The sequence below is a fragment of the Microbacterium helvum genome (assembly GCF_014779795.1).
Lineage (GTDB): Bacteria > Actinomycetota > Actinomycetes > Actinomycetales > Microbacteriaceae > Microbacterium > Microbacterium helvum.
Genome location: NZ_JACXZS010000006.1, coordinates 1 through 43,679, shown reverse-complemented (window position 1 = coordinate 43,679; position 43,679 = coordinate 1). Strand labels below are relative to the sequence as shown.

26 protein-coding genes are annotated in these 43,679 nt (G+C 69.7%); 9 read left to right on the top strand and 17 right to left on the bottom strand.

Features of this window, described 5'->3' with window-relative positions:
* Positions 1-112: 112 nt before the first annotated feature.
* Positions 113-1,492 carry an ABC transporter substrate-binding protein gene (locus tag IF188_RS10300; RefSeq protein WP_191171718.1) on the bottom strand — a complete coding sequence of 460 codons (1,380 nt, stop codon included), beginning with the start codon at positions 1,490-1,492 and terminating at the stop codon, positions 113-115.
* Positions 1,493-1,683: 191 nt separating this feature from the next.
* Here IF188_RS10300 and IF188_RS10295 point away from each other — a divergent pair, with 191 nt between their 5' ends.
* The 4 genes from IF188_RS10295 (at position 1,684) to IF188_RS10280 (ending at position 11,391) form a co-directional block, all read left to right on the top strand.
* Positions 1,684-2,748, top strand: coding sequence for a LacI family DNA-binding transcriptional regulator (locus IF188_RS10295; RefSeq protein ID WP_191171717.1), 1,065 nt, complete (start codon positions 1,684-1,686; stop codon positions 2,746-2,748).
* A gap of 196 nt (positions 2,749-2,944) precedes the next feature.
* On the top strand, positions 2,945-6,694 hold the full coding sequence (locus tag IF188_RS10290) for an Ig-like domain-containing protein (protein WP_191171716.1): 3,750 nt from the start codon (positions 2,945-2,947) through the stop codon (positions 6,692-6,694).
* 102 nt (positions 6,695-6,796) lie between these two features.
* Positions 6,797-9,499 (top strand): hypothetical protein, encoded by a 2,703-nt coding sequence (locus IF188_RS10285; RefSeq protein ID WP_191171715.1) that lies wholly within the window; start codon positions 6,797-6,799, stop codon positions 9,497-9,499.
* Positions 9,487-11,391, top strand: a complete 1,905-nt coding sequence (locus IF188_RS10280; RefSeq protein ID WP_191171714.1) for a hypothetical protein — start codon at positions 9,487-9,489, stop codon at positions 11,389-11,391. The genes IF188_RS10285 and IF188_RS10280 overlap by 13 nt, the downstream gene beginning before the upstream one ends.
* A gap of 19 nt (positions 11,392-11,410) precedes the next feature.
* Here IF188_RS10280 and IF188_RS10275 read toward each other — a convergent pair whose 3' ends face one another.
* The 6 genes from IF188_RS10275 to IF188_RS10250 form a co-directional block, all read right to left on the bottom strand.
* On the bottom strand, positions 11,411-14,689 hold the full coding sequence (locus tag IF188_RS10275; protein WP_191171713.1) for a DOMON domain-containing protein: 3,279 nt from the start codon (positions 14,687-14,689) through the stop codon (positions 11,411-11,413).
* Positions 14,690-14,799: 110 nt separating this feature from the next.
* Positions 14,800-18,711, bottom strand: coding sequence for a sugar-binding protein (locus IF188_RS20540; protein WP_191171712.1), 3,912 nt, complete (start codon positions 18,709-18,711; stop codon positions 14,800-14,802).
* A 431-nt stretch (positions 18,712-19,142) separates the two neighbouring features.
* Positions 19,143-20,084 (bottom strand): carbohydrate ABC transporter permease, encoded by a 942-nt coding sequence (locus IF188_RS10265; protein WP_224751721.1) that lies wholly within the window; start codon positions 20,082-20,084, stop codon positions 19,143-19,145.
* The gene (locus IF188_RS10260; RefSeq protein ID WP_318152858.1) at positions 20,081-21,046 is read right to left on the bottom strand and encodes a carbohydrate ABC transporter permease; all 966 of its coding nucleotides are present in this window, start codon (positions 21,044-21,046) and stop codon (positions 20,081-20,083) included. The genes IF188_RS10265 and IF188_RS10260 overlap by 4 nt, the downstream gene beginning before the upstream one ends.
* Before the next feature lie 67 nt (positions 21,047-21,113).
* Positions 21,114-22,508, bottom strand: coding sequence for an ABC transporter substrate-binding protein (locus tag IF188_RS10255; protein ID WP_191171709.1), 1,395 nt, complete (start codon positions 22,506-22,508; stop codon positions 21,114-21,116).
* Positions 22,509-22,650: 142 nt separating this feature from the next.
* On the bottom strand, positions 22,651-23,787 hold the full coding sequence (locus IF188_RS10250; RefSeq protein WP_191171708.1) for a substrate-binding domain-containing protein: 1,137 nt from the start codon (positions 23,785-23,787) through the stop codon (positions 22,651-22,653).
* Between the two features lie 188 nt (positions 23,788-23,975).
* On the opposite strand from IF188_RS10250, the gene IF188_RS10245 reads away from it, so the two are divergent.
* From IF188_RS10245 to IF188_RS10235, 3 genes are read left to right on the top strand one after another with little or no spacing between them, the layout of a single operon-like run.
* Positions 23,976-24,992 carry a hydroxyacid dehydrogenase gene (locus IF188_RS10245; protein WP_191171707.1) on the top strand — a complete coding sequence of 339 codons (1,017 nt, stop codon included), beginning with the start codon at positions 23,976-23,978 and terminating at the stop codon, positions 24,990-24,992.
* A gap of 38 nt (positions 24,993-25,030) precedes the next feature.
* A complete protein-coding gene (locus IF188_RS10240) occupies positions 25,031-27,292 on the top strand; it encodes a family 78 glycoside hydrolase catalytic domain (protein ID WP_224751720.1) in 2,262 nt (753 codons plus the stop codon).
* A 35-nt stretch (positions 27,293-27,327) separates the two neighbouring features.
* On the top strand, positions 27,328-29,148 hold the full coding sequence (locus IF188_RS10235) for a heparinase II/III domain-containing protein (protein ID WP_191171705.1): 1,821 nt from the start codon (positions 27,328-27,330) through the stop codon (positions 29,146-29,148).
* Positions 29,149-29,200: 52 nt separating this feature from the next.
* Here the strand turns inward: IF188_RS10235 and IF188_RS10230 are convergent, their stop codons facing one another.
* The 5 genes from IF188_RS10230 to IF188_RS10210 form a co-directional block, all read right to left on the bottom strand.
* Positions 29,201-30,505 (bottom strand): FAD-dependent oxidoreductase, encoded by a 1,305-nt coding sequence (locus IF188_RS10230; RefSeq protein ID WP_191171704.1) that lies wholly within the window; start codon positions 30,503-30,505, stop codon positions 29,201-29,203.
* Between the two features lie 55 nt (positions 30,506-30,560).
* A complete protein-coding gene (locus tag IF188_RS20535) occupies positions 30,561-32,606 on the bottom strand; it encodes a glycoside hydrolase family 36 protein (RefSeq protein ID WP_191171703.1) in 2,046 nt (681 codons plus the stop codon).
* Positions 32,603-33,607: an acetylxylan esterase gene (locus tag IF188_RS10220; RefSeq protein WP_191171702.1), complete on the bottom strand. Its 1,005-nt coding sequence runs from the start codon at positions 33,605-33,607 to the stop codon at positions 32,603-32,605. Before IF188_RS10220 ends, IF188_RS20535 begins: the two co-directional genes overlap by 4 nt.
* A gap of 47 nt (positions 33,608-33,654) precedes the next feature.
* Entirely contained in the window at positions 33,655-35,550 is a 1,896-nt protein-coding gene (locus IF188_RS10215; RefSeq protein WP_191171701.1) for a hypothetical protein, read from the bottom strand.
* Positions 35,551-35,675: 125 nt separating this feature from the next.
* The gene (locus IF188_RS10210) at positions 35,676-37,355 is read right to left on the bottom strand and encodes a choice-of-anchor I family protein (protein WP_191171700.1); all 1,680 of its coding nucleotides are present in this window, start codon (positions 37,353-37,355) and stop codon (positions 35,676-35,678) included.
* A 244-nt stretch (positions 37,356-37,599) separates the two neighbouring features.
* Here IF188_RS10210 and IF188_RS10205 point away from each other — a divergent pair, with 244 nt between their 5' ends.
* Entirely contained in the window at positions 37,600-38,781 is a 1,182-nt protein-coding gene (locus IF188_RS10205; RefSeq protein WP_191171699.1) for an acyl-CoA dehydrogenase family protein, read from the top strand.
* Positions 38,782-38,828: 47 nt separating this feature from the next.
* The gene (gene mmsB, locus IF188_RS10200) at positions 38,829-39,728 is read left to right on the top strand and encodes a 3-hydroxyisobutyrate dehydrogenase (RefSeq protein ID WP_191171698.1); all 900 of its coding nucleotides are present in this window, start codon (positions 38,829-38,831) and stop codon (positions 39,726-39,728) included.
* Positions 39,729-39,781: 53 nt separating this feature from the next.
* Here the strand turns inward: mmsB and IF188_RS10195 are convergent, their stop codons facing one another.
* Genes IF188_RS10195 through IF188_RS10175 form a run of 5 tightly spaced genes read right to left on the bottom strand, consistent with a single transcriptional unit; the run spans position 39,782 to position 43,546 of the window.
* The gene (locus IF188_RS10195; protein ID WP_191171697.1) at positions 39,782-40,675 is read right to left on the bottom strand and encodes a hypothetical protein; all 894 of its coding nucleotides are present in this window, start codon (positions 40,673-40,675) and stop codon (positions 39,782-39,784) included.
* Complete coding sequence (locus tag IF188_RS10190) at positions 40,672-41,214, bottom strand: hypothetical protein (protein WP_191171696.1); 543 nt, start codon at positions 41,212-41,214, stop codon at positions 40,672-40,674. Before IF188_RS10190 ends, IF188_RS10195 begins: the two co-directional genes overlap by 4 nt.
* Positions 41,211-41,807 carry a hypothetical protein gene (locus IF188_RS10185; protein ID WP_191171695.1) on the bottom strand — a complete coding sequence of 199 codons (597 nt, stop codon included), beginning with the start codon at positions 41,805-41,807 and terminating at the stop codon, positions 41,211-41,213. The genes IF188_RS10190 and IF188_RS10185 overlap by 4 nt, the downstream gene beginning before the upstream one ends.
* A 10-nt stretch (positions 41,808-41,817) precedes the next feature.
* On the bottom strand, positions 41,818-43,191 hold the full coding sequence (locus IF188_RS10180) for a hypothetical protein (RefSeq protein ID WP_191171694.1): 1,374 nt from the start codon (positions 43,189-43,191) through the stop codon (positions 41,818-41,820).
* 28 nt (positions 43,192-43,219) lie between these two features.
* Positions 43,220-43,546 carry a hypothetical protein gene (locus tag IF188_RS10175; protein ID WP_191171693.1) on the bottom strand — a complete coding sequence of 109 codons (327 nt, stop codon included), beginning with the start codon at positions 43,544-43,546 and terminating at the stop codon, positions 43,220-43,222.
* Positions 43,547-43,679 lie beyond the last annotated feature (133 nt).

The following is a 43,679-nucleotide window of genomic DNA, read 5'->3' as shown; positions in this document are numbered from 1 at the left end:
GGTTGTGCGGCACCAGCGGGGCATCCTGCCCGGACTTCTTCTCCCCGCCCCGGCACGGGGGGGGGGGGGGGCGGGCCCCCCCCCCGCCGCTTCGTGGATCGTGCCGATGCGCCTACTGCGCCTGGTCGATGAGCGCCTGCGACTGGGTGTTCGCCTCGTCGAGGGTGGCCGCGATGTCGGTCCCCTGCTCGGTGAGCACCTTCTGCACGGCCGCGTCGAGCAGGGCGTACGTCTCCTGCGCCGCCGTCAGCGGTTCGGGCACGATCGCGAGTTCCTTCAGGCTGTCGAAGTACTGCGTGAACTGTTCCTGATCGACGTCGACGTAGTCCGCGATCCAGCCGAGGTAGGTCTGGTACTGGTCCTCGTCGACGACAGGCACGAGCGGGGCGCCCACCGGCTGGTTCTCGGCCGCACGCGCCTTCGCGGTCTCGATCGCGAAGTCCTTGTCGGTGAAGGCGCGCAGGAACATGAACTTGATCCACTCGACGGCGGCCGCAGCCTCGGCCGCCGTCGCCTTGGGCGAGACCACCTGGATCGTGCCGCCGCCCAGGGTGCCGAGGCCCTTGGACGCCTGCGGCAGCCCGGCGATGCCGAGGTCGGCGCCGTTCATGCCGCGGTTGCCGACGAGATCGTTGTACACGTCGGCCCCGAGCACGGTCTGGCCGATCTGCCCGGCCGCCACGGCGGTGCGCATGTCGTCCTGCGTCATCAGGAAGTTCGACCCGGCGGCGTTCTTGTCCCAGCGCACCTCGTCGAGGAACTCCAGGGCGCTCGTCGGGCCCTTGCTGTCGACCTCGGCCTTGTCGCCGTCCTCGTTCTGGATCAGGCTGCCGAAGCCGTAGCTCATGCCGGTCAGCAGCCAGCCGCCGGAGTTCTGCGTGGTCGCGATCGAGAACCCGGTCTGCCCGGTCGCCTCTGTGATCTTCTGAGCGTTCTCGGCGACTTCATCCCACGTGGTGGGCGCGGCATCGGGGTCGAGCCCCGCCTGCTCGTACAGGGCACGGTTGTAGATGAGGCCGAGTGTGTACGCGGCCGACACGATGCCGTAGGTCTTGTCGTCGAAGACTGCTTGCGATTGCACGTCGGGATTGAGCGACTCGAGGACGTCGTCACCCTTGATGAGGTCGGTGATGTCGTACACCTGGCCGTTGCTCACCAGCTGCCGGATGTTGGTGAACGGCACGCCGATCACCGTCGGCAGCGTGCCGCCCGCGACGAGCGCCGAGAACGTGGTCGGGTCCCACTTCGTCTCGGTCGGCTCCACCGTGATGTTCGGGTTCGCCTCCTCGAACAGTGCGATGCGGTCGTCCCAGATCTTGCGGCTGTCAGGCTTGTCACTGCCGGGGTAGCCCGAGACACTGATGGTGACCTTCTCGTCTGCGGCGGGCGTCGAGCCTGCATCGGACGATGCCGGCGAGCAGGCGGTCAGGGCGACCGCCGCCAGGCCGACGGCGGCGACGCCGGCGAAGAGGCGCTTGGTCTGCTGCAACATGGATACTCCTTCGTATGGGTCGCTGGTGCGATCAGGCGATGTCTCTCCGGGAGTGGGAAACCGCTTGACCACCTCATGATGCACAGCGAGATCCGGCTTGTCAACTATGGATCCGACATTCCGCGTCGTTCTTCGGGAGTGATCTGGGAAACCGTTAGACTGCCGACGTACGAGGTTTTCGGGAGGCCGTGATGGTTCGTAAGGCGACGACGCTCGCGGACGTGGCGGCTGCGGCCGGCGTGTCGCTGTCGACCGCATCGAAGGTGCTCAACGGCACCGGGCGCGCCTCCGACGAGACCCGGGCGCGCATCCGCGAGACCGCCGAGCGGCTGGACTTCCGCCCCAATGCGCTCGCCCGCTCGTTCGCCAACGGCCAGAGCGAACTGGTCGGCATCCTCATCGAGGATGGCTCCGAGGTGTTCTCGAGCATGGTTCTGCGGGGCGCCGAGCGTCGACTGGCGGCCGCGGGTCTTGCCACCCTGGTGCTCGATTCCCAGGAGGACCGCCGGCTGCGCAGCCAGCAGGTGCGGGCTCTCGACGCGCGACGCGTCGACGCGGTGCTCGTGATCGGCTCGGGCCCGGACTACCCGTACCCCTCGATCACCCACGAGATCTCGTGCCCCGTCGCGTACGCGTTCTGCACGTCGGACGCCGCGACCGATCGCTCGTTCCTGCCCGACGACTACGCCGCCGGGCGCGTCGCGGCCGAGCACCTGCTGTCGATCGGCCGCACCCGGATCGCACACATCACCGAGGGCACCGAGTACGGCTCGGCGCAGCGCTCGCGCGGGTTCACCGACGCGATCGCCGCGGCGGGGCTGCAGCTGGTGACCGGTGCACCGCTGATGGGGGACTGGTCGAAGGAGTGGGGCTACCGTGCGGCCACCGAGCTGATCGACGGGCGCGAACCGTTCGACGCCGTGTTCTGCGCGAACGACCCGATCGCGTACGGTGCGTTCGCCGGCCTCCGCTCGCGCGGACTGCGGGTCCCGGAGGACGTCGCGCTCATCGGTCACGACCACTTCCTGCAGGAGCCCAAGTGGCGCAGGACCGAGTTTCTGACGACGATCGACCCCGACCTCGGCGCGCTCGGCAGTGCTGCGGCGGAGTTCTTGATCGACCCCTCCTCGACCAGTGCCGGCACCTCCGCGATCACCCCCACGCTCTACGTGGGCCGCACCACGGTGGCTCCCGATGACGACGCCACGCGGTCGAAGACCGACGACCTGCTCGCCGTCATCGATCACCTGCTCTGACGTGTCCTGACGCGGAATCCAGCGGAATCGCCACCGATTGAGCAAGCGGTTTCGCATTTCATACGAAAGAGGCTTGCTCCCTCCATATCAGCGGTGCTAGCGTCGGTGACCGTCTGTTGGGAAAGCGTTGGATCAACGTCATGACTCAACAGCTGCACTCACCACGTCACCCCACTTTTTGTACGAGGGAGTACACATGGAGCACACCGCTGCCCGCGCGAGAACGCGCACGGTCTGGGCCGCCCTGATCGGGATCGCCGCGCTCGCGGCATCCCTCTTGAATCCGCTGCCGGCGCACGCCGGCCTTGCCGAATCGCACACGTTCGCCTCGTGGAAGGCGTACATCAACGGCGGCGCCGACGTCACCAGCACCGCCGACACGACGACCAGGCACGGCGGATCCGCCGCCCTCAGACTCGTCGACACCACGCCCAAGGCCGCGAACGTCTATGGCGGCGTCGTGCAGACCGTGACCGTCACGCCATCGACGACGTACGAGTTCACGGCCTGGACGAAGGCGCAGGACGTCCCGTCATCGGGACCGCTGCAGTTCGTGATGAGCCCGGACTGGACCGTGCGCCAGACCTTCCCCGGCGGCACGTACGACTGGACGAAGTCGACCTGGACCTACACGACGACAGACACGCAGACCGCCCTGAACTACCGACTCATCCAGCAGAACACCGGCACCTACTGGGTCGACGACCTGACGATGGCGAAGTCGGGCACGACCGAGAATCTCATCGCAAACCCCGGCTTCGAGGACTACACGACGACCCCGACGCCCACCGACCCGACGCTGAGCGTGCGCACGCCGGTCATGCTGTTCGACGCGTCCGGCGCGCAGGTGTCGGTCGCGAGCAACCGCGCGTCGGTGCAGTGGACCCTGACGGATGCCGCCGGCACCACCCTCGACGAGGGGGATGCCGCCACCACCGCAGGCACGGCGACGCTGAGCTTCAGCGGGCTCGAGCTCGGCTACTACGGCCTGAGCATCTCGGTCGACGCCGGGACCGTGGTCCGGAACACGTCGTTCGCCGTCCTGGGCGACCGCGATGGCAGCAACGACACCGCGTTCGGGGTCTCGGATCACCTTCAGTCCAAGCCGGCGCAGGCTGACGTCTTCGGCGACCTCGGCGCCTCGGGGGCGCGTTTCGATCTCAGCTGGTCGAGCGTCGAGCAGACGAAGGGCGTCTACACGTTCGATGCCGCGCGCGATGCCAAGATCGACGCGATCATCGCCCAGGGGACCCGGCCGCTGCTGATCCTCGACTACCGCAACAAGTTCTACGACGACAACCTCACGCCCAGCACGCCCGAGGGCATCGCCGGGTTCGCCGCGTACGCGGCGGCGGTCGCCGCGCATTACGGCACCGATGTCGACTACGAGGTCTACAACGAGTACAACATCGGGTTCAACGACGGCCGCTGCGGCCGGACGGCCGACTGCTACCTGCAGGTGCTCGCCCCGACCTACACGGCCATCAAGGCGGCCGTGCCCGGCGCGACGGTGGTCGGTCCGGCGATCGCGGGGATCGATCTGCCGTGGTTCACGCGGCTCTTCGAGCTCGGCGGCCTCGACTACCTCGATGTCGTCTCGGTCCACAACTACGACTATCCGAACGCTCCCGAGGGCCGCGGCGAGGCCAAGGCGAAGCAGCTCGCCCAGCTGATCCGCGACTACAACGACGGCGCCGACAAGCCGCTGTGGATGACGGAGTACGGCTGGTCGACGGCATCCGCCATCAATACCGACGCCGAGCAGGCGAAGTACCTGGCACGCGGCTCGGTGCTGCTGCAGGCGGCCGGCGTGGACAAGATGTTCGTCTACGACCTGCTCGAGGACGGCACCGACGCGGCCAACCGCGAGCACCGGTTCGGCCTGCTGCGCAACGGCGGCGACGGGCTCACATCGCTCGCCCCCAAGCAGGGTTATGTCGCCTACGCAGTGCTGACGCGGATGCTGGACGGCCTCGCCTACGTCGGTCCCGGCGACGTCGAGACCGGTGCGTATGCCTACGAGTACGCGGATGCCGCGGCCACGGCCACCTGGGTGCTGTGGTCGTCGACGCCCAAGACCGTGCACGTCGCCTCGACGAGCGACGTCATCGTGACCGACCTGTTCGGCGCGAGCACCACGTACACCCCCGAGGACGGCGCGGTCGAGCTGACCCTCGGCGCGCAGCCGGTCTACGTGTCGGGTGGCGGGGTCACTGACGTGGCCTCGCCGCTCGCGGCGACGTATGCGGCCACCGCTCCGGCGGTGGTCGCGCTCGCCGAGGGCTTCGGCGTCACGGTGACGGTCGACAACACGGCGCGCCCGAACGCGTCGACCGACCTCGTCACGTTCCGCACCGCGAGCACACAGGTGCGGGTGCCGTCGAAGCCTGGACAGGTGACCGCCGCGACACTGGCGGCACCGGCGATCGACGCCGCGGGCCAGACGCAGGTGGGCGTCGACGTCGTGCGCGGTGGTGTCGCCGTGGCGCACCTCGACGTGCCGGTGAACGTGGTCGACAACCAGGCGACGGTCACCGCCAAGCCGCTGTTCTCGGCTGACGACGGCTCGGCGCAGCTCGCGGTGTCGATCGACAACCGCAGCGTCGAGACCCCGCTCGTGATCGACGGCCTCACATGGAACGTCGGCGACATCGCCGGAGAAGCCCCCGAGAGCGTGACCGTGGCGCCAGGCTCGACCCAGGTGCTCACCTTCGACGTGACCGGCTACGCGCTGTGGACGCCGTACGACTACGCGGCGACCGTGACCTTCTCGGACGGCTTCCAGCGCACCGTCTCGGGAAAGACGACGTTCGCGCCGGTCGTGCTCGAGGGGGATGCGCACTCGGCAGCCGATCTCGATGCCACAGGCACCTTCATCCAGCTCTCGAACGAGCCCGGGCCCACGGTCGGCGGCACCATGTGGGTCGGCCGCACCGACGCCGGCATCGTCGTGCACGCCGCCATCACCGATCCGGCGCACGACCCCGCCGGCGCCGCATCCCAGCTGTACAACGGCGACTCGATCCAGCTGTCGTTCGCCCCGGGGCTCCCCGCCGCGAACGGTCCGCGCGTCGAATACGGCGTCGCCCTGCTGGACTCGGGCGTGGGGACGTACAAGTTCTCGTCGCCGGCGGCCGCGGTCACCCTCCCGGGCACCGAGGTGGTGCGCGACGAAGCCGCCAAGACCACGACGTACACGGTGCCACTCACGTGGGCGCAGATCGGGGTGGATGCGGCATCCGAATCGTTCTCGTACTCGTTCCTCGTGAACGACGCGGCCAACGGCGTGCGGATGGGCTACATCGAATGGGCCTCGGGCATCGGCAAGACCAAGGACGTGACGCAGCACCTGCCGCTCACGTTCGCGACGGCCGCTCCCGAGGCTCCCGAGGCAGAGTCGGTGCGGGTGTTCGGCGGCGAGTCCGTCGTCGTCGGCGGCGACCTCGCGCTCACCGCCGCAGTCGCCCCCGAGGGTGCCGACCAGGGCGTCGCATGGTCGTCGTCCGATCCGGCCGTCGCCGCCGTCGCGGACGACGGCACCGTGCACGCGATCGCCGAGGGCACGGTCGCGGTGACAGCGACCGCCGCCGCGGCGCCCGGTGTGACGGCATCCCACATCATCCGTGTCCTGCCGGCGGCCTGGAGCGCCGACCGCACCTACGCGGCCGGCGACCGGGTGTCGTACGAAGGCGCCGTGTACGTCGCGCAGTGGTACGCGTCGGCGAGCGAAGTGCCGGGCGTCTACGCGACCGGCGCCTGGGCCGAGGAGGGCGCGCTCACCGCGTGCGCTGCCGGCGACGCCCGCGCGTGGACGACGTCGGGGGTGTACGACACCGGCGCGGCCGTCGTGCACCACGGCCACCGCTGGACCGCGAAGTGGTGGACGCGCGGCGATGAGCCGGGCGTCGGCAAGAAGAGTCCCTGGAAGGATGCCGGCGCCTGCTGACGCGGCCGGCACGTCGGTCGGGCGGGCACAACCCCACGGGGCCCCCGCCCGACCGCGTAGAGAGACGATGGACCCGTGACGAAGCCCGAACACCGTCCGTGCGTGTTCCTGAGCGAAACCGCGCGGCCTCGGCTGGCAATAGTGCTCGCGGAACAGTGGGGCGCGGCATCCCTTCGACGCATCGCGGCACGCATCGACCCGTTCGCCGACCGCCATCGGACCGACCCCGCATGGGTCCTGTCGCGCATGGCGATGTTCTGGCGCCCCGGCGAGCGCTACACGCACCTGCACCTCAGTCGCGAGAGATTCGCGTACGGCACCGGCGATGCGCCCGTGCCGACGGTGCGATACCCGGCGATGCGTATCTGGAATGCGCACCGCAATGCGCCGCTTGCAGAGCGTCTGCCTTACAGCGCCGACGGCGCCATGCGCGACGACCGCGGCACGATCGTGCCGTACTCGCAGACGGGCCACATGGTCCGCACGAACAACGAGGAGATCCTGGGGCTCGCCGAAGAGGCGGCATTCCTGTACCGATTGACCGGTGAGGAGCGGTATGCGCGGTTCGCTGCCGACATCTACTGGCAGTGGCTGCTCGGCACCTTCTACGTCGAGCCCCCGCGCGACCTGGATGAGTCGCTGGGCGGTCCCGGAGGTTACGAGGCAGGCGGCATCGGCGGGTACTACGACTTCGAGGTCATCCACGATCGAATGGGCGGACAGGCCGCGGTCGTGTACGACCTGCTGCACGACCACCTCCTGTCGCACCCTGACCCGCGGGTCGCGGTCACCGGGCTCAGCGTGACGGACTTGTCGATGACAGTGCTTCGGCGGTTCCTCGACATCGCGATGGTGCGCGGCAACCGCAACGGCAACTGGAACGTGTACACGTGGCAGAACGTGCTCCCGATCGTGCTGGTGCTCGACTCCGACGAGCACTGCGCCGGCGGCAAGGGCCGCGAGCACTACCTGCGTCTCTACCTGACGGCCTCGACGCCTCATCATGACGCGCTGCCCGAGATCCTTGCCCAATTCGACCCGGCGACGGGGCTGTGGCCGGAGTCGCCGCACTACGCCTTCGGTCCGGTCGCGGCCCTGCTCGACAACGCCGCACTCCTCGCCGATGCCGGGATAGACGAGATCGAGGGCAGCCCGACCTTGTATCGCGCGGGCATGGCTCAGTTGCCGTGGATCGATGCACGCGGCAACGTCGTCGTGTTCGGCGATGGCCGCGGCGGGCCGCCGCCGTACCGGATCTTCGAGCACCTCAACCGTCACGCACAGAGTGTCGGCGACACCTCCGGCGCGGTGGCCGCGTCCACTATTCTCCGCCACGCGGAAGCCGCGGGGCTCTATCTCCGGTCATCGCTCTCGTACCGCGAGCTGCTCGCGGCGGCACCGCTCGCCGCGCCCACAGACGGGAGTGAGGATGCCGGTCGCGCGCTGCGCACCGCATACTCGCGGTTTCATCGCCACATCGTGCAGCGCAGTGGCAACGACCCGGCGACAGCGCTGATGGCGACCGTGTACGGTGGCTATCCGCTGCAGCATCATCTGACACCCAGCGGACTCTCGGCCCAGCTGTACGGGCAGGGCTGGGCAGTCGGGCCGCAGGCGAAGTCCTACGAGTCGTACTGGAGCGACGACTACGTGTACTCGGCGGGCCGGGCGGGTGCCAACACCGTGGTGCCGGGGTACGCACACGGCGAGATCGCGGTGAATGTGCTCGAACCTGCGGTCTCTGCCGGAGAGTTCACGAACACGGCGGCCGTGTCGGCGAACCATTCGATCGTCGACGTCACCGCGGCCGGGCACCGGCGTCAGCTTGCGATCGTGCGTACTTCGCCGTCGTCGGGGTTCGTCGTCGATGTGTTCCGGGCCGACCAGGACGACGCGGACTACCTGTGGCATAACCTCGGGGACTCGGTGCTGGTCATTTCACGCGGCGCGTTGGTCGACCTCGCGCCGACTGCTGATCTGGGCGCGCGCGACAGCGGCTACCGGTTCTTCACGCGCTCTCGAAAGGCCCGCGTCGACGAATCGTGGCGTGCCACGTGGCGCGTCGATCGTGGCATCGCAGATGATGTCGCGCTGATCACGGACCTGTGGATGACCGGCGTCGAGGGGCGAGAGGTGTTCGCCGTCGACGCACCGCCTACCAGCCGTGATGGTGGCGTCACCCCCCGCGGTGTGAACTCGGGCGACCGGCCGACGCCGACGGTGATCGTCCGGCAGACCGGCCGCAACGCCGCGCGGTCGCCGTTCGTCGCAGTGTTCGAGTCGGCTCCCGAGCGCGAGTCGCGCATCGCCGGCGTGGACGATCTGGGCAGCGCGGACGGGTTCGTCGCGCTGCGCGTCAGCAGTGCCGGTGGTCGCGTCGACGAGGTCTTCAGCAGCATCGATGACGTATCGCACGAGCCGGTGACAGGTACGCGCTTCGCGGGGCGCTTCGGTGTGGCATCCCGAGACCGCGATGGGTTCGTGAGCCTGTACGTGGCCGCCGGGCGCACGATCGTCGCGGACGGGCACGGCATCGAACTGGATGCGACGGCCTCGGCGTGCCTCGAATGCACCGCCGACGGCTACTTCCGTTGCAGCGCCACCGCCGACGCCACCCTGACGATCCCGGTGGCTGCCGATGCAACCGAGTTGGAGGTGCGGCAGCACCGCGGCGATGAGTGGGGCGCGGTACAGGCCGCGCGCGATGGCGACGCCGTGACCTTTCGGATGGACGCCGGCTTCGCCGTGAAGCTATGGATCGGGCGCCCCGGTGCCCGAGGAGAAGAGAGACGATGGACACCGTGACGGATGCCGCAGAGCCGGCCGTGGACGAGCTCACCGCGGCGATGATCGCCGGGGCGCTCGAGGCGGGTGATGCCGCGTTCGATCCGGAATGGGACCTGCCGCTGGTGCCCGCGCCGTACAACCCGATCCACACCAGGATCGTGAGCGGCGAGGCCCACTTCGTGCGCGACGGCATGACCTACGCGCTGGCGCTGTTCGAGGCCGGAAGGAGGGAGCGCGGCGAGCGGGTGCTGCGCGCCGTGCTCGGGCTGCAGGACCGCGACCCGTCGAGCGCGACCTACGGCGTCTGGCCGTACTGGGCCGAGGAGCCGCTCAGCGAGATGTCGCCGCCGGACTGGAACTGGGCGGACTTCATCGGCGAGCTCATCGCGCTCGTGCTGTACCGCCACGATGCCGGGCTCTCGCCCGAGCTCGCCGCCGACGCCCGCGACGGACTCCGCCACGCCGCCCAGTCGATCATCCGCCGCAATGTCGACATCGACTACACGAACATCGTCGCGAAGGGATCGTTCGTGCTGCTCGCCGCGGGCGAGTTCACCGGCGACCCGGTCATCGCCGTGGCCGCCGCCGATCGCATCCGCCGCCTGCGCGACCGCCTCCTCGAGCAGCGCACGTTCGCCGAATACAACTCCCCGACATACTGGGTCGTCGTGCTGCAGGCGCTCACCGAGATCCGGCAGTACGTGTCCGACCCCACGGCGCGCACCTTCGCCGAAGAGCTCGAGCGCCTGGCGTGGGAGCACTTCCTCCGCCGGTGGCACCCGCAGACCGGGCGGCTCTCCGGCCCGATGGCCCGCTGCTACGACACCGACCTGCGCCGCGACAAGGGCGAGCTGCGGCCGCAGGGCGTGCGGCTCATCCTGCAGCGCGTGGACCCCGAGCACTGGACGATCACCGGCGCCGCCGGCATCCGTCCCGCCATCGGACTCGCGCACAGCGCGGTGGTCGACTACCGTCTGCCCGACGACCTGCGCCCGCTCTTGTCGGACCTCGGCGAGGGGTCCCGCACCGTCGTCGAGACCTTCTCGCAGGTCCACCACCTCGACGAGGAGTACGCCGGCGTGTCGGCCGCCGACGTGCGCGGTCGCGACGCGGTGGTGCTGCCCGCGGTCGGGACGACATGGCTGTCAGCTGCCGCCACCCTGGGCTCCATCGCGCACAGCGACACGTGGGCGCAGCGGCGCGTGCTGCTCGGCTTCTGGGCAGAGCCCGGCGACGACATCCACAACCTGACGTCGCCGATGCGATCGGTCTCGGCCACGGTCGTGCGCGACGGCCATGACTTCGCGGCGGGCTCGTTCAGCTCGGCCCAGCACGACGGCACGGTGCTGTGGGCGTTCGGCCTTGCCTGCCCCGGCGGCGATGAGCACATCCACCTCGACGGCATCGTGCCCGGCGAGGCGCGCCCGACCACAGGGCTGTCGGTGCGGTTCACACTGACGGGCATCGAGGCGGCTGCCACGGTCGACGTCGACGGGACGTCCCTCGCCGTGGGCGACCGCACCCACGGCACGACGCTGCGCGTCACGACCGACGCGGTGCGCATCGACTGGGCGCTCGCCGCGGCCGCGTGCGGCGACGACGACGACCGCACCGCACTCGTCGAACGCGGGGCCGACGGCACCGTGACGATCGAGATCGCGTGGGTGGCGGCATCCACTCCTCAGGACCTGGTGCTGAGCGACCTCGGGACGGCGTTCGCCGCCGGGTCGCTGCGCATCGCCGAGCGGGATGCCGCCACCGCCGTCCATCCGGTCTCGGTGCGCCTCGACCACGACGTCGCACACCTGGCGCTGCCGGTCGACGGCGACGGGCTGCGGCTGTCGGCACGGACGACGGTCGGGACGCGCCGAGATCACGCCCTCGCGTACCGGCAGGGCGCGAGGGCGTGATCGGCGCAGGGCCGGCAGCCTAGCCGACGAGGCGCACCGCGTTGTACTTGCTCGAGTCCTTCCCGCTCGAGATGCCGCCGCCCCAGCCCAGGAACCCGCGCGCGTCGCCGTCGTTGTCGTTCACGAGCACCGACACGCTCAGCAGTCGCTGCGCAGGGGTGATGGGGGCCAGCTCGCTCCACGGGATCTCGAGCCGATAGCTCGTGGAGCGCGCGGCGTCGTCGCGCGACGCGGCCGGCACCGCCGCCGTGGTGCCGTCCGTGCGCTGGTCCATCGTGCGCCACACCACCGACTGCGCTCCCGTCGCGGTCAGGCCGATACCGAACTCGGCGCCGGCCGACAGGCTCTCGCCGGGGAGCCCGGGAGCCACGGCGATCTGCAGGCCGTCACCCTGCCACATGTCCTGCCCGGTGAACGGCTGGTACTGCACGTCGTCCGTCACCACGGCGGTCACGATCAGAGCGTCTGCGCTCCAGCCGAGGGTGATGTCAGCCGCGAGGTCGGAGCCGTCGCCGATCGTGGCCGTCGGGTCAGTGCCGGCGAGCCGGTCGGCGGGCACGGCGTCGACGATCGCGTCGGTGATGGTCAGCGATCCGCCCGTGGGGTTGATCGCGGCATCCTTCAGCTGCAGCGCCGCGTGGAACGTGTGCGTTCCGCTCGCGAGCCCCGCCGCGGGCAGCGGCACTGACATCGTCGTGCCCGCCGGCACTTTGCGATTGACGTTCACCGTCTTGGTCTTCGCGCCGTCGAAGGCGATCGACGCGCGCTTGATCATCTGCTCGGCCGCGGTCGAGTTCGTGTAGGTCACGGTCACCTGATCGGCCCCCTTGTCGTCGCTGGTGTGGCTCGTCATGAGCGCAGTCGACGACGCGATGATCTTGGACACCGACGGAGAGGTCTTCACGCCGCCGAAGTCGGCCGTCACGGTGAGATCTGCCTGCGCATTCAGCACAGCCGTCGTGCCGGGATCGATCGTGACCTCGACATCGACCGAAGACCACGCCGGGATGCTGAGCCCCGCGTTCGCGATCGAGACGTTCCAGCCGTTCGTCGCCGATGCCTGTGCCGTCCCGGTCATCGCCTGGTTGTTCAGGTTGTCGAATCGGACCGTCATCGTGGTCGGGGCATCCGCGGCGAGCTGATAGCCCGTCGCCTTGGAGTTGGCCGTCTGCGCATCGGCGAAGTGCTGCGACGCGACGACGCGCTGTGCGGGCGACGGCGTGATCGACGACGACGCGCTGGTGACAGGCCGGTTCGTCGGCGCAGTGTCGACGACCCGGTCGCCCGTCATGCGAAGGTACACGACATCGGGGCCGGCGGTGAGGGAGTAGATCCCGGATGCCGCGTCCAGCACATCGGAGCGACCGACGATGTCGGTGCGCTGCACGCTGGGCGCGCCGAGGTCGAGTGCCACGGCCTTCGCCGTCTCGGACCACAGCGCGATGACCTGGTCGGCGCCGTCGTCGAACGCGAGGGCGGTGACGCCGGCGGGAACGCCGGGAACGGCGCCCGCGAACCGCGCTTCGCCCAGCGCCTGCGTCATCGCCGTCTCAGCCGTGAACGCGGCGTTCGGGCTGTAATCGCGTGCGAGCAGGCTGAAGTAGCGATCCGACTCGTTGTACGGCGGCAGGACGAACGAGAACTGCTTGTCCGTGCCCTGGCTGAGGGCGACGAGCGTGTTCTCGACGAGCCCGCGCGCCTGCACGCGCTGCTGGCGCTCGGTGAGCGTCGCGGGCGCGACCGACGAGACGGTCACGCCGGACTCGGTGAGCCAGCGCAGCGTCGCATCGGTGCCGTACTCGTCCACCAGCGACACGTGAGCGGGAACGCCTGGCCACGTCGGCGCGTTCTCGGTGCCGTCGTCGCTCGAATAGAGGTGGTAGCTGTGGATGTCGACATAGTCCAACACGCCGTTCTGCGCCATGAGGTCCGTGTAGGGACGTCGCTGCCCCGCGGTGCCGGCATCGGCCAGCAGCGGCTTCGAGGGGGAGTCGTGGAACCCGATCGCGGCGGCCTTGAGGAAAGCGGAGTACTGGTCGGCCGACTCGGCGGCGGTCGAGAAGCCGTTCGTACCCGGGGCGTCGGCTTCGTTCCACAGCTCCCACGCCGCGACGTCGGTGCCGTAGAACGACCCGGCGGAGAGGCCGTAGCGGTATGCGGCGGCGAGGTCGTCCGGCAGCTTGTCGGTGCCCGTGCGCGTCCAGCTCGGTGCCGAGTGAAACGCCGAGAGCACCGAGATGCCCTTGTCGCTCACCTTCGAGAAGAACGCGTTCGCGGTCGCCTCGGCCGAGAAGTCGAACGTGCCGGCTGACGGGTTAACGGCGTCGCTCCACCGCGAGCGATCTCGGATCCAGCTGACACCGGACAGCTGCAGCCCGGCGGCGACCTCGTCGTACCTTTCGGTCGGGATGAGCCACGCCCCCGCGACGTCGAAGGCGAACGGGGTGTCGGCGTGCTCGGCCCGGCCCTGCAGGTCGGCGACGACGGCGAACTCGTGCCTGATCGTGACGTCGTCGAGCGACGCGGCGATGCGATAGTGCCCGATCGGCAGCGTCCCGATCACCGCGGCCGCCGTCTTCTGGCCCGTCGCGATGGCCGCGGCGCCGGACTTCACCGTCGCACCCCAGTAGTCGGTCACCGTGTACGAGATGGACGCCGCGCCCGGCGCCTGCCCGTTGAGACCCAGGTCGAACGACACCGGCTGGTTCGCCTGGAACACGTCGAGCGGCGCATCGGACGACACCGACGACAGCTTCAGCGTGGTCGGCGCGAACCGCAGCTGATCGACGAACAGCGTGTAGTAGGTCGGCGAGCTCGAGCGTCGCGTGTCGACGGCGAACGTCACCGTGTTCGGCCCGGCCTGCAGCAGGACCGTGCCGTAGTGGTACTGCTTGATCTCGGCCGTGACGGTGCCGTACTGCACCGGGGTCAGGTCTGCGGTCTGCCCGTTGACCTCGACGCGGAACGGCGACGCCCATGAGATGCTCATCGGCGTCGTGTCGGCATCGAACGTGTACAGCCCGGCGGCCGGCGCGTCGACTGTGTAGCTCGCGCGGTAGCCGCCGGCGGGGGCTACGGTGCCGGTGTACAGCCGCCAGAACTTGCCGCCCGACGCGGCGGCCGCCGCCGTCAGCCCCGGTGTGAAGTCGCTCGTGGCCGGGCTCTCGCCTTCGACCGTGATCTGATCCGCTGCGACGGCGGCGGTCGGCGCCAGGCCGGCCAGCGTTCCCGCGACGACGGCGGCGGTGCCGAGCGCGGCCGCCAGCCGGCGGCGGACTCGTGTGCCCGCAGTGTGCATGATGGCTCCTCTTCATCGAGTTCGGGGCGGCGTGGGCCACCCGCGACGGCACGCTATCCAGGCGCGCCGGGTCGTGGCATCCGCCCGATCAGGCTCGGTCGATGGCGGCGTCAACGATGCACGGTCGTCTGCGCCACCGACGATGACGTGGTGCCACTGTCGTTCGCGAACTCAGCTCGATAGTTGTACACGCCGGGCGCCCGATCGACCACAGTCGTCTCAGCGTGCTGTGCTCGCGGAGACGCCGCGATGAGAGAGCCTTCGTCGATCAGCACGTCGTTCTCGTAGAGGCGATAGGTCGTCGCGTTCGTACCCCACCACAGATCGGCCGTCACCGTGTACGTCCCGTCGCCGCCGGAGTTGTCGATCCTCACCACGGGAGCGCCAGGGGCGGCATCGGTGACGTGCACGGTCAGCGGCGCGGATGTGGTCTCTCCGCTCTCGTTTACGAGCACCGCCGTGTAGACGTAGTCGCCGTTGTGCTTTCCGCTGACGTGGAACGGCACAGACTGCGCAGTCGGTGTGCGGGGTGTGAGCAGAACGGTGTCCTTCCGCTCCCCATTCTCGAAGAGCATGATCGCCGACGCATTCACGCCCCACCACAGGTCGACCGTGATGGTGTAATCGCCATCGTCGAGACCGGTGTCCCAGCCGTTGTCCGACGAGAGAGCTGCACTCGCAGGCGCGAACCCTGAACCTTCGTCGGCGTATACCAGCACCGAGAGTTCGACCGACGAGGTCAGCCCGTCGGCGTTTGCGGCCTGAACGCTGATGACGTGCGGCCCCGGACGACCCGTGAACGACAGGGGTTGCTCTGCAGCGACCTCAGCTCCATCGATTCGGACCGACAACGAGCTCACACCGCTTTCGGGATCCACCGCGGCGATGTCGAAGACCGTGGAGTCCGAGATCACCGCGCCGTCCTCGGGAAGCCCGGTGATTGTCGGCGGGGTGTCATCCCGCGCGCCCGTCGACGACACGATGCGCGCGGCGCGGAACTTCGACGAGTCCTTCGCGTCCGTGATTCCGCCGCCCCACAGCGTGAACGATCGTCCGTTCGCATCATCGGCGTCGTTGACGGCGACCGACAGACTGAGCAGGCCGTCGTCCCGGCTCACCGGCGCAAGCTCGGACCACGGGATGCTGAGCTGATAACTGGTCGTGGCCGTGCTGTCATCACGTCGCACCTGCGCGACCGCGGACGTCGGGGGATTCGACTTTCCGTCCATGCCACGCCACTGGAAGACCTGGACGCCACTCGTGCCCAGCGCGGCGCCGTACTCGGATCCCGCTGACGTAGATTCACCGGGGAGACCTGCTCCAATCGCCACTTGGATGCTGTCGGCCTGCCAGATGTTCGCGCCACTCGCCGGTTGATAGTGCACGTCGTCGGCGATCTCAGCCTTCACGACGAGCGCGTCAGCAGTCCAGCCGAACCAGAGGTCTCCTCCCAGCCCGGTGGTCGCGGGAAGAGAGGCCGTCGGCGCACCGGTCGACATCGTTTCGGCAGGCGACACGGTTGCGAATTGATCGGCGCTCAGGAGCTTGAGCACGCCTCCGACGGGGCGGTCGTCGGCTGCAGTGGTGTCGAGCCGGACCACGTAGTCGTAGTCGCCTGTCGCGTCGCGAAGCGGGTCTGGCAGCGGAACCGTGAGGTCGGCGCTCGCGCCGGGCGGAATGGTCGTGTCGAGGTCGACGGCCGAGGCGGAAACGGGGTCTGTGCGGACGGTGAGCGTGGCGCCGGTGATCCTCTCCGCTGTGTCGGAGTCGTTCGTGCGGGTGACTCTAATGGCGCCCCCGCTGTCAGTGCTGACGTGCCGGGCCACCGTGCTCGTCGTCCCGGGGACCGTCAGCGTGGCCACCGAAACGGAGGTCTGTTCGTCGGCGAAGTCCACAGACATCGTGATCGTCGAGCGGGAGCCCGCCGCCACCGTCGGCCCCGCCTCGAGCGCGACCGGCACCTCGATCGAGCTCCACGCCGGCAACGAGAGGCCAGGATTACTGACTGTGGCGATCCATCCGCCATCGACGGTGACCTGTGCGGTTCCCGTCATCGCGGTGCTGTTGAGGTTCGTGACCTCCATCACGATCTCGGTGCTCTCATCGATGGACGGTGAATAGCCGTTGTTCTTCGCGTTCGCGCTGATCTCATCGGGATAGCGCTGGTTTACGACGACCCGCTGTGCCGGGCTGAGCGTCACGTCAGTGACCGTCGCCGCGCTTGGACGGAGCGACGATCCGCCCGTGATGACCTGGTGGCCCTGCATTCGGAGGTAGACGACGTCGGGTCCTGCGGTGAGCGAGTAGATGCCATCCGCGGACTGCAGCGTCGTCGCCGCACCGACGATGTCCGTCGAGGTGACGAGAGGAGAACCGAGGTCGAGAGTCACCTGCGCGGCTGTCTCGGACCAGAGCGCGACGACCTGGTCGTCACCGTCGTCGAACGCGAGCGCGTTCACTCCCGCCGGCACCCCTGGGATCGCGCCGACGTAGGCGCCCTCGCCCAAGGCTGCCGTGAGCGCGGCTTCCGCGGTGAACACCGCGTTCGGCGTGAAGGCGGGAGTCAGCAGTCCGAAGTACTTCCCGCCGCTCTCGGAGTACGGCGGCGCGACAAACAGGAACTGTTTGTCGGTTCCCGCGGCGAGCGAGAGCAGAGTGTTGCTGATGTACCCGCGCGCCTGCTTGCGCTGCATCTCGGGCGTGAGGCGATCACCGGGATTCGCGACCACGGGGAACGTGCCGGACTCGGTCATCCAGTTGCGGGTGGTGGCGGTTCCATGGGCGTCTGACAGCGCGACGTGGCCGGGTACCGCCGACCATGGTTGGGGGATCGGCGTCCCATCGACCTGGCTGTAGGCGTGGTAGCCGTACACATCGACGTAGTCGTAGACGTCGTTCGCTGCCACAGCGGTGGCATACGCGGTCACCGGATTCGCGAACGCACCCGCCACAGTCAACGGCTTCCGACCTGAGTCGAGCATGCCGATGGCTGCCGCCTTCACGAACGCGGCGTATCGGTCGGGTGACTCGGAGATGGCGGTGAACGAGTTGTGGTCTGGTTCGTTCCACAGTTCCCAGCCGTCGACCTCGTCGGAGTAGAAGTCCGCAGCTTCTTTCGCAAAGGCGTACGAAGCCAGCAGATCGCTTGGCAGCAGGTCTCCGGTGCTCCTCGTCCATGACGGAGCGTTGTGGTATGTGCTGAGGATGCGCAGACCCTGCTCCGACGCGTCGGCGAAGAAGGCATTGGCACCGGACTCGGAGTCGAGGTTGAACTGATCTCGGCCGGGGTTGGTGGTGTTGCTCCAATGAGTCCGGTCGCGGAGCCAGGTGACGCCCGTGCGGGCGAGGCCGGCGGCGAGCTCCTCGTACTTCGCGGCGGGTGCGATCCACGCGGCGGCGACGTCGATGCCGAAGGGTGAGTCAGTCAGGCGCTCGCGCTCCGAATCTGCGGTGACGACCGAGAACTCCTCAGTGAACGGCTCATCGTCCGCGTACTGCGCCGAAATGCGGTAGTGGCCGATCGGGAGGGAGCCCAGCGAGGCATGCGCGATGCCGTCGAAGGCTCCCGCGGTCGCCGTCCCCTGTGCGACCACGGCGTCGAAGTAGTCCGTGACGGTGTAGGCGATGCTCGCATCCGCTCCGGTCGCGAAGTCCATCGTGACATCGAGCGTCACAGCGTCTCCCGACTCGAACACATTGAGGGGCGCGGCCGATCCGATCCTCGCGATAGCGGCCTGAGCCGGGATGAGTCGGAACGCGTCGAGGAACAGCGTGTAGTTCTGCGGGACGAGTTCGCGCGGGGTGTCCACGACGAACGAGATCCGGTTCAGCCCGCTGCTGAGGCTGAAGACGCCGGCGACCTCATGTCTGCGGATCTCCGGCGTCACCTGCGACACCTGGGTGAGCACCGCTGGCGTGGCCGGGGCGTCGTTCACCTGGATGTCGAACGGCGATGCCCACCCGACGTTCGCGGGGGTAGAGTCGAGCTCCATCTGGTACGCGCCGGCGGCCGGAACGTTCACCTCATACGTTGCGCGATAGCCGCCTGACGGCATTGCCGTCGAGGTGAAAAGCTTGAGATAGGCCCCGCTGGATGCCGTGGTCAAAGCAGTGGTACCGGGGAGGAAGTTGGTCGATACAGCCGCTTCCCCCTCGACCGCGATGAGTCCGTCATCAGCGGCCGCGGACACAGGAACGGTCAGGATTGCCGCCACGATGGCGGTAACCGCGAGAACGGTCACTCGGCGGCTGCGAACGGTTTTCATAGGTTCCTCGTCTTCGGGAAGTGCCTGTGATTGCCACGACGTCGTGGTCGATCATCTTGACGGTATTGCGCGCCGGGAACGTCTTCGCGCCGCAGATCAAAGTCGGTCACGGGGAAGAAGCCCAGACACGACGACACCACCTCGAGCCACCCGAAGGGGCGGACACGAGATGGTGCCGTGGGGTGGGACTATCCCTTGATCGCGCCGCCCAGCCCGGCGTTGTCGAGGAACTGCCGGCGGAAGCAGAGGAACATCACCAGCGGCAGGATCACCGAGATGAACATTCCTGCGAGCACCAGCGCGAGATCGTTCGTTCCGGCGACTTTCTGGATCCCGACCGACAGCGGCTGGAGCGACGGGTCGGGCAGCACCAGCAGAGGCCAGAGGAACTCCTTCCAGGCGCCGACCACCGTGAGCAGCGACACCACGCCCAGCGTCGGACGCGCCATCGGGATCAGGATCGACCAGAAGATCCGCAGATTGCTCGCGCCGTCGATGCGTGCGGCCTCGAAGATGTCCTGCGGAAGCCCGGCGAACACGCGGCTGAGCAGCATGATGTTGAACGCGTTCGCCGCGCTCGGCAGCCACACCGCCCAGAACGTGTTGATGAGGTTGAGGTGCACGAGCGGCAGGTCGAGCACCGTCACGTACAGGGCCACGAGCGACACCACGCCGGGGATGAACAGCGTGACCAGGACGGCGCCCGAGAGCAGCGGCGCCCACTTGGGCTTGAGAATCGCGATCGTGTAGGCGCCCGTGAGGGCGACGAGCAGGCCGAAGAACCAGCAGCCGAGCACGACCCAGATCGTGTTGAGGAAGTACCCGCCGATGCCGAGCCGGGTCCAGGCCTCGGAGAGGTTGTGCCACTGGATGCCGCTGGGCCACCAGCCGAAGGGATCGGTCAGGATGTCCTGCGTGGTCGACACCGAGGACTTGGCGAGCCACAGCAGCGGACCGAGCGATGCGATCGCCAGCACGGCGAGCGCCAGCACGGCGATGACGACCAGCCCGACCCGGGTGCGGGTGCGCTGCAGATCGAGCGTCGAGACGATTCCACGACCGGCGTCGTCCCGCTTGCGTTCCGCGCGACGCTCGGCGGCACGCGCGATGAGGGTCTGCGTGGCGCTCATACCTTGCTCCATTTCCGAGTCGCCCAGAGGTACACGGCCGAGAGCAGGCACAGTGCGACCGCCAGCAGCAGGCTGAGTGCGGTCGCCTTGCCGAAGTCGGCGTACACGAATGCGTAGCGGTAGATCAGCATCAGCAGTGTGAGGGTGCTGTTCGCCGGGCCACCGCCGGTCATCACGTAGGGCTCTGTGAACAGCTGGAACGTGCCGATGATCTGCAGCAGCAGCATGAGCAGCATGACTCCGCGCAGGTGTGGCAGCGTGACGTGCCAGATTCGTCGGCGCACGCCCGCACCATCGACCTCGGCCGCCTCGTACAGCTCGCGCGGCACGGACGCCATGGCGGCGATGTAGACGAGCGTGGTCCCGCCGAAGCCCGCCCACGTGGTCTGGAGCACGATGCTCGGCATCGCCAGGGCAGCGTCCTGCAGCCAGGCGAACGGGCCGGCGCCGAACCAGCCGGCGATGGTGTTGAAAACGCCGGTCGGCTCCGCACTGTAGAACTGCTTCCACAGCAGCGTGGCAACGACGGGCGGGATGATCACGGGGATGTAGGCGAGCACGCTGGCCGTCATACGCCAGCGTCCGAGCTCGGCGATCAGCACGCCGTAGATCACGGGCACGGCGAACCCGAACACCAGTGCGAGCAGCACATACCAGCTGGTATTGCGGATCGCGGTGCCCAGCAGCGGATCGGCGAGCACGGCTTCGAAGTTCTGGAAGCCGATCCAGATCGGCTCGGTGACGAGGTTCGTCTTCTGCAGGCTGATCAGCACGCTCTGCGCGATCGGCCACCATGCGAAGTAGGTGAAGGCGATGAGCGTCGGCACGGCGAAGAGGACCGCCGACAGGCCGCCGCCGCGGAACCAGTTGCGTGCGCGGACCGCGAACGTGCGTCGCCGGTGGGCCGGGGGCGGATCCGGTGGCAGCTCGAGCTGCTCGGGGGGCAGTGTCAGCAATGCCACGGCCATTCCTTTCTGTCACGCCGGTGTGCGGGCGAGGAGCGCAGCCCTCGCCCGCACACCGACCGGGTCATCCCTCCGAGGCGATCAGCGACTCGGCCTGCGACTGCGCATCCTTGAGGATCGCGTCGATGTCGGCGTTCTCGTCGGTGAGCACGCTCTGAATGGCGGCATCCAGCGTCGCGTAGATCTGCTGCGCGGCGACCTTCGGCTCGGGCAGAACGGGCTGCGCGTCCCGCTCGTCGAAGAACGACTGGAAGTGGTCGCGGTCGATGTTGATGTAGTCGCCGATCCAGCCGAGGTACTGGTCGTAGACCTCGTCCGACACGATCGGCGTCGATGGCGCCCCGATGACGTTGCCCGCGGCCGCTGCGGCCTTGGCGCCGGTGACTGCGACGTCCTCGTGGAAGTACTGATTGAACGTGGTGAAGCTGATCCACTTGAGAGCCGCGGCGATCTGGTTGGGTGTCGCCTTCGGGCTGATGATCTGGATCGCGCCGCCGCCGAGCGTGCCCAGGCCGTCCTTGGTCTGCGGGAGCACGCCCATGCCGATCGCGTCGGAGTCCATGCCGTTGACCCGCACGAACTGGTTGAACGTGTACGAACTGCCCATGCCGACGAACTGCGCGACCTTGCCGGCGGCGAACTCCGCCGCGACCTCTTCGTACTTCAGCAGGAAGTTCTTGGCGAAGGTGCCGTCCTTCCACTGCATGTCGCTGATGAGCTGCAGCGCCTCGGCGGTCGCGTCGTTGTCGACGGTCGCCGTGACCTTCTTGCCGTCGAGGTCTTCGAGCGTGGAGCCCATGCCGTAGCTCATCGCGGTGAGCATCCAGCCGCCGTGGTTGGCGGTCGTCGGGATCGAGAACCCGGCGACTCCGGTCGCCTTGGTGATCTTCTCGGCGTTCTCGCGCACCTCGTCCCATGTCGTGGGGGGCGTCTCGGGGTCGAGGCCGGCCTGCTCATAGAGGTCTCGGTTATAGAAGACGGTCATCGAGTACGCCTCTTTGGGGACGCCGTAGGTCCGGCCGTCGTCGTCCTGCGCGATGGTCAGGAGCGCCGGGTTCAGCTGATCCACCTCGAGCGACTGGTCGTCGAGATAGTCGGTGATGTCGGCCGCCTGCCCGTTGCGGATGATGTTGGCGATCTCGGTGTACGGCACGGCCACGGTCGTCGGCAGCGTGCCACCGGCGAGCTGCGCGGCGAACGTCGAGGTGTTCCAGCCGTTCTCGCTGCCTTCGATCGTGATGTTGGGGTACTCGGCCTCGAACTTGTCGACGCGGTCGTTGAAAGCCTTGAGCTGCTCGGGCTGATCGGCCGCCGGCATCCCGTCGACCGAGATCGTGACCTCGGCGTCGGGGTCGTAGGTCGCGGCGGGCTGCGGGGCTGCGGAGCTGGCGCAGCCGGCCAGCGCGACGGCGCCCACAGCCAGCAAGACGATGCCGGAGCGCAGGGATCGGGTGGACATCTTCTACTCCTTCGTAGGGGCGGGTGCGGTCGGATGCGACACGATCGCAGCCCGACTGACGCGAGTCTGCAACCCGCCCGATGCCCGGTCAAACGAATCCGGTCAATACCCCGTCAAACGATCAGGGTCGATCATCTGGCGGTCACGCGAGGGTGATCAGCGCACCCTCGTGGACGTCGCGGACGTTGAGCTTCGGCACCAGAGTGGAGTGCACCGTCGCGAGTGCGCGACCCTCGGCCAGTGCCTTGATGCGCTGCAGCGCGAGCCCCACGGCGTTCGCACCGAGGTCGAACTTCGCCGGCGCGACCGCCGACATCGGCACTTCGCACAGCTCCGCGATGACGTCGTCGTAGGCCACCAGTGCGACGTCGCCGGGGACCTCCCGGCCGCGGCTGACGAGCAGGCGGGCGAGCGACACGGCGTGCATGTCGGGGTTCACGAGCAGCCCGTCGACGCCCTGCTCCTCGGCGAGGTCGAGGTAGGCGCCGGCGAAGCGGTCGGGGTCGGCCGCCCACTCTCCGACCTGCTTCTCGCTCAGCTGCAGATCGACCTCGACGGGCTCGAGGCCGAGATCCGCGATCGCCGCGGCGTAGCCCTCCTGCAGGTGCGGCGCGGTCGCGTTCGGGAAGGCCATCAGCGCGATGCGGCGCTTGCCCATGCTGTGCAGGTGCCGCACGGCCAGCTCGGCCCCGAGGGCGTGGTCGGTGCGCACGCTGTCGAGGGCTGGCGCGTCGGCCGTGCGGGCGTTCCGCCGCTCCATCAGCACGATCGGTGCCGGTGGATCGGTCAGCAGCGCGTGCACCGCAGGCACCGTCAGGTCGTGGTTCGAGGGCGTGAAGATGATGGCCTCGGCGCCGAGCTCGGCGAGGTGGCGCACCATGCCGAGCTCCTTCTCGGTCGAGTAGTGCGTCACGCCGAGGATCAGCCGGATGCCGGCGATCTTGGCTGCGTGCGCGGCGCCCTTGATGATGTCGCCGAAGTAGTACTCCGACCCGGGAACGATGAGGCCGATGACCGCGAGCGGGGCATCCGGGCGTGAGCTGGCGGGGTTCAGGCCGATCGCGGCGGTCTCGAGCGGGCTCTCTTCACGAACGATCCGGCGTGGCACCGTGGCGCCGCCATGCACGCGTCGCAGCTGACCCTGCTGCTCCAGGTCGCGCAGATCACGGCGGATCGAGATCACCGAGACCCCGAGCTCGTCGGCGAGCTGGTCCGTCGTCACGGTCCCCCGCAGGCGGAGCTGACGCAGGATGACGGCGTGGCGGGCGTCCTTGAACACGGGCTGACCTCTCTGTCGGTTGCCGGTCTGTCGAATGCCGGAAGTCTGTCACAGGCGATCAAATTCGACCATCTGTCGACGGAACATTGGTCGCAAGCGATCACCGCGCTCACAATGACAGGACCGGGGACGCCGTGCGATCACGATCGGCTCCGGGACACAGATCGATGAGGATAGGCACGACCCCGATGAGCAATTCCGGCGCCCTGCGTCCCCGCGTCCTGGTGGCGATCCCGCCTCGGTTCCGGGAGCGGCTGTTCACCCAGAGCGCGTGGCAGCACCTGCTGGCCCTCGCCGATGTCACGGTGAGTCCCGCCGACGGGGTGCTCGACACTCCGCTCGCGCACGAGCGGCTGCGTGACGCCGACATCGTACTCACCGGCTGGGGCACGTACGCGCAGAGCGGGGCGTGGGTCGAGCACGCGCCTGAGCTGCGCGCGATCGTGCACGCGGCGGGCACCGTCCGCTTCCTCGTCGACGAGAGCGTGTTCGCCCGGGGCATCGCCGTGTCGTCGCAGGCCGAGCAGAACGGGCGCCCCGTGGCGGAGTACTCGCTGGCGATGATCCTGCTGTCGGCGAAGACGGTGTTCCGCGCCGAGCGCGAGTACCGTGCGGCGCGGACGGGCTTCCCGATCGACTCGCTCACGGGCGGTGCCTTCGGCGCGCGAGTCGGCATCGTGGGTGCGTCGAAGATCGGGCGCCGGCTGCTCGACCTGCTGCGGCCCTTCGACTTCGACGTGCGTGTCTACGACCCGTACCTCGACGCAGACGACGCCGCGCGGCTGGGAGCGACCAAGGTCGAGCTCGACGAGCTGTTCGCCACGTGCGACGTGGTCTCGCTCCATGCTCCGCATCTTCCTGAGACCGAGGGCATGATCGGCGCGGCGCAGCTGCGGCGGATGCGCGACGGTGCGGTGTTCATCAACACGGCCCGCGGCGTACTGGTCGATCAGGACGCGCTCGTCGCCGAGCTGCAGACCGGCCGCATCGACGCCGTGCTCGATGTCACCGAGCCCGATGTGCTGCCGGTGGAGTCGCCGCTCTGGGACCTGCCCAACGTCGTGCTCACCCCGCATCTGGCGGGTTCGGTCGGCAATGAGGTGCCGCGCCTGGGAACCGAGGCGATCGGCGAGGTGGCGCGACTGGCAGCGGGCGAGCCGCTGCGGTATCCGCTCACCGCACAGCAGTTCGCGATCACCGCCTGACCTGTTTGACTGTTGACGACGCCCCTCTGAGGACCATGATGACCACCGACGCTCTGACGATCCCTTCGACCTCTGCGGCAGGCATCCATCCGTTCGTGAGCAATGCCGCGTTCATCGGTCCGTCCGTCGGACACGGCCTCGACGACCCGGCGCCGGCGCTCACGCGCGAGGTCGATGTTCGCGACGGGCTCGTGCGCGCGACCCTGCATGTCAGCGCGCTCGGCGCCTACGACCTGACCGTCAACGGTGTGCGGTCCAGCGACCGGATCCTCGCTCCGGGGTGGACGGCGTACGATCATCGGCTGCGGTTCCACAGCGACGACGTCACCGCGATGCTGCGCACCGGGCGCAACACGATCCGCGGGGTGCTCGGCAACGGATGGTACCGCGGCAAGCTGACATGGGAGCAGCGCCGCGATCTGTACGGTGATCGGCTGGCGCTGCTCGCGCAGCTCGACCTCGAGTACGCGGACGGGGTAACGGAGCGCATCGTGACCGACGAGTCCTGGACGGCACGGGCCACCGGCATCCTGTCGGATGACCTCTACGACGGCGAACGCCGCGACCTGCGCCGTCCCGACGGCGACCCCGTGCCGGTGGCGCCCGTCCAGTACCCGCTCGACCGGCTCGTGACGCCCCGGAGCGCCCCGGTCCGGACAGTCATGGAGCGGCCCGCCGAGCGGGTGTTCCGCTCGCCGAGCGGAAGGCTCCTCGTCGACTTCGGCCAGAATCTCGTCGGCTGGGTGCGGCTCACCGTGCGGGCGCCCCGAGACGGGCAGGAGATCGTGATCCGTCACGCTGAGATTCTCGAGGACGGCGAGCTCGGCGTGCGTCCGCTGCGCTCGGCGAAGGCGACCGACTCGTACGTGCTGGCGGCGGCCGACGAGGTCGTGCTCGAGCCTCGCTTCACCTTCCACGGATTCCGCTACGCCGAGATGAGCGGGCTCGACGAGCTCGACGCCGCCGACGCCACGGCGGCCGTGGTGTCGAGCGACCTGGAGCGCATCGGGTGGTTCTCGTGCGACGATCCGATGATCGAGCGCCTCCATGAGAACGTGGTGTGGAGCATGCGCGGCAACTTCGTCGATGTCCCGACGGACTGCCCGCAGCGCGACGAGCGGCTCGGCTGGACGGGCGACATCCAGGTCTTCGGCCCCACCGCCGCGTTCCTCAGCGACGTGACCGGATTCCTGTCGTCGTGGCTGGCCGACCTCGCCGCCGAGCAGCTGCCCGACGGCACCGTCCCGCTCGTGGTGCCCGACGTACTGCGGTTCTGGCACGAACCACGCGCCGCCTGGGGCGATGCCGCCACCATCGTGCCGTGGACCTTGTACGAGACCTCCGGCGACCCGGCGATCCTCGAGCGCCAGTTCGCGTCGATGACGGCGTGGACCGACCTGGTGGCCGACCTCGCCGGGCCCTCTCGGCTGTGGGAGGGGAGTCCGCAGTTCGGCGACTGGCTCGATCCCGCCGCGCCGCCCGATGACCCCGAGGCTGCGAAAGCCGATCCCGGCGTGATCGCCACCGCTCATCTCGCGCGCTCGGCGTGGATCTGCGCGCGGTCCGCCCGGGTGCTCGGCCGTGACGCCGAGGCCGAGCGATACGGAGCGCTGCACGCCGAGACCGTGGCGGCATTTCAGCGGGAGTATGTGGATGCCGGCGGCCGCATCCGCAGCGATGCTCAGACCGTCTACGCCCTGGCCCTGCAATGGGACCTGCTGCCTGCCGATCATCGCGGCCGCGCCGGCGATCGCCTCGACGAGCTCGTCCGTGAAGCCGGCTTCCACGTCGCGACCGGGTTCGTCGGCACCCCTCTCATCCTCGACGCCCTGACCGATACCGGGCACGCCGACTCCGCCTACCGCATGCTGCAGCAGCGGGAGTGTCCGTCGTGGCTCTATCCGATCACCATGGGCGCCACGACCGTGTGGGAGCGCTGGGACTCGATGCTGCCGGACGGCACGATCAACCCGGGCGAGATGACGTCGTTCAACCACTATGCGCTCGGTGCGGTCGCGGACTGGCTGCACCGTCGGGTCGCGGGACTCGCCCCGGCGGCGCCGGGGTGGCGCGAGGTGCGTATTGCGCCGGTCCCCGGCGGCGGTCTCACCCGCGCCGCCGCGGCGCACGTGTCACCGTTCGGGCGCATCGAGGTGTCGTGGCGGATCGCCGACGGCGAGTTCGTGCTCGACACCCTCATCCCCGACGGGGTGACCGCAGTCGTGCAGCTGCCGTCCGGCACCGCCGCGCACCGTGTCGCGGCGGGACGCCATGTCTTCCGCGAGGCCCTCACCCCGTAGCGCAGATCACCCCCCCCCGTAGAGCAGGAGAACCGATGAACGCCCCCGCCGGCCCCGATGCCGCATCCGCCACCGCCGTCGCCCCCACCGGCCCCGCCGCCGTCTTCGCCGAGGGTCGCGACCCGGCGCTGTGGCGCCGGCCGATCCCGAACGCCCGGGTGGCGGCATCCGCCGACCGCATCCTGCGCCGCGCACTCGACGCGATCGACACGCCCATCCCGGCTCTCGGGTTCGCGCTGTACCGGCGGTTCGACGTCGACGACGACCGGATGGCGTTCCAGAACGCATACTTCGACCGCCGGCGCCGGCTGTATGCCGCAGCGATCGGCGCGCTGCTCAGCGATGAGGTGCCGATCAGTGAAGCCGAGGACGCGATCTGGGCGATCTGCGACGAGTACGCGTGGGCGCTGCCGGCGCACATCCCCGAGCTGTCGGCGCCGCACCCCGAGGTGCCGCACGACGAGATCATCGACCTGTTCTCGGCTGAGACCGCATTCTTCCTCGCCGAGATCGCGAACCTGCTCGAGGGACGCCTGCACCCGCTGGTGCGCGCCCGGATCGAGCGCGAGGTCGAACGGCGCGTGTTCACGCCGTTCCGCGAGCGCGTGTGGTTCTGGGAGACGGTCGAGACGAACTGGTCGGGTGTGTGCGCCGCAGGCGTTGGCATCGCGGCGCTGCACCTCGACGCGTCAGGGCTCGACGCGATCCTCGACCGCTGCACCGCCGCGATGGGCGCCATGATGGACGGCTACGGCGACGACGGCGTGTGCGTCGAGGGCCTGAACTACTGGAGCTACGGCTTCGGCCACTTCGTGATGTACGCCGAGGCGCTGCGCCAGAGCCGCGGGGTCGACCTCTGGGCGGGCACCGACCGATGGAGCGCCGACAAGGCGGCGATCATCGCGGGTTTCGCAGCGCAGGTGTCGCTCGGCGGCCGGGCGGTGGCGGCGTTCTCGGACTCGGCCGCGTTCGGTCTCGTGTCGCCGGCGATGGTGACGTTCCTCGAGCGTCGCGATCCGACGGTGCCGCACGCGCCCGTGGAGCTGTGGGCCGAGCAGCCCGAGACCTCGCACAACTGGGGTCTGCTGGTGCGCACGTTCGTCTGGGCGCGGGATGCCGCGCCCGACGCCGATCTGCCGCTCGCCCCCGATCGCTGGTTGGCTGACGCCGAGTGGCTCGTCGCGCGGCGGATGGCCGAGATCGGCGGCGATAGCGTCGAGGTCGGGTTCGCGGCGAAGGGCGGGAACAACGCCGAGCCGCACAACCACAACGATCTCGGCTCATTCGTGTTCGCTGTTGCCGGCGAACCGCTGCTCTCAGAGCTCGGCATGGGCCTCTACGACGGGCGCTACTTCCTCGAGGAGTATCGCTACGGAGTGCCCACGGCCGGGTCGCACGGACACAGCGTGCCCATCGTCGGGGGAGTGCGTCAGCATCACGGACCGCACGCACGTGCCCTCGTGGAGCGGGTGTCGGTCGCGCCGGAGGGCGCCGAGCTCACGCTCGACCTGCGGGCCGGGTACGACGTGCCGGAGCTGCAGGAGCTGACGCGAGAACTGCGATTCCGGGGCCCGACGATGCAGGTGCGGGACCGGTTCGCGGCATCCGCCCCGCTCGAGTTCGTCGACCGCCTAGTGTCGCTGTTCCCGATCGCGCTCGAGGCGGACGGCGCGATCATCCTGGGCGAGCGGTCGGCCGTGCGGCTGAGCTGGGATGCGACGCGCTGGACGCCGCGCCTGGCCACGCTGGAGTACCGCACGCACGAGGACGAGCCGGCGACCGCCTTCGCGCTGGACCTCTCGACGGTGGATGTCGCCGCCGAATGCGTCGTGACGATCGAGGTCGTCACCCCCTGACCCCGATCGCGGCGTGCGACTCCGGCAGACGCCGTGGCCGCACGCCGTGGGCTCAGGGCTGTGGGACGATCGCGCCGTGCTCGCGGAGCAGGGCGCGCAGCTCGTCGAGCGGCACGTCGTCGATCGCGGTGCCGCGGGCAGCCGACAGAGCGGCTGCGGCTCCGGCGGCCTGGCCGGTCGCCATCGCCGTCGCCTGCACGCGGTAGGCGGAGTTGGCCTCCTGGTCGCCGGCGATGCACCGGCCCGCGACGATCAAGTGGCGGTTTCCGGCGGGGATCATCGCCGACAGCGGGATGGTGGCCACGCGCCCCTCCTCGAGATAGGTCTTGGCGATGCCGTTGCCGTCGGGGCGGTGGATGTCGATGGGGTAGTAGCTGAAGCACACCGCGTCGTCCCACACGCGGCCGCTCAGGTAATCCTCGCCGGTGAGGCGGCGCAGGCCCTCGATCGTGCAGCTCTCACGCACGCCGACCTCGGTGGCTCCGTACGTCACGGTCAGCTCCTCCAGGCCGGGCAGCGGCTTCAGGAAGCGGTAGATGCGCAGCAGTGCAGCACGGCCCGCCGTCTCGGCATCGGTCCGGCCCTTCGAAGTCGCTCCGTCCACGCCCACCAGGTGGATCGCATTGTCGCCGCGCTTGCGCAGGAACGGCTCCAGCACGCGGCCGTGCGCTCCGAAGTCGGACGGCAGGATGCGGCCCTCTTCCAATGCCCGGTCGAACTCGAGGTTCAGGGCGTCGTAGTCGAGGGCGTCGGGGTCGTACCCGCCGAGCATGATCGCGTAGGTGCCCGGCTGCCGTGCCTCGTTGCGGTGGCGCTCCAGACCGGCGAGGCCGACGGCATCCGCGTCTCCGGAGCAGTCGATCACCCGCGCCACCCGTACGCGCTGCAGACCCTCCTTTCCGGCGATCGTCGCGTGCCACTCCTCTCCCTGCCACGCCAGCTCGGCGAGCATCGAGTGCAGGCGCAGCTCGACGCCGGACTGCGCCACCGTCTCGCTCAGCACCGCCGCATACAGCGGCGCGTTCACGCGGATCTGCAGCCGCCAGTGGGGCAGGTCGGTTCGCGAGAAGTCCGGAAGCTCGGCGCCTTCGAGCTCGACGGCCGCGCGCACCATGTCCCAGCCGATGCCGGCGATCACCTGCTCGCCCCACGCGTGGAACAGCCCCGGGAAGTTGATGCCGGCGGTCGTGGTGGTGCCGCCGAGCATGCCGTTCTTCTCGAGCAGGATCGTGCGGGCGCCGGCGCGCGCGGCCTGAACCGCGGCGCTCACTCCCGCGGGACCGCCGCCGACGACGAGCACGTCGGCGTCGAGGCCGGGTGCGGAGGCAGGGGCGGCGGCGGACGAATCGGTGGGCATGGGTCTCATTCTGCGTCGGGAGGTGCGGTGGGCATGCGGTCGGAAGGCGGAACGGTCAGAAGCGGTCGGGCCGGGCCGCGTGGGGCACGATGAACGCGCGCGCGGTGGTGCCCGACGGGATGCCGAGGGCCAGTCCTGCGGGTGACGCCGAGGCCGTCCAGTCCTGAGCCGTCTCAGGGAACGTCGTGCGCGGGAGAACCGTGAGGCCGGGGACGACGATCTCGCCGCCGTCGCCGCGGGACCACACGCACACCAGCGTCTCTTCCGGGGCGCGCAGTGCCAGCGCGACGACGTCGTCGTCCCACCCGGGCAGTCCGAGAGGCCAAGCCGGCACGGCGAGCGTCAGCCGGTCCCGCCAGCCTCGATACATCGCGACGGCCTCGGTCACCAGTTCACGCTGCTCCGGTCGCAGGTCGGGCAGGAAGCCCGACAGCATGAGGCGTCCGGCCAGGCCACTGACAAGCGTGTACGCCGTCTCGGCGTCGGTCATCGTCTCGGTGGGGTAGGCCCAGTTGCCCGCCTGTTCGGGCAGCACGTTCGCGGGCGCCGACGCCGCGATCGGCGCGTAGCGGCGGAAGTCCTGCTGGTCGCTCGTCGACTGCAGGTGGGCGACCGAGAGCAGCGCGTAGTCCGCGCGCATCGCGCCGGATGCGCAGTTCTCGAACACGACCTCGGGGTGGCGCTCCTGCACCCCGAGCAGCCAGTCCCGCAGCGCGCGGGTGTGGCCGAGCAGTCCCGCACCGGCGGCGGCCGCCTCGTCCTCGGTTCCGACGCCCGGGTTGATGTTGTAGTCGAGCTTGAAATACCCGACGCCGAACTCGGCGACCAGCCGGTCGACCGTCTCGTCCAGGTGCGCGCGGGCGGCGGGATGCCGCAGGTCGAGGTGGAAGCGGTGGTCCTCGACGACGCGTTCGCCGAACCGGCGGAAGAACGCCTCGTCGGGGAGCAGGTCGGCGACAGGCGACTCGACGCCGACGATCTCGGGTTCGAGCCACAGTCCCGAGCGCATGCCGCGGGTGTGGACGGCGTCGATCACCGCGCGCAGACCGCCGGTGAACCGTGTCGGCGCCTCCCGCCAGTCGCCGATCGCCCGCCAGTAGTCCGACGCGTCGGTGAACCAGCCCGCGTCGATGCAGAACAGCTCGGCACCGGCGTCCGCAGCGGCGTCGATCAGCGGCAGCAGCGCCTCGGTCGACGGCTGACCCATGAGCGTGTTCATGTAGTCGTTGTAGATGACGGGCAGTTCGTCGTCGATCGGCCGGCGGTGGCGCAGCGCGCGGCGATAGCCCGAGAGTGCGGCGATGACGGCATCCATCCCGCCGTTCGCGACGGCCAGCCCCACCGGGATCGTGGTGAAGGCGCCACCGGGGTCGAGGCGCTGGGCGAACTGGTGCTCGAAGTCGCCGGGGCCGCTCGCGCTGAGCGTCACCGACTCGTGCGTCTGCGCGAGCTCCCAGCTCCACCCGGCGCTCGTCTCGAGCTGCCACGCCAGCGACGGGCCGCCCTCGCGGACGAGGGCCGCCGTGGGCAGGAACTCGCCGCTCGACCACGAGCCGTGGCTCGAGCGCGCGAAGCGGCCGCGGCCGTCCTGGCCGTGCGCGTCGAGCGCGAGGCCGGGCAGCACCTCGGCCAGCCGCCGGTCGTGCCAGCGACCCTCGGCGAGCCATTCGCTCTCGCCCCACAGCACTCGCACGTCGGAGCGGTCGGCGAGTTCGAGCACCAGCGAGCTCACAGCGGTGAGCGTGAGCGGGCGCGGTCCGAGGTTGCGCACCGTGTGCGTCCACTGCACGGCGGAACCGGCGCCGAAAGCGCGCAGCGTCGTCACGACCTCTACTCCGCCGGTGACATCGTGCTGGCGGATGCGCAGACAGGCGGCATCCATCTCGTGATCGACGCGCCGCAGGCGCTCGCCGACGGCCGAGCGTATGAACGCCTGACTCGTGCGAGCCCGCTGTTCGGTCGCCGTGAAGACGTCGACGAGCGCGTGCGCACGCACGGCCGACGGTCCGCCGCCGGCCGAGAGACGAGTGAGCTGGACGGGTGCGTCCGGGCTCGACGAGAACGCGAGCGTCAGATCGCCCGCCGACCACTCGAGCCTCACGGCGTTGCGACGACCGCAGCTGCGACGGCCGGGGCAGCGGCATCCACCGGGAAAAGCCCGTCGAGGAACGCGAGGTGACGCAGCGACTGCGTCCACTGCCCGCCCTCGTGCCCGTTGTACGGGTAGACGGCGATCTGCTTGTCTCCCGCGTAGCGGTTGTACTGCGCGTAGACGGTCGACGGCGGGCACACGTTGTCGTACAGCGCGACCGAGTACAGTGCGGGTGCGGTGGCGCGGGCCGCGAAATTGACGCCGTCGAAGTACGAGAGCACGCGGAAGACGTCCTCCTCATCACCCCGGCGGGTCTGCAGGTAGCGGGCGAGCTCGTTGTACGGCATCGCGTCGGTGATGCGCAGCGCGCGGCGGAAGTGGCTGAGGAACGGCACATCGACCATCGCGCCCGCGAGTCCCTCGCTGAGCCCCGCAGCGGCGACCGCGATGCCGCCGCCCTGACTGCCGCCCGCGACCACGACTTTCGCGGGGTCGACAGCGGGGTGGCTGCGGGCTGCGTCGACCGCGCACGCCGCGTCGGTGAACAGCCGTCGGTAGTAATAGGTGTGCGGGTCCTCGATGCCGGCGCTCATGCGCCCCGCGATCGACGGGCCGCTGCCCACCGGGTCGGGCGTCGCCGCGGCGGAGCCGCCGTTGCCCTGACCGCGGCTGTCCATGACCAGCACGGCGTACCCGGCGCTCGGCAGCATCGTCCACTGCTCGGGCAGGCCGCGGCCGCCGCTGTATCCGATGAACTGCACCACCGTGCCGCGCACCACCTCAGGGTGCCGCAGGAACCAGCCCTTGATCGGGTGGCCGCCGAATCCAGGGAACGTGACGTCTTCGACGATCAGCTGCGTCAGCGGGGATGGCACGCGCGTGAACACGGCCTGGCCGTGCCCGCGCGAGAACTCGAGGGTCTCGCGCCAGAACGCGTCGAAGTCATCGGGTTCTTCGGGGGTAGGGCGGTATGCCTCGAGGTCTTCCAGAGGCATGTCGAACTGGGCCATCGTGATCCTTCGGTGTGCGCGGGTGCGGGGGTCGGCGGGGTGTCGTGTCAGCGGGAGAGGTTGCGCCTCGCGATGCGCGCGTGCTCGAGGCGTGAGCCCGGGAGCACCGGCGCGATCAGGCGCAGTCCGGCGGTCGCGAGTTCGACGGCATCGGACGAGAGGGATGCGGTCGTCGCGGCATCCTCCTGCGGTTCGGCGGCCATGCGCAGCCGGCCGGCCGCCAACGTCGTGTCGAGTGCGTCGACGACGAGGGCACGCGGGGCGTCGACGCCGAGCCAGAGCACCTCGATCTCGATGCCGGAATCGCCCACGCGGACGCGTGCGGTGCGCTCCTGGCCGTCGAAGCGGGCGTCGGCGAGCGACCATTCGATCCAGACGCCCGCGGTGCGCACCTCGACGCGGCGTGCGCGATCGAAGGACGAGGGCGCGCCGGGAGCGATGCCGTCGACCCGCACCGCGGCGGGATCGACCCCGCGGATCCAGAACCGCACGAGCAGTTCGCGGGTCGGCACGGCCTCCCCGGCGGCGATCGCGTCGAGGTGGATGTGCGCGTCGCCCGAGGGTGTGGCGAGCGACACCGCCCACAGCACGTCGCCGCCGTTCTGAGCGGCGCTGAACGAGCCGCCGGCGAAGCCGTGGCCGTCGCGCAGGACCTCGACGCCGACATGCCGGGCGGGCGTCGCGGGGTCGAGCGGGTCGTCGCCGGGTTCGGCCCAGAAGCCCAGCAGCGGTCGGCGCTGCAGCCAGGTATCGCCGAAGTTCACAGTGCCCAGCGTCAGGGCGCCGTCCCGCCAGCTCGTGCCCGTGGTCGGCAGGACGAGTGAGGGGATGCCGGCGGCCGCTGCCGCCGAGATCCCCGCAACCTGCCCGTCGATGTAATGCGTGTCGGAGAACGTCTCGTGCCCGGTGGCCGGGGGAGCGACCTCGTCCAGGAGCGGACGGAGGTCGTCGGGGATGCGGTAGTCGATGACCGCGTCCGGTGCGACGTGGACATTGGGTGCCAGCGTGTCGGCGGTGAGCCGCGTCCAGGTCTCGGGCGCGACACGCTGCAGTACCAGCAGCACACCCGGGGTGCCTCGCAGATCGGTCTCGTAGCAGCGGGCCATCGGGCCGGTGAGCTGTCCGGTGGCGGGGTGCCAGCGCGCGAGGAAGTGCTGCCACGCGAGGCGCTCGAGGTCGGCGGCGAGCGGCGTGATGCCGGGGTCGTCGAAGTACTGACGGGTGGCGGTGAGCGCCTGCATCACGACGTGCCAATAGGTCGGGGAGTTGAACTCGGCGAAGCTTCCGACGGCGGTCAGCCGAGCGTGCAGCCGGCGCAGTCGTTCGCGGCCATACTCCTCGAAGGCCGGATCGCCCAGCAGGGCGCCCGCCGCGAGCGTGACGAAGGTGCCTTTGACAGCGATGTTCGTGTAGTCGAGGTCGACGTCGCGGCGGATGATCGAGCGTGCCGCGTGCCCCAGCCCCGCTCGGGTGCGCTCGCGCGCGTCCGCATCCAGCAGGTCGGCGTGACGCAGCAGGATGAGCGAGAGCACCTCGCCGTGGAAGTCGGCCCAGTTCCAGTCCGGCGGGCTCATCTCGGCGAGCGGTTCTTCGGCCCAGTAGGGCCAGAGCCCGTAGGTGTCGCTCGTCGGGTCGGTGTCCTGCAGTGCGAGGACGGCGCCGATGACGCGCGCGGCGCGTGCGGCACGGGACTCACCGTCGATGCTGCGGTCGCCGGCGCGATCGAGTTCCAGCAGCGCGAGCGCGTACGACAGGCTCTCGCGCGGCGGGTGCGCAGATCCCGTGACGATCCGGGTGTGGATCGGGTTGGGCTTCGCCGGTGACAGCAGCAGATCCAGATCGGGGTCGTACCGCGCGTCTCCCGCGCGGCGGGCGGCGTCCAGGCAGAGCGGGTCCGCGGTATGGAGGGGGTCGGCGGGACGGGGTGCATCGACGGCGATCACGCGACGAGCCTATTTCAATTCAGTGGATTTAGTCTACTCCCCGATCAGATTCGATCATCGGACTCGGCATGCGGGATGCGAAGGGCCCCGCCGGCCGACACCGACGGGGCCTCGCGGCATGACGATCAGCGCCCGACGAGCGCCGTGATCTCGAACAGCGTGGTCGTGCCCGACACCTCGTTGCCCACCGCGAGCAGCGGCGTGCCCGTGGTCGACTGCGCTGCCGGGATGAACGCGACGCCCTCGGGACCGAGGTCGCCGGCCGCAGCGAGGTCGCCGCCGTCCTCGACCGACACCGAGAAGTCGCGGTTGTTGACGTACGTCACGAAGCGGGATGCCGTCGGGTCGGTGATGTCGAAGACCGCGATGCCGCCGACGCGCTCGAAGCCGACGAACGCGTACGTGCGGCCGTCCACCTCGCCGAGCGCGACGCCCTCGGGCTCGGGGCCCTTGTCGTCGCTGCGGCCCTCGAGGTTCGACTCGGTGTGGTTCGAGTTGACGAAGCCGGGGATCGCGGCGGCGGTGAGCGCCTCGAACTGCGAGCCCGAATCGAACACGAGCGTGCCGTCGGTGCCCCAGATCGAGAACGAACGGCCGCCGAAGGCGTACAGCTCGCGGTAGCAGCCTGCTGCGGCGTCGAAGCCGTTCTCGATCGTGACGTTCAGGCGGCCGAGGTCGGCGTCACCGAGGAACGGCGCGAGCGGGCTGTCGGCGCACACCGGCCCGTAGCCGTCCTTCGCGATCGACTTCGCGCGCGAGACCTCGCTGTAGTCGCCCCACTCGCGGGCGTCGCCCTCGTTCGCGGTGACGAGGTAGGTCGTGCCGCCGGCGGTGTAGGACTGGATGCCGTCGGGCATGAACAGGCCCTTCAATCCCTCGTACGTCCGCAGCGAGAACGCCTTGTCCTTGTCGCTCGGGTCGAGCGCGTTCTGCGCGAGCCCGAGGTCCTTCGCGCCGAGCGGCAGGATGTCGGTGGCGCGAGCGCTCGGGATCTGGACGACCGCGATGGCGTTCGCCTCTTGCAGGGCGACGTACGCGTTGTTGCCGTCGACGGCGATGTACTCGGGCTCGAGGTTGCGGCTCACCGGGTGGTCGTCGCCGTGCGGCGTCGGGCCGAACACGCGCACACCGTCCGGCAGCGCCTTGCCGCCGCCGGCCTCGTAGGCGTGGAAGTCGGCCGTCTTGACGTCCTTCTGGGATGCCGCGGCCACCTTCTGCGGCAGCTTCACGACGCTGACCGAGCCCTCGGGGTCGACCGAGAAGTCCTCGGCGGGCTCACCCTCGTTGGCGACGAGCGCGTACTTGCCGTCGGGCGTGATCGTCACCATGTCGGGCAGTGCGCCGACCTGGACCGTCCCGAGCACGGCGGCGGCGGCATCCTTCGCGCGCGCGTCGAAGAACACGAGATGGCCGGCATCGGTCTTCGTCGTCGACTCGAACGCGACGACACCGAGGCCGTCGGCGCGCACGGCGACGGAGTTGGCGACGCCGTCCGAGCTCAGTGCGAACTCCTTGACCATGGCGGACGGGTCGGAGTAGTCCAGGACGCTGACGGAGCTTGCCAGCGCGTTGACCACGAACAGGCGGTCGCCGTACGCGGCGACGATCTCGGACGCCGACTGATCGAACGCTCCGGTCTCGAATGTGCCGATGGGGGCCAGCGACAGTGCGGCGTCGTCGGCGGAGTACGAGATCGGGTCGGGCACGATCGCCGCCTGGGCGGCGAGCGGCGTGAGGGTGAGGGCGCAGACGGCCACCGCGGTGGCGGCGACGGCGCCGGCGCGACGTGAGGCGCGTGAAGGCATCGGGTTCCTTGTCGGAGTCGAGTGAGCACAGGGGGTCGGGTGCGCGGAAGACGCGCACTCCGTGACTATCGACGTCGGGTGTCATCCGGGTGAACGCGGAGCGAACGGATGCGGCATCCACCAGTCTCTGGAATTCCGAACAGATACAAGGAAGTCCATGTAAAATCACCACTGTGCCAATGTCGGCACGATCGCGTTGATCAGGATGCCTCACAAAGGCGGATCCCGATCTCGAGAAGGAGCAATGGTGACCACGATCTCTCCGCTGACCCCGACCCTCGGCACGCCGAGCCTCACCGCGGAGGAGCGCGCGGCGATCCTCGAGGCGGTGCATGACTTCGCGCAGACCGAGCTCGCGCCGCACGCGCTGGAGTGGGACGCGCAATCGCACTTTCCGCGAGAGACTCTGGGCCGCGCCGGGGACCTCGGACTCGGCGGGATCTACGTCCGGGAGGACGTCGGCGGCACCGGGCTGTCGCGGTCGGACGCGGCGGCCATCTTCGAGGAGCTCGCGCAGGGCGACCCTGCGATCGCGGCATACATCTCGATCCACAACATGGTGGCGTGGATGATCGACATCTACGGCAATGCGGCGCAGCGCGGCGCGTGGCTGCCGCTGCTCACCTCGATGTCGGGCTTCGGCAGCTACTGCCTGACCGAGCCTGGCGCCGGATCGGATGCCGCCGCCATCGCCACCGGTGCCGTCCGGTCGGGTGACGACTATGTGCTGACCGGTGTCAAGCAGTTCATCTCGGGCGGCGGCGAGGCTGCGGTCTACATCGTGATGGCGCGCACCGATGCGGACGCCGGCGCCCGCGGCATCACGGCGTTCCTCGTTCCCGCCGACGCAGAGGGGCTGTCGTTCGGCGCTCTCGAGCACAAGATGGGCTGGAACGCCCAGCCCACCCGTCAGGTGATCCTCGACGAGGTGCGGGTGCCCGCCTCGAGCATCCTGGGCGAGTTGGGCCAGGGCTTCAAGATCGCGATGTCGGCGCTCGACGGCGGCCGGATCAACATCGCCGCCTGTTCGCTCGGCGGGGCGCAGTGGGCGCTCGACCGCGCCGTGACCTACGTGCACGAGCGTTTCACATTCGGCGAGCCGCTCGCCGAGAAGCAGGCCGTCGTGTTCGCGCTCGCCGACATGGCCACCGAGCTGCGGGCTGCCCGCGCCCTCGTGCGCGATGCCGCGGCGGCGCTCGACGCCAAGAGCCCCGACGCATCCATGCAGTGCGCGATGGCGAAGCGCTTCGCGACCGACGCCGGCTTCACAGTCGCCAACCAGGCCCTGCAGCTGCACGGCGGCTACGGCTACCTGCACGACTACGGCATCGAGAAGGTGGTGCGCGACCTGCGCGTGCACCAGATCCTCGAGGGCACCAATGAGATCATGCGTGTGATCATCGGCCGCCAGCTGCTCGGCGGCTGACGCGGACGGGCGATGAACCGACGGACTCAGCGACGAAGAAGGTCGACATGAAGATCGCATTCCTGGGACTCGGCCACATGGGCCTGCCCATGGCGAAGAACCTCGCCGCCTCCGGCCATGACGTCGTCGGGTTCGACGTCTCGCCCGCCGCCGTCTCGGCCGCGGGAGAAGCCGGACTCACGACCGCCGGATCGGGAGTGGATGCCGCCACCTCCGCCGACGTCGTCATCACGATGTTCCAGACCGGGGCGCAGGTGCTCGACGCCTACCGCGGGACCGCCGATGCTGCCGGACTGCTCGAGGTGGCGGCATCCACTGCGCTGTTCATCGACTGCTCGACCATCGCCGTCGACGAGGCCCGAGCCGCGCACGCGCTCGCGGCCGCGGCCGGTCACCGCTCACTCGACGCGCCGGTGTCGGGCGGCGTCGTGGGAGCCGAGAACGCGACGCTCGCGTTCATGGTCGGCGGCTCGGACGACGACTTCGCGGCGGCCGAACCGCTGCTGCAGGCCATGGGCCGGCGCATCGTGCACTGCGGCGGGCCGGGGCTCGGTCAGGCTGCCAAGGTGTGCAACAACATGATCCTCGCGGTCTCGCAGATCGCCGTCGCCGAGGCGTTCGTCCTGGGGGAGCGGCTGGGGCTGTCGCACCAGGCGCTGTTCGACGTGGCCTCCAACGCGTCAGGGCAGTGCTGGGCGCTCACCACGAACTGCCCGGTGCCGGGCCCGGTGCCGACGAGCCCCGCCAACCGCGACTACCTGCCGGGCTTCGCGGGCGCGCTCATGAACAAGGACCTCGGGCTGGCCGAGCACGCCATCGACGCGACGGGTGTCGAGGCGCGCATGGGCATGCTCGCGCGGCAGATCTACCGGGACTACGCCGCAGGCGAAGGAGCAGGCCGCGACTTCTCGGGCATCATCGAGTCGATCCGCGCCGAGAGCGCCTGACCGCGCCGCGAGCGCCGGACCGCGCCGGCAGCGCGTGACGGCGCCGGCGCGGATCAGAGCTCGACGTCGTAGCGGGCGGCGATCCAGTCGGCCGGCTTCAGCCGCTTCTCGGCGGCGCGGGGAAGGATGCGGCGTCCGGTCACCTCGCGGACGCCCGACGCGTACGCCGAGGCGATCTCGTCCTGGAGCGCCGCCGGCACCGCCTCGAGAGCCGCAGCGGCCTGATCGCGGGCGTCTTCGGACGCGCTGATGGCCTCGTTCCGCTGCGCACCGCTGGTCGTCCCGGGGGTTCGGGGAATCAGCTTGCCGCCCGACACCCCGGCGTTCGCGAGCTTGCTGCCGGCGATGGCGAGCACGGTCGAGAGCACGAGGACCGCCGCCGCCGCGACCGTCGCGGCGATCGCGATGCCGGTCGCCTCGTCGGTCACGAGGCGCACGATCATGCCGACGGTCGCCACGACCGAGAGGATCACGCTGATCCACAGCGAGCCGGATCGCGTCACGGCCGACGCGTTCACCCGCTGGGCGAGCAGCACCTCGCGCTCACGCTGCGCGGCGACGGCGCCGACGATGAGCAGCACCGCGGCGATCACCGAGCAGATGAGCACCGTGGGCGCCACAACCTCGAGGCTGTTGATCGCCGTGCCGCCGGTCAGCCGCCCCGCGCCGGCTGCGGAACCCATGGACCATGCCAGCACGAGCCAGGCCGCGACGTCCGGCCACGGAGTCAGCGTGCGGACGCGGGGCGCTTCCGGTTCGCCACGGCGCTCCCACGGCTCCACGCGTGCGGCGAACTCGCGGTCGACGCGGGCGATGGCGTCAGCGGCGCCGCTGTCGAGCGCGGCGACGAGAGGGGCCTGCACCGCCCTGGCGACTTCGCGCACCGGGGTCGTCGGCTCGATCGACGCCGTCCGGGCCGCATCGGCGGCGAGTTGGTCGAGACTCATGCTTCCTCCAGCCGGACCGAGGTCACCAGCTTGTCGCTGTACGCGAGCATCGACGTCGCGTACGGGATCCTGTCGGCGATCGCCGTGGCGACCAGCAGCGTGTCGCCGCGCCGGAACGCGTAGTTGAAGCGCCCGCCCTCGATGCCGGGCTCGGCCGACGCGGTCACCACGGCAGCGCGGCGGCCCTCGCCCCAGTACGCGTCCTCGAGCGTCTCGACATTGGGCAGCAGCACGGCGGTGACGTCGGCGGCGACGGCTTCGTCGAGATCTGTCGCGGTGTCTTCGAGCACCTGGATGCCTGCCACGCCGATCACCGGCGCCAGGGCAGGCGGGCAGAACAGCAGCAGCTGGCCGGTGAGGTCGGTGCGCAGGGCGGCCGCGGTCAGCGCGACGCGCCGCAGCGCGGCGTCGAGCTCGGGCGACATGCCGCCCAGGCCTTCGGCGTAGTGGGCGACGACATCGTCGCCCCACGATTCGTCGGCGCCGTCGGGCACCGGCAGCCAGACCTTCGCGTCGTAGTCGAGCTGGTACGCGATCATTCCGGGCTCTGCTCCCACGTGAAGGTGCTGATGAGCAGGTCGCTCAGGTGGATGAGGCCGTCGACCACCACGCGGGCGTCGTCACCGGCGTCCGGCGGCAGCGGGATGGTCGTCGTGAACTGCAGTGCCTTGCGGCGGCCGGTGCCCGGCACAGGGATGAGGTAGTCGACGAGGTGCGCGGTGGTGCCGTCGATCTCGGCGTTCGCGCCCGCGGTGGCCTCCCACCGCACGATCGACCGGTCGTCGGTGAGGAACTGCGCGTCGTTCTCGCGGAACAGCTTGGCCACCTGGCGGTCGAGAGTGCCGCCGAGCTGGCCTGTGGCGGTCGACGCGACGATCGACATCGGCAGCGGCACCTCGCGCGCGGTGGTCTGCAGGTAGAGGGCGAAGATCCCGCTCTGCTGCATCTTGCGGTACGCGCTCTCGAGCATGATCCGCAGCTGGCCGTCGAGGTCGGGCCGGTGCGCCGACCGGAACACCGCCGAGGTGCGACGGATGAGCTCCTCGACGCCGCTGCGGTCGGCAGGAAGCTCCTCCCACCCGTCGGGCAGCAGCAGACGGTAGTCCGGGACCGGGCGCGGTGCGGTATTCATCGACTCCACGTTACGCGGCGAGCTGCTCGCGCCACCTGTCGAGCTCGGCGGGCGGCTGGTACGGCTTCTCGAGGCGGCTCGTGATGCCGCCCGCGATGTCGTGGCCCAGCGTGGTCAGCTTGGCGCCGAAGTCGAGGCCGTGCATCGCGTACTGGCCCTTGTTGAACACCTCCTGGCCGCGGGCGACGAAGTCGTCGAGGTGAGCGACGTTGGTCACGTCGCGGATGATGTCGGTGTGGTGGCGGCTGAAGTCGGCGAACTCGTCGGCGATGTTCATCGTCCACGCACCGCCGCCACGCCGCGCGTTCTCGATGAAGGTCGAGCGAGACATGAGGTCGCGCCAGCGGAAGCCCGAGAACGTGTCGGCCACGCGCGAGGCCAGCCCGGCACGCGCGACCTGGCCGAGCCCGCGACCCTCGCCGACGGCCTCGACGGCGACCCGGATGCCGCGCAGGCGCCGGATGTCGCTGATCGAGTCGGTGATCTCGAAGATCGGGCCCGCGAGGAACTTGAAGCCCTGCGCGCGGGAGCCCGCCTTGAAGAACTGGCCGAGGCGTCCGAACGGCAGGACGCCGACGATGGCCCACGCCAGATCGCCGCCGTCCGCCCGATCGGCGAACATCAGCAGCACCGTCCCGACGAGCGCGATCACCGCGAGCACGGTGCCGATGAGCGCGACGATCGGACCGCCGATGACGAGCGCCGCGATCGCGACGACGATCCCGACGTAGCCGATGATCTCGACGACGATCTCGACGAAGTCGGCGATGTCGTCGACCCACCGGTCGCTGACGTTGCCGTGCGTGGCGTCGGTGACGTCGCCGAGGGCCTTGTCGTAGGCCTCGTCCCAGACCTGCCACTGACCGTCGAAGTCGTCGAGCAGGTTGTGCAGGTAGGTGTACGCGTTCCCCGCCGCGATCCCGGCCTCGCGGGCCTCCCAGCGGTCGGCGTCGGCCGTGCTCTTGGCCGCCGAGTCCTCGGGGTCGTAGTCGGCCGACTGGTCGGCGGTGCGCTGGGCCTCCTGCGCCGCCTCGTTCTTGGCGTCGAGGCTGCGCTTGGCCTCTTCGATCTCGGCGACGAGGGGGCGCAGCTTCGCCTGCACCTCGCTCAGCGAGTTGCCGTAGGCCGTCATGGCCGTGCCGGTGGGCTTGTACCGTTCGCCGGCCTTGCGCAGATCCTTGTGCGCGTCGCCCACTTCGTCCTTGATGCGGGTGATCGACCGGCCGCGTTCCTCGGTGGCGCCGTCGGCGACGGCCTCGAGCAGTCCGGCGGCGCCGATCATCTGCCCGCCGAGGCGCGAGATCTCGTTGCCCCGGCTGATGATCCCCTGGGCGTCGCCTTCGATCACGTGGACGCGGTGTCCTTTGTCGGTGTGGATCGTCATCGTGTCTCTTTCAAGGGGCGCGGCGGCTTCAGTGGACGGGGAGGTTGGCGGGGTCGGACTCCTGCACGGCGAGATCGCGCGAGAGCTCGAGGTCGAAGTCCTCCCACCCCTTGCAGGTCGCCTCGACGGAGGCCTGGATGTTGGTGAGCTTCTCGAGAAGCTGCTTGCGGCGGTCGTTCCAGCCGCCCTCGAAGTCGTGCGTGCGCTTGTAGAGCCCGTCGCGCCCGTCGGGGTGCCCGATGAGCGACTGCAGCAGATCGGTGTTCTTCGCGGCGTCCTCGAACTCCACGATGATCTGCTTCAGCGAGCCGTTCAGCCGGTTGAGGTGATCGACCTTGACGTAGACGTCGGCCATTGCGCGTGCCCCTCTTGAGATGGAGAGGTGGATGCCGGCGGCCGCGGCCGCCGGCATCCACCCGAACAGTGTCAGTTGCCGGCGAGAGCCTGGTCGGTGTCCTTGATCGCCTGCATCATCTTGCGCAGCGACT

Coding starts and splice junctions, on each gene's coding strand:
- IF188_RS10190 (WP_191171696.1), bottom strand. CDS start 41,214: ATGATCGCGTACCAGCTCGACTACGACGCGAAGGTCTGGCTGCCGGTG.
- IF188_RS10210 (WP_191171700.1), bottom strand. CDS start 37,355: ATGCCTTCACGCGCCTCACGTCGCGCCGGCGCCGTCGCCGCCACCGCG.
- IF188_RS10205 (WP_191171699.1), top strand. CDS start 37,600: ATGGTGACCACGATCTCTCCGCTGACCCCGACCCTCGGCACGCCGAGC.
- IF188_RS10195 (WP_191171697.1), bottom strand. CDS start 40,675: ATGAGTCTCGACCAACTCGCCGCCGATGCGGCCCGGACGGCGTCGATC.
- mmsB (WP_191171698.1), top strand. CDS start 38,829: ATGAAGATCGCATTCCTGGGACTCGGCCACATGGGCCTGCCCATGGCG.
- IF188_RS10245 (WP_191171707.1), top strand. CDS start 23,976: ATGAGCAATTCCGGCGCCCTGCGTCCCCGCGTCCTGGTGGCGATCCCG.
- IF188_RS10180 (WP_191171694.1), bottom strand. CDS start 43,191: ATGACGATCCACACCGACAAAGGACACCGCGTCCACGTGATCGAAGGC.
- IF188_RS10300 (WP_191171718.1), bottom strand. CDS start 1,492: ATGTTGCAGCAGACCAAGCGCCTCTTCGCCGGCGTCGCCGCCGTCGGC.
- IF188_RS10295 (WP_191171717.1), top strand. CDS start 1,684: ATGGTTCGTAAGGCGACGACGCTCGCGGACGTGGCGGCTGCGGCCGGC.
- IF188_RS10240 (WP_224751720.1), top strand. CDS start 25,031: ATGACCACCGACGCTCTGACGATCCCTTCGACCTCTGCGGCAGGCATC.
- IF188_RS10220 (WP_191171702.1), bottom strand. CDS start 33,607: ATGGCCCAGTTCGACATGCCTCTGGAAGACCTCGAGGCATACCGCCCT.
- IF188_RS10265 (WP_224751721.1), bottom strand. CDS start 20,084: ATGAGCGCCACGCAGACCCTCATCGCGCGTGCCGCCGAGCGTCGCGCG.
- IF188_RS10255 (WP_191171709.1), bottom strand. CDS start 22,508: ATGTCCACCCGATCCCTGCGCTCCGGCATCGTCTTGCTGGCTGTGGGC.
- IF188_RS10185 (WP_191171695.1), bottom strand. CDS start 41,807: ATGAATACCGCACCGCGCCCGGTCCCGGACTACCGTCTGCTGCTGCCC.
- IF188_RS10290 (WP_191171716.1), top strand. CDS start 2,945: ATGGAGCACACCGCTGCCCGCGCGAGAACGCGCACGGTCTGGGCCGCC.
- IF188_RS10230 (WP_191171704.1), bottom strand. CDS start 30,505: ATGCCCACCGATTCGTCCGCCGCCGCCCCTGCCTCCGCACCCGGCCTC.
- IF188_RS10280 (WP_191171714.1), top strand. CDS start 9,487: ATGGACACCGTGACGGATGCCGCAGAGCCGGCCGTGGACGAGCTCACC.
- IF188_RS10275 (WP_191171713.1), bottom strand. CDS start 14,689: ATGCACACTGCGGGCACACGAGTCCGCCGCCGGCTGGCGGCCGCGCTC.
- IF188_RS10175 (WP_191171693.1), bottom strand. CDS start 43,546: ATGGCCGACGTCTACGTCAAGGTCGATCACCTCAACCGGCTGAACGGC.
- IF188_RS10235 (WP_191171705.1), top strand. CDS start 27,328: ATGAACGCCCCCGCCGGCCCCGATGCCGCATCCGCCACCGCCGTCGCC.